This window comes from Nocardia sp. CA-128927 (assembly GCF_050955855.1).
Classification (GTDB): Bacteria; Actinomycetota; Actinomycetes; order Mycobacteriales; family Mycobacteriaceae; genus Nocardia.
Genome location: NZ_CP192087.1, coordinates 4,633,825 through 4,691,495, shown reverse-complemented (window position 1 = coordinate 4,691,495; position 57,671 = coordinate 4,633,825). Strand labels below are relative to the sequence as shown.

Annotated in this window: 55 protein-coding genes (1 of these 55 running past the window's edge); 26 read left to right on the top strand and 29 right to left on the bottom strand. The window is 64.8% G+C overall.

What is annotated here, in order from left to right:
• A protein-coding gene (locus ACQPW1_RS22065) for a hypothetical protein (RefSeq protein WP_433664578.1) crosses the window boundary here: on the top strand, positions 1–353 show its final stretch. Its footprint begins 880 nt before the window's first position; 353 of the gene's 1,233 nt are visible here — the last part of the coding sequence; its start codon lies off the left edge, out of view; the stop codon is at positions 351–353.
• Here ACQPW1_RS22065 and ACQPW1_RS22060 read toward each other — a convergent pair.
• Positions 338–922 carry a hypothetical protein gene (locus ACQPW1_RS22060; RefSeq protein WP_433664577.1) on the bottom strand — a complete coding sequence of 195 codons (585 nt, stop codon included), beginning with the start codon at positions 920–922 and terminating at the stop codon, positions 338–340. The two genes, ACQPW1_RS22065 and ACQPW1_RS22060, sit on opposite strands and share 16 nt — an antisense overlap.
• 95 nt (positions 923–1,017) lie before the next feature.
• Here ACQPW1_RS22060 and ACQPW1_RS22055 point away from each other — a divergent pair, with 95 nt between their 5' ends.
• From ACQPW1_RS22055 to ACQPW1_RS22035, 5 genes are all read left to right on the top strand, one after another.
• Positions 1,018–2,667 carry a hypothetical protein gene (locus tag ACQPW1_RS22055; RefSeq protein WP_433664576.1) on the top strand — a complete coding sequence of 550 codons (1,650 nt, stop codon included), beginning with the start codon at positions 1,018–1,020 and terminating at the stop codon, positions 2,665–2,667.
• Positions 2,660–3,700, top strand: coding sequence for a tetratricopeptide repeat protein (locus ACQPW1_RS22050; protein ID WP_433664575.1), 1,041 nt, complete (start codon positions 2,660–2,662; stop codon positions 3,698–3,700). Before ACQPW1_RS22055 ends, ACQPW1_RS22050 begins: the two co-directional genes overlap by 8 nt.
• Positions 3,701–4,182: 482 nt before the next feature.
• The gene (locus ACQPW1_RS22045) at positions 4,183–4,611 is read left to right on the top strand and encodes a hypothetical protein (RefSeq protein WP_433664574.1); all 429 of its coding nucleotides are present in this window, start codon (positions 4,183–4,185) and stop codon (positions 4,609–4,611) included.
• A gap of 3 nt (positions 4,612–4,614) precedes the next feature.
• The gene (locus ACQPW1_RS22040) at positions 4,615–5,205 is read left to right on the top strand and encodes a hypothetical protein (RefSeq protein WP_433664573.1); all 591 of its coding nucleotides are present in this window, start codon (positions 4,615–4,617) and stop codon (positions 5,203–5,205) included.
• A 22-nt stretch (positions 5,206–5,227) separates the two neighbouring features.
• Positions 5,228–5,662 (top strand): hypothetical protein, encoded by a 435-nt coding sequence (locus ACQPW1_RS22035; protein ID WP_433665305.1) that lies wholly within the window; start codon positions 5,228–5,230, stop codon positions 5,660–5,662.
• A gap of 65 nt (positions 5,663–5,727) precedes the next feature.
• On the opposite strand, the gene ACQPW1_RS22030 is transcribed toward ACQPW1_RS22035, so the two are convergent.
• A complete protein-coding gene (locus tag ACQPW1_RS22030) occupies positions 5,728–6,099 on the bottom strand; it encodes a hypothetical protein (protein WP_433664572.1) in 372 nt (123 codons plus the stop codon).
• A 1,109-nt stretch (positions 6,100–7,208) separates the two neighbouring features.
• On the opposite strand from ACQPW1_RS22030, the gene ACQPW1_RS22025 reads away from it, so the two are divergent.
• Positions 7,209–8,177: a tyrosine-type recombinase/integrase gene (locus ACQPW1_RS22025; protein ID WP_433664571.1), complete on the top strand. Its 969-nt coding sequence runs from the start codon at positions 7,209–7,211 to the stop codon at positions 8,175–8,177.
• A 246-nt stretch (positions 8,178–8,423) separates the two neighbouring features.
• Here the strand turns inward: ACQPW1_RS22025 and ACQPW1_RS22020 are convergent, their stop codons facing one another.
• The gene (locus tag ACQPW1_RS22020) at positions 8,424–10,763 is read right to left on the bottom strand and encodes a transketolase-like TK C-terminal-containing protein (RefSeq protein ID WP_433664570.1); all 2,340 of its coding nucleotides are present in this window, start codon (positions 10,761–10,763) and stop codon (positions 8,424–8,426) included.
• A 277-nt stretch (positions 10,764–11,040) separates the two neighbouring features.
• Here ACQPW1_RS22020 and ACQPW1_RS22015 point away from each other — a divergent pair, with 277 nt between their 5' ends.
• Positions 11,041–11,538 carry an Lrp/AsnC family transcriptional regulator gene (locus tag ACQPW1_RS22015; RefSeq protein ID WP_433664568.1) on the top strand — a complete coding sequence of 166 codons (498 nt, stop codon included), beginning with the start codon at positions 11,041–11,043 and terminating at the stop codon, positions 11,536–11,538.
• 2 nt (positions 11,539–11,540) lie between these two features.
• Here the strand turns inward: ACQPW1_RS22015 and ACQPW1_RS22010 are convergent, their stop codons facing one another.
• Entirely contained in the window at positions 11,541–11,993 is a 453-nt protein-coding gene (locus ACQPW1_RS22010; RefSeq protein WP_433664566.1) for a MarR family winged helix-turn-helix transcriptional regulator, read from the bottom strand.
• A 305-nt stretch (positions 11,994–12,298) separates the two neighbouring features.
• Here ACQPW1_RS22010 and car point away from each other — a divergent pair, with 305 nt between their 5' ends.
• From car to ACQPW1_RS21990, 4 genes are all read left to right on the top strand, one after another.
• A complete protein-coding gene (car, locus tag ACQPW1_RS22005) occupies positions 12,299–15,793 on the top strand; it encodes a carboxylic acid reductase (protein ID WP_433664565.1) in 3,495 nt (1,164 codons plus the stop codon).
• Between the two features lie 194 nt (positions 15,794–15,987).
• On the top strand, positions 15,988–17,565 hold the full coding sequence (locus tag ACQPW1_RS22000) for a carboxylesterase/lipase family protein (RefSeq protein WP_433665304.1): 1,578 nt from the start codon (positions 15,988–15,990) through the stop codon (positions 17,563–17,565).
• Positions 17,566–17,811: 246 nt separating this feature from the next.
• Positions 17,812–17,979, top strand: coding sequence for a hypothetical protein (locus tag ACQPW1_RS21995; protein ID WP_433664564.1), 168 nt, complete (start codon positions 17,812–17,814; stop codon positions 17,977–17,979).
• A 205-nt stretch (positions 17,980–18,184) separates the two neighbouring features.
• Positions 18,185–19,366 (top strand): AI-2E family transporter, encoded by a 1,182-nt coding sequence (locus ACQPW1_RS21990; RefSeq protein ID WP_433664563.1) that lies wholly within the window; start codon positions 18,185–18,187, stop codon positions 19,364–19,366.
• Positions 19,367–19,446: 80 nt separating this feature from the next.
• On the opposite strand, the gene ACQPW1_RS21985 is transcribed toward ACQPW1_RS21990, so the two are convergent.
• The 6 genes from ACQPW1_RS21985 to ACQPW1_RS21960 form a co-directional block, all read right to left on the bottom strand.
• A complete protein-coding gene (locus ACQPW1_RS21985; RefSeq protein WP_433665303.1) occupies positions 19,447–20,394 on the bottom strand; it encodes a YihY/virulence factor BrkB family protein in 948 nt (315 codons plus the stop codon).
• Positions 20,395–20,584: 190 nt separating this feature from the next.
• Positions 20,585–21,583: a pyridoxal phosphate-dependent aminotransferase gene (locus tag ACQPW1_RS21980; RefSeq protein ID WP_433664561.1), complete on the bottom strand. Its 999-nt coding sequence runs from the start codon at positions 21,581–21,583 to the stop codon at positions 20,585–20,587.
• A gap of 7 nt (positions 21,584–21,590) precedes the next feature.
• Positions 21,591–22,613, bottom strand: a complete 1,023-nt coding sequence (locus tag ACQPW1_RS21975) for a 3-oxoacyl-ACP synthase III family protein (RefSeq protein ID WP_433664560.1) — start codon at positions 22,611–22,613, stop codon at positions 21,591–21,593.
• On the bottom strand, positions 22,613–23,278 hold the full coding sequence (locus tag ACQPW1_RS21970; protein ID WP_433664559.1) for an SRPBCC family protein: 666 nt from the start codon (positions 23,276–23,278) through the stop codon (positions 22,613–22,615). The genes ACQPW1_RS21975 and ACQPW1_RS21970 overlap by 1 nt, the downstream gene beginning before the upstream one ends.
• Positions 23,275–24,975, bottom strand: a complete 1,701-nt coding sequence (locus ACQPW1_RS21965; RefSeq protein WP_433664558.1) for a thiamine pyrophosphate-binding protein — start codon at positions 24,973–24,975, stop codon at positions 23,275–23,277. The genes ACQPW1_RS21970 and ACQPW1_RS21965 overlap by 4 nt, the downstream gene beginning before the upstream one ends.
• A 209-nt stretch (positions 24,976–25,184) precedes the next feature.
• Positions 25,185–25,463 carry a hypothetical protein gene (locus ACQPW1_RS21960; protein ID WP_433665302.1) on the bottom strand — a complete coding sequence of 93 codons (279 nt, stop codon included), beginning with the start codon at positions 25,461–25,463 and terminating at the stop codon, positions 25,185–25,187.
• Between the two features lie 509 nt (positions 25,464–25,972).
• On the opposite strand from ACQPW1_RS21960, the gene ACQPW1_RS21955 reads away from it, so the two are divergent.
• From ACQPW1_RS21955 to ACQPW1_RS21945, 3 genes are all read left to right on the top strand, one after another.
• Complete coding sequence (locus tag ACQPW1_RS21955; protein ID WP_433664557.1) at positions 25,973–26,800, top strand: SAM-dependent methyltransferase; 828 nt, start codon at positions 25,973–25,975, stop codon at positions 26,798–26,800.
• A gap of 127 nt (positions 26,801–26,927) precedes the next feature.
• Positions 26,928–28,481 (top strand): carotenoid oxygenase family protein, encoded by a 1,554-nt coding sequence (locus tag ACQPW1_RS21950; protein ID WP_433665301.1) that lies wholly within the window; start codon positions 26,928–26,930, stop codon positions 28,479–28,481.
• 29 nt (positions 28,482–28,510) lie between these two features.
• Entirely contained in the window at positions 28,511–29,140 is a 630-nt protein-coding gene (locus ACQPW1_RS21945; RefSeq protein WP_433664556.1) for a TetR/AcrR family transcriptional regulator, read from the top strand.
• A gap of 20 nt (positions 29,141–29,160) precedes the next feature.
• Here the strand turns inward: ACQPW1_RS21945 and ACQPW1_RS21940 are convergent, their stop codons facing one another.
• Positions 29,161–30,180 carry an NADP-dependent oxidoreductase gene (locus tag ACQPW1_RS21940; RefSeq protein ID WP_433664555.1) on the bottom strand — a complete coding sequence of 340 codons (1,020 nt, stop codon included), beginning with the start codon at positions 30,178–30,180 and terminating at the stop codon, positions 29,161–29,163.
• 265 nt (positions 30,181–30,445) lie between these two features.
• On the opposite strand from ACQPW1_RS21940, the gene ACQPW1_RS21935 reads away from it, so the two are divergent.
• Together ACQPW1_RS21935 and ACQPW1_RS21930 are read left to right on the top strand one after the other, a co-directional pair.
• The gene (locus ACQPW1_RS21935) at positions 30,446–31,174 is read left to right on the top strand and encodes an LGFP repeat-containing protein (protein ID WP_433664554.1); all 729 of its coding nucleotides are present in this window, start codon (positions 30,446–30,448) and stop codon (positions 31,172–31,174) included.
• A 127-nt stretch (positions 31,175–31,301) separates the two neighbouring features.
• A complete protein-coding gene (locus tag ACQPW1_RS21930; protein ID WP_433664553.1) occupies positions 31,302–32,051 on the top strand; it encodes an LGFP repeat-containing protein in 750 nt (249 codons plus the stop codon).
• 82 nt (positions 32,052–32,133) lie between these two features.
• On the opposite strand, the gene ACQPW1_RS21925 is transcribed toward ACQPW1_RS21930, so the two are convergent.
• From ACQPW1_RS21925 to ACQPW1_RS21900, 6 genes are read right to left on the bottom strand one after another with little or no spacing between them, the layout of a single operon-like run.
• Positions 32,134–33,186, bottom strand: coding sequence for an N-acetylglucosamine kinase (locus tag ACQPW1_RS21925; RefSeq protein WP_433664552.1), 1,053 nt, complete (start codon positions 33,184–33,186; stop codon positions 32,134–32,136).
• Between the two features lie 44 nt (positions 33,187–33,230).
• On the bottom strand, positions 33,231–34,514 hold the full coding sequence (locus ACQPW1_RS21920; RefSeq protein ID WP_433664551.1) for a 6-phospho-beta-glucosidase: 1,284 nt from the start codon (positions 34,512–34,514) through the stop codon (positions 33,231–33,233).
• Positions 34,514–35,404 carry a carbohydrate ABC transporter permease gene (locus tag ACQPW1_RS21915; RefSeq protein ID WP_433664550.1) on the bottom strand — a complete coding sequence of 297 codons (891 nt, stop codon included), beginning with the start codon at positions 35,402–35,404 and terminating at the stop codon, positions 34,514–34,516. The genes ACQPW1_RS21920 and ACQPW1_RS21915 overlap by 1 nt, the downstream gene beginning before the upstream one ends.
• Before the next feature lie 3 nt (positions 35,405–35,407).
• The gene (locus tag ACQPW1_RS21910) at positions 35,408–36,364 is read right to left on the bottom strand and encodes a carbohydrate ABC transporter permease (protein WP_433664548.1); all 957 of its coding nucleotides are present in this window, start codon (positions 36,362–36,364) and stop codon (positions 35,408–35,410) included.
• A gap of 7 nt (positions 36,365–36,371) precedes the next feature.
• Positions 36,372–37,712: an extracellular solute-binding protein gene (locus ACQPW1_RS21905; RefSeq protein WP_433664546.1), complete on the bottom strand. Its 1,341-nt coding sequence runs from the start codon at positions 37,710–37,712 to the stop codon at positions 36,372–36,374.
• A 38-nt stretch (positions 37,713–37,750) separates the two neighbouring features.
• Positions 37,751–38,932: an ROK family transcriptional regulator gene (locus ACQPW1_RS21900; RefSeq protein ID WP_433664545.1), complete on the bottom strand. Its 1,182-nt coding sequence runs from the start codon at positions 38,930–38,932 to the stop codon at positions 37,751–37,753.
• 313 nt (positions 38,933–39,245) lie between these two features.
• On the opposite strand from ACQPW1_RS21900, the gene ACQPW1_RS21895 reads away from it, so the two are divergent.
• The gene (locus ACQPW1_RS21895; RefSeq protein ID WP_433664544.1) at positions 39,246–39,812 is read left to right on the top strand and encodes a hypothetical protein; all 567 of its coding nucleotides are present in this window, start codon (positions 39,246–39,248) and stop codon (positions 39,810–39,812) included.
• 4 nt (positions 39,813–39,816) lie between these two features.
• Here the strand turns inward: ACQPW1_RS21895 and ACQPW1_RS21890 are convergent, their stop codons facing one another.
• Positions 39,817–40,752: an RDD family protein gene (locus tag ACQPW1_RS21890; RefSeq protein WP_433664543.1), complete on the bottom strand. Its 936-nt coding sequence runs from the start codon at positions 40,750–40,752 to the stop codon at positions 39,817–39,819.
• Between the two features lie 240 nt (positions 40,753–40,992).
• Positions 40,993–41,154, bottom strand: coding sequence for a hypothetical protein (locus ACQPW1_RS21885; protein ID WP_433664542.1), 162 nt, complete (start codon positions 41,152–41,154; stop codon positions 40,993–40,995).
• Positions 41,155–41,312: 158 nt separating this feature from the next.
• On the opposite strand from ACQPW1_RS21885, the gene ACQPW1_RS21880 reads away from it, so the two are divergent.
• Complete coding sequence (locus tag ACQPW1_RS21880; RefSeq protein WP_433664541.1) at positions 41,313–41,627, top strand: NIPSNAP family protein; 315 nt, start codon at positions 41,313–41,315, stop codon at positions 41,625–41,627.
• Here the strand turns inward: ACQPW1_RS21880 and ACQPW1_RS21875 are convergent.
• The gene (locus tag ACQPW1_RS21875; RefSeq protein WP_433664540.1) at positions 41,624–42,205 is read right to left on the bottom strand and encodes a CAP family protein; all 582 of its coding nucleotides are present in this window, start codon (positions 42,203–42,205) and stop codon (positions 41,624–41,626) included. The genes ACQPW1_RS21880 and ACQPW1_RS21875 overlap by 4 nt on opposite strands.
• 136 nt (positions 42,206–42,341) lie before the next feature.
• Positions 42,342–44,072, bottom strand: coding sequence for a DUF3556 domain-containing protein (locus tag ACQPW1_RS21870; protein ID WP_433664539.1), 1,731 nt, complete (start codon positions 44,070–44,072; stop codon positions 42,342–42,344).
• 231 nt (positions 44,073–44,303) lie between these two features.
• On the opposite strand from ACQPW1_RS21870, the gene ACQPW1_RS21865 reads away from it, so the two are divergent.
• Positions 44,304–45,449, top strand: coding sequence for an LLM class flavin-dependent oxidoreductase (locus ACQPW1_RS21865; protein WP_433664538.1), 1,146 nt, complete (start codon positions 44,304–44,306; stop codon positions 45,447–45,449).
• Positions 45,450–45,458: 9 nt separating this feature from the next.
• On the opposite strand, the gene ACQPW1_RS21860 is transcribed toward ACQPW1_RS21865, so the two are convergent.
• The 3 genes from ACQPW1_RS21860 to ACQPW1_RS21850 all read right to left on the bottom strand — a co-directional run bounded on the left by ACQPW1_RS21860 (position 45,459) and on the right by ACQPW1_RS21850 (position 48,321).
• Positions 45,459–47,060 (bottom strand): alkaline phosphatase D family protein, encoded by a 1,602-nt coding sequence (locus ACQPW1_RS21860; RefSeq protein ID WP_433664537.1) that lies wholly within the window; start codon positions 47,058–47,060, stop codon positions 45,459–45,461.
• Positions 47,053–47,853, bottom strand: coding sequence for a haloacid dehalogenase type II (locus ACQPW1_RS21855; protein ID WP_433664536.1), 801 nt, complete (start codon positions 47,851–47,853; stop codon positions 47,053–47,055). Before ACQPW1_RS21855 ends, ACQPW1_RS21860 begins: the two co-directional genes overlap by 8 nt.
• Before the next feature lie 69 nt (positions 47,854–47,922).
• The gene (locus tag ACQPW1_RS21850; protein ID WP_433664535.1) at positions 47,923–48,321 is read right to left on the bottom strand and encodes an NUDIX hydrolase; all 399 of its coding nucleotides are present in this window, start codon (positions 48,319–48,321) and stop codon (positions 47,923–47,925) included.
• A 174-nt stretch (positions 48,322–48,495) separates the two neighbouring features.
• Between ACQPW1_RS21850 and ACQPW1_RS21845 the strand changes: the two genes are divergently transcribed.
• The 6 genes from ACQPW1_RS21845 to msrA all read left to right on the top strand — a co-directional run bounded on the left by ACQPW1_RS21845 (position 48,496) and on the right by msrA (position 52,419).
• A complete protein-coding gene (locus tag ACQPW1_RS21845; RefSeq protein ID WP_433664534.1) occupies positions 48,496–49,299 on the top strand; it encodes a DsbA family protein in 804 nt (267 codons plus the stop codon).
• A 125-nt stretch (positions 49,300–49,424) separates the two neighbouring features.
• The gene (locus ACQPW1_RS21840; protein WP_433664533.1) at positions 49,425–50,045 is read left to right on the top strand and encodes a peptidylprolyl isomerase; all 621 of its coding nucleotides are present in this window, start codon (positions 49,425–49,427) and stop codon (positions 50,043–50,045) included.
• Positions 50,046–50,122: 77 nt separating this feature from the next.
• Positions 50,123–50,422 (top strand): hypothetical protein, encoded by a 300-nt coding sequence (locus ACQPW1_RS21835; RefSeq protein ID WP_433664532.1) that lies wholly within the window; start codon positions 50,123–50,125, stop codon positions 50,420–50,422.
• Positions 50,423–50,508: 86 nt separating this feature from the next.
• The gene (locus ACQPW1_RS21830; RefSeq protein ID WP_433664531.1) at positions 50,509–51,273 is read left to right on the top strand and encodes a 2-phosphosulfolactate phosphatase; all 765 of its coding nucleotides are present in this window, start codon (positions 50,509–50,511) and stop codon (positions 51,271–51,273) included.
• Between the two features lie 98 nt (positions 51,274–51,371).
• The gene (msrB, locus tag ACQPW1_RS21825; protein ID WP_433664530.1) at positions 51,372–51,827 is read left to right on the top strand and encodes a peptide-methionine (R)-S-oxide reductase MsrB; all 456 of its coding nucleotides are present in this window, start codon (positions 51,372–51,374) and stop codon (positions 51,825–51,827) included.
• Positions 51,828–51,903: 76 nt separating this feature from the next.
• Positions 51,904–52,419 carry a peptide-methionine (S)-S-oxide reductase MsrA gene (msrA, locus tag ACQPW1_RS21820; RefSeq protein WP_433664529.1) on the top strand — a complete coding sequence of 172 codons (516 nt, stop codon included), beginning with the start codon at positions 51,904–51,906 and terminating at the stop codon, positions 52,417–52,419.
• Positions 52,420–52,564: 145 nt separating this feature from the next.
• Here msrA and ACQPW1_RS21815 read toward each other — a convergent pair whose 3' ends face one another.
• The 5 genes from ACQPW1_RS21815 to ACQPW1_RS21795 all read right to left on the bottom strand — a co-directional run bounded on the left by ACQPW1_RS21815 (position 52,565) and on the right by ACQPW1_RS21795 (position 57,395).
• The gene (locus ACQPW1_RS21815; RefSeq protein ID WP_433664528.1) at positions 52,565–53,041 is read right to left on the bottom strand and encodes a TetR/AcrR family transcriptional regulator C-terminal domain-containing protein; all 477 of its coding nucleotides are present in this window, start codon (positions 53,039–53,041) and stop codon (positions 52,565–52,567) included.
• Positions 53,042–53,163: 122 nt separating this feature from the next.
• Positions 53,164–53,373, bottom strand: a complete 210-nt coding sequence (locus ACQPW1_RS21810; protein WP_433664527.1) for a hypothetical protein — start codon at positions 53,371–53,373, stop codon at positions 53,164–53,166.
• A gap of 435 nt (positions 53,374–53,808) precedes the next feature.
• Positions 53,809–54,171, bottom strand: coding sequence for a hypothetical protein (locus tag ACQPW1_RS21805; protein WP_433664526.1), 363 nt, complete (start codon positions 54,169–54,171; stop codon positions 53,809–53,811).
• Between the two features lie 7 nt (positions 54,172–54,178).
• Positions 54,179–55,759, bottom strand: a complete 1,581-nt coding sequence (locus tag ACQPW1_RS21800; RefSeq protein ID WP_433664525.1) for an LGFP repeat-containing protein — start codon at positions 55,757–55,759, stop codon at positions 54,179–54,181.
• A 763-nt stretch (positions 55,760–56,522) separates the two neighbouring features.
• A complete protein-coding gene (locus ACQPW1_RS21795) occupies positions 56,523–57,395 on the bottom strand; it encodes an SGNH/GDSL hydrolase family protein (protein ID WP_433664524.1) in 873 nt (290 codons plus the stop codon).
• Positions 57,396–57,671 lie beyond the last annotated feature (276 nt).

Genomic DNA, 57,671 nt, shown 5'->3' with positions numbered 1-57,671 from the left:
GATGGGACGACGTCTACGATTTCGCAGCCCGCCAGGACCGTGCCGTGCTGCATGAGGTCGAGGTCCGGGACGGGTGGGTGCGTTCTCCGCGCTGCTACCACTTCGACGATGACGACTGCTATTTCCCAGGGTTCTACCAGTCGATGTTCATACCCGGACCGAATCTGGTCTGGGACGACCGCGCCATCCACTTCCCGATCGCCGTGTTCCGCAACAAGCTCGCACAGCGGCTGCGGGACGAGGCGACGCGGCGCCGGCATGCAATGCTGCGGCAAAGCTTCGCCCACGTCCGCCGTGACGACTTCGCCCCCAGCGTGCTGAGGACGCTGGACGGAGCCTATTCGGGTTCCTGAATCCATACCGCGAGCGGCGACAGCTCGAACTCGTCCGCGTTGCTCCCGATGCGCCGAGTTGGCCGGTCCCCGATCTCGAAGTCGTGGGGCAATCCCAGTTCCGCGCGCGCGGCGAGCACGAACTCCCGTTCGGCGGACCACAATTGCTCGAACGCCCGTGCCGGTATGGTTTCGACGTCATGGTCGGCGCGTTCGGCGGCAAGCTGACGGGCACACCGCACCATCAGATTGGACGAGCGCACGACGCGCGGCTGCCCCGACACCAGCCGCAGCGTGGTCTTGGCCGCCTCCAGTCGCTCCTTGTACACCGCTCCGGTTTCGTCGAAGACCGGCATCGGGTCGTGCGGCCGCACCGGACGCGGCACCACCGCCACATTCACACCCGGCCGCTGAACGTAGGCGACGTACTCCCGAAAGGCGCTCAAGTAACCGGTATAGGCCGCCAACCGGATATCTCGCCATTGGGTGCTGTGGTCGCGTCGCAACAACCGGCCCTGAGCTAGTAGCGTGACCCAGCCGCCAACCGCGACTCCGATCAATGTCATTGCCGCAGCGATGAGTACGGTCATCGGCACCCCCAAGAAGAAACCACCTCAAGTATCGCATTCGACCGCCGGAGCCCGGAAGTGCGAAGACCGACTACCCCGGCGAGCCATTGGCTACCATGAGCGGCGATCCCTCGCATACCAGCAGCGCATCACCGGAGGTCCATGTGACGTCCACTCGGACCGTCGCAGACATCGTCAAGCACTATCTCAGCAAGCGGCACCGGCCAACGAAGACAATCAAAGAGGTGGCTGCAGAGCTGACGAATACCCATCGGGTGAGCGGCAGCCGGAGTGCACTCAGCGCTTGGTCCAACGGGACACAGATGCCCAAGTCGTCGGAGCAGGTGAAGGCCCTGCGCCTAACGGTTGGGTGCCAGTGCCTCGAATTCGGCGAGGAGGCCATCCGGCACGCGTTCAGCAAGGCCGCCACGACCGGCGACGTGGCGAAGCCGAATCGTCGAACCGAGCCGAAACGCGATGTCGCGTTGCAGATTCCGGCTCGGATACCAACCTCGGCGAATCGGAAACCGAAGGGCTTCATTGTCGGTCGCGGTGCCGAAATAGAGGAGTTCGCGGCATTTCAGGCGGGGCATACCCACAGCCGGGTGATCAATATCTACGGGCCGGGCGGCATCGGTAAATCCGTTGTCTTCCAGAAGTTCATCCAGTTCGGCGAAGCAGGGGGCTCGTTACTCGGCTACGCCGATGTCGCGGACCTGCGTGGCTCCGAGCCGGGACAACCGCATATGGGTGCAGAGATACTGGGCACGCTCGCTGCGAGCATCGACCGGCCGGAGCTGGAATCGTTCCGTATCGCTCTGCGCGATTACGATCTGGCCGAAGCCACGGTGCGCAGCGTCGGTAAGTTCGCTGACCTCTACGGTCCGACCGGGTGGCCGCGCGAGGGCCTCCACCTGCCCGGCGCGGACGAGGGTGCATCGCCTGCATTGCGTGCGGCCCTGGCGAACCGGATAGCTTTCAAGAACTATCGCAACAGAGTTCGGCAGACCCTCGTCGATGCATTCTGTGACGGGTTGGGTGCGATCGAGAACGCCGACGTCGGTGCTACGACGTTGCTGCTAGACACCTACGAAGATGTCGGGCATTGGGACGAATGGATCTGCAGGGAGGTCGTGCCCAGTCTCCCAGAATACGTGCGTCTGGTCATCCTGGGACGCGATCATCTCGTCCAGGCCAACAACGATTGGGTCGAACACGGCGACATCTTGCAGGTTCAGAAGCTGCTGGAGCTGTCCGCGCCCGACGCCAAGAACTATCTGCGTCACTACGGGCTTACCGATTCAACTGCGCTGCAGGCGGTTTACCGGGTAACCGGCGGATACCCATTACTGCTGTTCTTGGTGCGGGTGCTGGCATCCATAGCAGGCGGGTGGGAGGCCATCGGGGAACTGACCAGCGACGCCGATCGCGACACAATCGCCGACGGTCTGCTGTATCGAATTCTGAATAAGGTCAAGGTCGAAGGTGTGCGCGACACGATCGTCACCTGTTCGATCGCACCATGGATCAATCCGGAGATCATTCGCGAGCTGACCGGAGCCGGTCCATCGGATGCGCGAACCCTGTACGAGGCGATCGAAGCGCAATCGTTTGTCTCCCGCCATCCTCACGGTGTCGTGCTGCACGACAAGATCAGAGAGTTGCTCCAGGTGCGCTTGCGATTCTCCGACAGTACCCGGTTCGAGGAGCTCGAAGGCTCTCTCACAGCGTATTTCGGTAGAAAGGGCGGTGTCCCGAGTGGATGACCAAGCACTCGATGTGCAACTGGACATGTTCATCGAATACTTCCGGCGGTTGCTCGACGGTAAGTCCATGGTCGGCCTCGAAGTCTGGGCCACGAAGTTCAGCCAACTTCGCCAGAATGGCGAGTTCGAACTCTGCCGGAAGCTCGCACATGCCTTACGGACTCGAATCGATGCCCAGGAGCATGAAACTGGAGTAGCGCGCTATGCCGAAGGCTGGCTTCTCGATCGAATTGGTAAGAAGCAGTCCGCCATTGAAGCCTACGAAGCCAGCTTGAAAGCATTCCAACAAGCCGGAATACCGCTCGATTCAATCGTTCAATGCCAGATAGGCGCGCTCTACCAAGAGCAAGGTGAGTGGCAAAAGGCCGACGAGAAGTACCACGAGGCGATCGAGAGCGCACGCGATGACCACGATCGCGCGCTCGTCCTGAACAATCTCGGAAATCTTGCCTTGCAGAACAACGACTCGGCCGCCGAGCAGCACTTTCGCGACGCCCGGGAGTTGCTGCGTGACAACGACACCCGAAACTACGCGGCGGCCACACACGGCCTTGCCGCAGCGTTGCTTTCCCGCAATGAACCGCAGCAGTCCCAAGACATGCACCTCGAATGCTATCGCCTGTTCCAGGAACTCGGCGATGCGAGCGGCAGCGCGGCCGCCATCGGCGGGATCGGCATGGCACAACTGTCCGCCGGGCACCCTCGCGTAGCGATCCATAATTTCGAACGCGTCCTGCAGATGGACGGGGACTCGGCCCTCGATCCCCACATCGGTGTGCAAACCCTGACCAACCTCGCCGTCGCCCATCAGGAGCTTGGCGAATACGACGCGGCTCTCGGATATCTGAGCATTGCCATCGCCGGATACGCCGACCTGGGTGATTGGCGCAGCTACATCGCCGCTCTGGTGAATCTCGCACGGCTACACAATCTGTGTGGCGACCAGGCGGCCACCGAACAGACAACCGCAAAGGCAATGCGAGCGGCCGAGAAGTACGGGTTTCCCGAAGATTTACGGCGACTGCCTTCCTGACCGCGTCACCCTCACTCGTGTGCGCACCGCGCCTATGCCCAGCAAATACCGCAGTAGAGAATTCTATTGTCCGACACCGTATTACGGAACTCGGGGAAAGTCAGTTACTCCGCAGCCGCTCGATCTCACGAAACCGGTGGGCTCCCTAATTCGGCGGCACGCGCCATCACTGAGGCCGCCCCGATCACGCTCTTTGCAGAAACTCGCGGCGCCCGCTACTTCATCATCGATACCGACTAGACCTACACCAGCTCGCCTCCCAACGGACAGATAAAACGACACGCGGGGGCAGCGTGGTCGAATGCGCCGTCATCGTTCGCGCACCCGACGGTGCGGCTGACCGCACCCGGGCCGTGCGGTCGAGTGCCTCACCCCGGAGGCAGCATTTGGCGCACCCCGTCACACCACAACACCAGCACACACCCACAACCGCACCAGAACGCATTCCACCGCAGCGCCACCACCGCACCAAGGCGCGCGCCGTGCTGATCCCACCAGCGATCCCACCCCTGACACCGATAGACGAACTGATCGAAACCCTACGCACCACACCACCACCAGTCGCGCAACCGATCACACACGACATCGTCTACGGCATGTGCCCCGTCGGCGATGCCGGACGCATCCACGACAAACACCTACTCGCCGCATTGGATTGGCCCGCCGGCACCCGACTCGATATCAGCTGCCGCCCTGACGGTGCCGTGCTCGTCCACCCCAGCGAGTACGGCGAAACGCACGTGAGCGCGAACCACCATTTCCGGGTTCCGTTTCGGCAGCGACGCATCGCCGACCTCAACGTCGGCGACAAAGCCCTGCTCGTCGCCCACCCCACCGATCAGCAACTCGCCATCTACCCACCACCGGCACTACACGCCGTTTTCGGGCAGCCGCGAAACCGGGCGTTATAGGAGATGACGACACCAGTCCGCAGCGTCGCGGACCCCGCCGCCATCGCCACCACCCGAATCCTGTTGTCGCAGATCGGCATCACACCCGCCGAGCTCCTCACCGACAGCCATCCAGCACCCACCTTCAGCGAGGCGATCCCGAAACTGCGCACCACCCTCACCCCAGGCACCCTGCGCACCTACAACACCCACCTGCGCTGGCTCGAAAACAATTGGCCCCAACGACACCTGGATGAAGTGTCCAAAGCCGAACTCGACGAACGAGCAAGACAGGTCCAGGCGGACAGTAGAACCACCCGCGGTACCCGCAACGGTGCCAGCGCCAAACAACACTTCATCAGCGCCGTGCGCTGCCTGTATCGCTATGCCGAAGACAACAACTGGGTCCACCCCACCCGCAACCCCGCCCGCAGCCTCGCCATGCCCACCCGGCCGCCGTCTCACCGGCAAGCGATCCCCTCACCACGCCTGGCCGAGATCTGCCACGTCACCTCCATCACCGGCGACGACCGCGAACTCGACACCCTACTGCTGCGCTTACACATCGAAACCGCCTGCCGCCGCAGCGGCGCCCTGAACCTACTGACCGTGTGACCTCGACCCACACCAGTCCCTTATCCTGCTGCGCGAGAAGAACAACATCGACCGCTGGCAGCCGGTCTCCCCCACCCTCATGGCCCACCTACTGCACCACGCAGCACAACGCGGCAGCCCACCCGACGGTCAACTCCTGCGCTACCGCAGTGGTAAACCCATCACCCGCCGCCGCTACGACCACCTCTGGGACCGCCTCGGCCGCCATCTCCCGTGGGTCGCGGCCCAACGCGTCACCACCCACTGGCTTCGACACACCACTCTCACCTGGGTCGAACGCGCCTTCGGCTACGCCACCGCCCGCGCCTACGCCGGCCACCACACCCGAACCCACGGCACCACCGCCACCTACGTCAAAGCCAACCTCTACGAAATCACCACAGCCCTAGCAACACTCACCCAACAACCCCACCCACTGCGCACCGACGCCCCTCCCTCGGCGGCAAACAGCTACTGAGTACCGGCCGGTCGCTGCCATGCGGCGACCGGGTCTGCCACCACGGATCCCCCGCGCCGGCGGCTTTACACCTCAGCACTGGGGTCGCAGCTGTGCCAGCCCAATTCTCGGACGCGACCGACAGTCCGATCCAGATAGTCACGCAGCGCTACCGGAGGCTCGGATCTCTGCAGCACTTCGTGGAGAGCTTCGGCAATCTTCATCAGTCCGAACCGGAGTTGCAGCGCAAGATGATTGCCAGTCGGCTCAAGATCGAGCAGTGTGTCCAAACCCCTTGTTGCCGTTTTATATCCGCCAGTGTGGAGTTGGGCGACCACCTCGATGGCGTCAAAGGTCACTCGGTCATACACGGAGGTATCCATGACGCGCATCCGTGGAACCAGCGCAAGTATCTCGGTGAAAACTCGTTGCTGCGTCAGATCGTTGACCTGCTGCATCAGCGCATAGACACTGGCGTTCCGCTCAGGGTTGCATGCCGCGACGCTTTCTAATCCGGCCGCGACCAGTTGCAGCGCAGGGTCCGCCGGACCATCTGCAACGATTGCTCGGCCTGCTCATAGGCCAATGCTCTGATCCCAGCGTGGCCGCTGTTCTCCGCAGCTTCGACAATGGGGACCAATCGTTCACTGATGGCGGCAAGCCCTCTGGTGCCACCCCAGCGTAGGAGAGGTCGGCGACGATGTCGGCTTGTCTTCGCCAGGAAGAACGCGGGCAAGAGGTGAATGTCACTTCCATCGCCACCACAACCACTGATCTGCGATCACGGGATCGACGAGGCAGAAGCGTCTGAACCCCTGCGGTGGCATGAACGCCGAAAATCAGGTTTCATGGACTAGGGAGAATCAGGCGAGACGGCAGAGAAAGCGGTCCCCCATGCCTCTCCGCATTCCTCTCACTCGAGATACCGGCCAACCGACGCCATCGTATCCACGTTGTTCACCGGCGGCCCTTGTTGTCTCGACGCACTGCACGTTTCGATCTCCAATACTGAGCGACGGCGTGGCGTGATGGCGATCAGCTTCGACGGTCTATACGAATCCAAGGGGCACGACGCCGACCTCCCGGGTGTCACGTTCGAATTTCCGCCGACGATCTCGGACACGCCGGTTGGCGATATTCATTGCGCCACAACGTCTATCGATGTTCGGGGTCGCCTGGGCGAGCGGTCGGCAGTGCAAGCGCTAGGGTGGCATCCTGGCCAGCGGGTCTCGGTCGATACGTACGAATGCGTTGCCGTCGTATCACGTGCAGCCGACAGCGGCGTGATGGTAAGCCCAGCTGGATATCTCCGATTGCCGACCGCCGTTCGCAATGCTTGCAATCTCGCCTGCAACCAGCGGGTCCTGTTGATCGCCTCACCGCCACGAGACTTGCTTGTCGTCTACCCGATGCCCTCCGTGTCAGCGGCACTGTGGGCCCATTGTCCAAACCTGTGGTTAGCGGACCGTTGAAGTCCGACGACCTCAGTACCGCACTCCATCTCATCGCCAGGATGGGACTCACTCTCGAAGACCTGACCTCGGCAAGCGCAGGGTCCACCGCGACGATGCCGACATTCGGCGAGTACATCCCCCGAGTACGAGCAGCGGTACCGAAATCAACGGCCACCGTGTACAACACCTACTGGCGAATCATCGAACGAGATTGGACCACAAGGGCCCTCGACGACCCCTCCGCCACCGAGATCGAGCAGATGGTTCACGACCATCAACGCAATGCCGTGGTCAGGGCCAATTCCCGGGACGGCCGCGCAGCAGTCGGAAACTTCGTCGCTGCCTTCCGGTGCCTGTACAGACACGCCGAGCGCGATCGACTCATATTTCCTTTCGACAATCCGGCCGCGCTGGTTGAAAAGCCTCCACCCCTGCCGGGGCTACGACACGCGCTAACCGTCGTACAAATCCACGAGCTGGCACACGTTGCCGCCACGACAGGGAACGATCCAGCGCTCGACGCGCTCATCGTTCGCCTCCATATCGAGACGGCCTGCCGTCGAGCAGCGGTCTTACGCCTCGAGGTAGGCGACTTGGACGTCGAAGATTGCCTGGTCAAGCTCCACGAGAAAGGCGGAATCATGCGCTGGCACCCCATCTCGCCAACCCTGATGACGCACCTGCTGCGTCACGTCAGCGAACGCGGTGGCCGAGATACGACAACGCGGGTGCTGCGGTATCGCAAAGGTCATCCGCTGTCCCGGCGCCGTTATGACACGCTGTTCGCCCGTATCCGCGCGCACCTGCCATGGGCCGCGTCCCTACAGGTCAGCGCACATTGGATCCGTCACACCACGGTGACGTGGGTCGAACGCGAGTTCGGCCTTGCTATCGCCCGTGCCTACGCCGGCCACAGCGAACACACATCAGCACGCAGTGCGACAACCTTCACGTACGTTCGTCCCTCCGTGGTGGAGCTGGCCGAGGCCCTGGCGGCGCTCACCGGTGAACCCCATCCACTGGCCCGCAATGGCCGACACCCGCTGGCACCCCGACACGAAACAGGAGGCACCCGAGCGTAATGTTGCACGCTATGAACCACTCATTTGTCGCGAACTTGCCGCAAAGTGAGCCTTCCGGGCATACCTGCACTGTACGCATTGCCTCCGACAGATTTCTCACCGTGCCGCGGAGACGACCGCCTCCGTTGCCGCGGTGTCGCCCACGGTGATCCGAACACTCGCAGTGGCAGCGCGGCCACCTGTGGCATCCGGCCGACTTGCGTCACGCCGCGTCCCTGCGCTGGGTCGATCGCAACTTCGGGGACGTCAGTCGGTCAGATCCAGGGCCGCACGCACGACGGCGTCGGTGTCGATGCCGTGGTAGCGGTAGACGTCCTCGAGAGATCCGGCTTGACCGAACTTGCTGACGCCCAATGACATACAGCGCACGTGGTTGATCGTGGCCAGGAACGCGAGCGTGTGGGGATGGCCATCGAGGACCGTCACCATGGGTGCCGCGCGTTCGGTCCCGAAGACTTGATCGAGAATCCAGGTCGGCCCATCGCCGAGCCCGCGACGCGCCTGCAAGGCTTCGAACAACAGGCCCGGACTCGTCACACACACGACGTCGGCGCGGGTACCCATCGCGGCGAGACGGTCCGCGGCGGTGAGAACCTCGGAGGTCATGGCCCCCATACCGACCAGAGTGACCGCGGGACTCTCGACGTGACGCAGGAGATAGGCGCCTGCGATCACCTGCCTGCGGCGCCGTTCGCGGGCGGTGGGATCGGCCGGGATCGCGGCGAGGGCTTGACTGACCGGCCGCGTCGACAGCCGCAGGTACGTGGAGCTGCCATCGGGTCGGCCGAGTCGCGAAATGGCCTCGAGCAGCATCCATTCCACGTCGATCGCGAAGGCGGGCTCATAACTGACACATCCTGGTTGTTCGAGCCCGATCGACGGAGTTTTGATCGACTGATGCGCACCACCCTCACCGGCCAAACTGACACCGGAAGGGGTGCCGACCAGAATCGACTGTCCCCCGGCGTAGATGCCGTAGGACCACGGTTCGAGCGCTCGTTCAACGAATGGGTCGTAGAGGACTCCGATCGGGAAAAGTGGTTGGCCCCACCGGCTCCAGGTCGCGCCCAGCTCGCCCATCAGACCGACAAGGTTGGTCTCGGCTATCCCCAGCTCCATGTGCTGGCCGGTCGGCTTCTCCCGCCAATGCATGATCGTTTCGGCGTCATCGCCGAACCAATCGTGGCGTTCATTCGGTGACCACACGCCGACCTTGTTCAGCCAACCGGCGAGGTTGGTGCTGGAACTGACATCGGGGCTCACCGTGACAACCCGCTTGGCGGCCTCGGGAGCTTGACGAGACAGATCGAGCAGGGCTCGGCCCAAAGCGGCCTGGGTTGTCGCTATCCCCGACGGACTACGTCCGAAGTCGGTCGGCACCGACGGCCTGGTGACCGGCGCCGGCCGTTGCCTGCGCAACCGTTGACCGACGGTCTCGCACAATTTCCCCGCATCGCTTCGGTCATCGAACCTGTCCCACGGCTGATCGGCGTCCATCCCGAGAGTTGTTGCCAGCTCATGAAATTGGTCGACAGTCAGCAGCGAGGAGTGATTCTGGGGGTGTCCTTGTGTCGGCAGCCCATACCCCTTGATCGTGTACGCGATGATCACTGTCGGGCGGGTGTCGTCGATCTGTGCGTACGCCGCCCGCAGCGCGTCGAGATCGTGACCGCCTAGATTCCGAATCGCCTGAGTCAGTGTGTGGTCGTCGAGTTTCGCGATCAGTTCACCGATTGCCGAAGCCTGGGCACTGGCGCCTGGCAGGCGCACACGGAGCTCGTCCACGTCACAGCGCAGCAGGCGCTGATACTCGGGATTGGCCATCTCCAGGATCCGAGACTGCAAGGCAGCACCGCCAGGTCGCTCGAACAGTGCCTCGAGAAGTCTGCCGAAGCGGACCGTCAGCACCTGCCAACCTGCCGCCGCGAACATCTTTTCGAGCCGACCGGCGGCGATGTTGGGGACTACCCGATCCAGCGATTGCCGATTCAGGTCGATGATCCAGACGATCTCACCGAGTTCGGCGACCGAGGGGTCCAGGATCGCCTCCCACACCGCACCCTCGTCCAGCTCCGCGTCACCGACCAACGAATATTGCCGGCCGGTTCCAGCATCGCCGATCGCCGCATTCACATATCTACGGGCGACGGCACCCCAGATCGGTGCGGTCGCACCGATTCCCACGGATCCGGTGGAGTAATCCACCGGATCGGGATCCTTGGACCGGCTCGGGTAGGACTGCAAGCCACCGAACTCACGCAAGGTCGTCAGATACTTCTCGTCGAGTTCACCGAGCAGATAGTTGATCGCGTGCAGGACCGGCGAGGCATGCGGCTTGACCGACACCCGGTCACCCGGGCGCAGTTGCTCGAACCACAGCGAGGTCATGATCGACACCATCGACGCGCACGAAGCCTGGTGCCCACCGACTTTGAGCCCGGAGGGATTGGCACGAACGCGGTTCGCGTGGTGCACGATCGCGGTCGACAGCCACAAGACCGACCGTTGAACTTCTTCGAGAACGTCGGGCGAGCCACCGATCGCAGTTCGCGCGTCGGCGGATGTGCGGGAGATGGGCGCGGTCATGGCGACTTCCTGGTAGGCGATCACGAGCGGCAGGTGGTCCCTGGCGCAAGTCGGCCGATACGACGATGGACGTGGCATTTCGCGGCGCGGGGCTGATGTTCCCGGCTGCGAAGACCATGTCGTCGGGTGCTCGGGTTCACCGACCACCAAGTCACGTCCCGGTTGTGCAGAACTGCAACACAGTCCAGCATTGCTCTAAGAATCGCGCAATCGATGATGTCGATTTTGATCAGAATGCACGCCGCCTGACGACTGCGCTCCTGGAGAGGTCAGCAATATGACAAGCAGGACCACCGCCGACGAGATCGACGCGCGCCTGCTGCTGGCGCTGCGCAAGGATCCGCGGGCGCCGACAGTAGTGCTGGCCGACCGCACCGGGATCTCCCGAAATACCGTGCAAGCGCGACTGAGCCGCTGGGATCAATCCGGCGTGCTCTCCTCATTCGAGCGTCGAGTCGAACCGGCCTTCCTCGGATACCCGCTCCGCGCCTTCGTCTTGACGAATGTCAAGCAGCGACGACTCAGCGAGGTCGCCGCCGCTCTCGACGCGGTCCCGGAGGTCGTCGAGGTACACGGCCTCAGCGGCATCGCCGATCTGTTGATCCAGGTGGTCGCCCGCGATGCGGACGATCTCTACCGAGTCGCCGGCGTCATCCTCGGGATCAAAGGGGTCAAGCGCACCAACACGGCCCTGGTCATGCGCGAACTCGTCGATTACCGACTCTCGCCCCTGATCGAGCCGATCACCGACCGGGGCAATGGGGCAAGCAGTTGAACTTATTTCGTCTCGGCCGGGCGGGGCGTCGAGAGCTTGGTCAACAGGTCGAACAGCTGTTGTTGCTCGTCTGGTTCGAGGCGGGCCAATAGCTCGGCATCCAGCTTCAGGGCCTTCTTTCCGGCCGAACGAAGTGTGGCTTTTCCTTCGTCGGTAAGCCGGAGCAGATAGCGGCGCCGATCTTCGGGATCGGGGTCGCGTGCGATCAGGCCCCGCTTCTCCAGGCGCAGCACTACCCCGCCCAGGGTCGCGGTGTCGACCAGGGCTAGCCGTGAGGTGGTGACCTGGTCGATACCCGGATTGCGAGCCAATGCCGTCATGACCACCAGCTGCGGTTTCGTCAGATCCGGAATCCGCGAATTCCACACCGCGGTGTGCTCCTGCAGGATCTGGCGCATCACATGGTAGGTGATCTCACGGGGGTCAGGCGCAACCAGTCGCTTAGGGGCGGGCACACCCCCGACTTTAATACGCCTACTAATCATATGCACACCTATCATGCGGCCGACACGCCGATCAGCGTGCCCGAGCTCGCGAGATTTGACCAGGAGTACCCCGAGCCCCGAGTCAACGAGTCGGCAGCACCAACAGAGGTGTTCGACCAGGCCATCACGCGGTTCGTGATCTCGATCTCAAAACACACCGTACACAGATAATATGTATACATACTGTCTGTACAAGTATTAATTGAACCCATTCCCGCGCTGGCTCCACCGAATCCACACCACAGATCGAACGTTCTCGACGTGAGGAGACCACGATGAACAGCAACCGAAATGAGGACCTGAATCGGCGAATCGACGCACCGATCGCCGATGATCCCCAACTGGCCGCGGCCGCGCCGAATCCGGTGATCCTGGCAGCGATCGACCATGACGGGGTTCCGTTCGCGGAGATTTTGAAGACCGTCATGTACGGCTACGCCGATCGACCGGCGCTCGGCCAGCGTGCGGTGGCGTTCGTCGCCGACGACGCCGGGCGACGGCACGCGCGACCGCTGCCGTGGTTCGACACCATCACCTATCGGCAGCCGTGGCGGCGTATCGGCTCGGTTGCCGGAGCCTGGCATCACGACTCCGAAATACCGCTACGGGCAGGGGATTTCGTGGCGACGCTCGGATTCGCCAGCATCGACTACCTCACTCTGGATCTGGCGTGCGCTTATCTGGGCGCGGTGTCTGTGCCGCTACAGGCCGGCGCTTCCGCGGCGCAGCTGAGCGCAATTGTCGCCGAGACCGAACCGAAAGCCTTGGCATCCGACATCGAGAATCTCTCCGCCGCAGTGCGATTGGCGCGGGAGGCCGACTCGGTGCGGTGGCTGATCGTGTTCGACTACCAGGACGCCGACGACGACCACCGTGCCGCGCTCGACGCCGCCCACCGCGACCTTGCCGATGCACCGATTCGAGTCGCGACTCTCGGCGAAATGTTGGTACTCGGACGACAGCTACCCGCTCCGCCGCTGCACACTACAGCCCGCGAAGACGATCTCGCATTGATCATCTACACCTCCGGCAGCACCGGTACGCCCAAAGGGGCGATGTACACCGACCGGCTCGTGGCCGAACTGTGGCGGCACGGCTGCGGGAATCCGCTGCCGACCATCGAGCTGTGCTATATGCCCATGAGCCACGTGGCTGGTCGAATGTCGTTGGCGGCCACGCTGGTCGGCGGCGGGACACTCTATTTCGCGGCCCGCAGCGACATGTCGACAATATTCGATGATCTCGCCCTTGTGCGTCCGAGCAAGGTGTTCTTCGTTCCTCGGGTCAGCGAGCTGATCTATCAGCGGTTCTGCGGCGATCTCGCGCGGCGGGCCACCGACGGGGAGCCCAGCGAGATCACGCAACAGGTAAAAGCCGAACTGCGCGAACAGGTTCTGGGTGGACGCATACTGCTTGCCGTGACCGGCAGTGCGCCGATTTCGGCCGAGCTGCGGGAGTTCATGGAGTCCGTGCTGGACGTTCCGTTGTACGACGGGTACGGCACGACCGAAACCGGCGGGGAAAACATCCTCGACACAGTGGTTCGACGGCCGCCAGTGCTCGATTACCGGCTCGTGGACGTGCCCGAGCTCGGCTACTTCCGCACCGATCAGCCGTACCCGCGTGGCGAACTGCTGATCAAGGTCGACACCCAGATCCCGGGCTACTACAAACGCCCCGAGCTCAACGCCGAGATCTTCGACCCGGACGGCTTCTACCGCACCGGTGACGTGATGGCCGAAATCGCACCCGATCGGCTGGTGTATGTCGATCGCAGCAAGAACGTGGTGAAGCTGTCGCAGGGTGAATTCGTGGCGGTGTCGAAACTGGAGGCGCTGTTTATCGGAAGCTCGCTGGTCCGGCAGATCTATGACTACGGTAGCGTCGAGCGTTCCTATCTGCTGGCGGTGGTCGTCCCGACCCCCGACGCGCAGGCTGAGCACCCTGCCGCCGCTGAATTGAAAGCGGCGATCTCGGCTTCATTGCAGCGGGTCGCCAGGGACGCGCAACTGAACTCCTACGAGATCCCTCGTGATCTGATCGTCGAGACCGAACCGTTCAGCGTCGACAACGGATTGTTGTCGGGTATTGGAAAGCTGTTGCGTCCCAAGCTGAAAGAACGCTACAGCGACCGGCTCGAGCGGCGCTATGACGAACTGGATCACCGGCAGGCCGCTGAGCTGACGACCTTGCGCCACGAAGGGCGAACACTACCGGTCACCGAGGCCGTCACCCGTGCCGTGCAAGCCGTGCTCGGCATCTCCGCGACCGCGTTGCAATCTGACGCGTACTTCACTGAACCGGGCGGAGATTCACTTTCAGCACTGTCGCTGTCGAACCTGCTCGGCGAGATCTTTGATATCGAGGTGCCGGTCAACATCATCGTCAGCGCCGCCACCGATCTGCGGGGAATAGCGAATTACATCGAGGCACAACGTGATTCGGAAGAGCACCGACCCACCGTCACATCCGTGCACGGCCACGGCGTGACCATCTGCGCCGCAGACCTGACCCTCGACAAATTCGTTGATCCCGCCACCCTGGCCGTCGCGGCGACGGTTCCGGATGCGGATACTCCGGCCCGCACCGTGCTACTGACTGGAGCCAACGGCTATCTGGGCCGGTTCCTGTGCCTGGAATGGCTGGAGCGACTACATGATTCGGGCGGCCGATTGATCTGCCTGGTGCGCGGCAGGGACGCTACCGCCGCCCGCAAGCGTCTCGACGCCGTCTTCGACAGCGGCGATCCCGAACTGCTGCGGCGCTACCGAAGTCTGGCCGAGGACACCCTGGAGGTCCTCGCCGGTGACGTCGGGCCCGCGGATCTCGGTTTGACACAACAGGATTGGCATCGACTCGCGGGCGTAGTCGATCTGATCGTGCATCCTGCGGCTTTGGTCAATCACGTCCTCCCCTACGAGCAGTTGTTCGGGCCCAATGTGGTCGGCACTGCCGAGATCATCCGGCTGGCGCTTACCGAACGCAAAAAGCCCGTGACCTTCCTGTCGTCGGTCGCGGTGGCCAACCAGATCAATCCGCGGTTCTTCACCGAGGAGGGTGATATCCGGGACATGAGCCCGACCCGCGTCCTCGACGACAGCTACGCCAACGGCTACGGCAACAGCAAATGGGCCGGTGAGGTGCTGCTGCGCGAAGCCAACGAGCACTACGGCCTGCCGGTCGCGGTGTTCCGATCGGACATGATCCTGGCCCACAGCTACTACGCGGGTCAGCTGAACGTCACCGACATGTTCACCCGGCTGCTGCTGAGCCTGTTGATCACCGGCGTCGCGCCGAAGTCGTTCTACGAGCTCGATTCCGACGGTGACCGCCAATGGGCCCACTACGAGGGCCTGCCGGTCGATTTCACCGCTACCGCCATCACCACCCTCGGCGCGATCAGTTCCGGCCACCACACCTTCGACGTGCTCAACCCACACGACGACGGCATCTCGCTGGACACCTTCGTGGACTGGCTCATCGACGCCGGACACCCCATCCGGCGCCTCGACGCCCACGACGAATGGCTGTCCCGCCTCAGCACGGCCCTGCATGCGCTCCCCGAGCGGCAGCGTCAGGCATCGGTCCTGCCGCTACTGGACGCCTACCGCCGACCGGCGGCTCCCAACGCGGAGATGGCCTTGCCCGCCAAGGCCTTCCAGACCGCGGTGCAGGCCGCGGGCATCGGTCCCGACCGCGATATCCCGCACCTGTCGCGTGCCTTGATCGAGAAGTACGTCGCCGACTTGCACCAGCGAAACCTTTTGTGAGCAATCGCAGTACCCGCGAAGGATTCGCAAAGTACAGCGGCTCGTGCCGTATTCGCGGCCCTTCTAGCCTTCTCCGGTCCTTGTGCGGACCGGGATACAAATCCTGAGGAGGATGACAAATGTTTACTGACAAAAGGTTTCGCGCGCACGTACGGACACCACGGTCAGGACATCAACCCGTCCGCCGCCGCGGGATGCTCGTGGCGACAGCGGTGATCGCATTGCTGGCCGGTTCACTCAGCGGGTGTGGCGTTAACAAGGCACAGCCATCAGAGTCCGACAACGCGGTGGTAGCGACCGCATCGGGTTCGGTGCGCGGCGTGGTCACCACGGACAAACGCCAGTTCTCCGGTATCCCCTACGCCGCCGCACCAGTCGGCGACTTGCGGTGGAAGCTGCCGATGCCCCCGCAGGCATGGTCACAAGTGCGGGATGCGACCAATATCGGTGCCGACTGTCTGCAACCCGCAACGAGCGGCCCGGCGGGCACGTTGTCGGGCAGCGAGGATTGCCTGTATCTGAATGTCACGACACCACGCGGCCCAGCCGACCGGCAGCGGCCGGTGCTGGTGTGGATTCATGGCGGCGGTTTCCAAACCGGCAGCGGTAGCTGGTTCGACCCCTCGAAACTGGTAGCCGCCGGTGACATGATCGCCGTGAGCATCAACTACCGGCTGGGTGCCCCGGGCTTTCTGGCACATCCAGGATTGGCACAACCCGACGGGCAAGTCGGCAATTTCGGGCTACTGGACCAGCAGGCCGCATTGCGGTGGGTGCGTGACAACATTGCCGCGTTCGGCGGCGATCCCACCAAGGTGACCATCGCCGGTGAATCCGCGGGCGCGATGTCGGTCTGTGACCATCTGGCCTCGCCGGCGTCGGAGGGGTTGTTCCGCGGCGCGATCCTGGAAAGCGGGCCATGCGAACTTCAGGCGGATCGGACGACCGCGGTCACCCGAAGCGAGGAGTACGCCAACACCGTCGGATGCCCAGGCGGCGATGCCACCGCCGTCGCTCAGTGCCTGCGCGGACTGCCTGCCGACAGACTGATGACCACTCCATTGGAATACGCCGGACCCGCCGGATCGCGTGTTCCCGGCCCGGTCACCGGCCAACCCCTGCTGCCAGAGCCGACCAGCGGCTTTCGTGCTGGCAAAGCCGCGAAGGTGCCGGTGCTGATCGGGACCAATCACGACGAATTCACCTTCTTTGCCGTCAGCGGACCACTCGCCCAGCACCCCATGACCGGCGAGCAGTACTCGCAGCAGTTGGCGCAAATCTTCGGTCCGAATGCCGAGGCGATCGCCGCACGCTACCCACTGACCAACTACGACCAACCGGTGCTGGCCTTCTCGGCGGCGATGACCGACTACGCCATCGTCTGCCCGAACGCCGACATGTCAACCTCCCTGTCCCGTTCGGCGCCGGTCTACGCCTACGAGTTCGCCGACCCCAACGCCGCGCCATTCAAAGGCATGCCCGCTCCGCCACCGTTCCCGCTCGGCGCCGCACATGCCTTCGAGCTGCCCTACCTGTTCGACACCAACTTCGGAACACCCCCGGCGAGCCCGGCCCAGCAGAAGCTCTCGGATCAAATGATCCACTACTGGGCCGCATTCGTGCGCACCGGCGATCCGAACACACCAGGACAGCCGACCTGGCCACAACACAACAACAACACCGCCCTCATCCTCAAACCCGGCACCCTCACCACCGGAAACGTTGCAGCCGAACACAACTGCGACCTCAGGGCGACGATCGCATCCCAGTGACAGCGCAGCCGAGCGACGCATTGGCGGTCGCGGCATCGGCACCGCGACCACCAAAGGCTTTCCAATAGGACTCTCGCGCCGATGGCGCCGAGGAAGGCAGACAATGACTCACACGCACACGTCGTCTTTTCACAGCGCCACAGACCTCGGGGCGCGCGTTCGTCGCGCGCGGAACAAGGCGGCGGTGCCGGGATATGAGATACCGATCGCGTCGACGTCGAGGCCTGGAACCTGGTCGGGGATCCGTTGTGCGAAGCCGTGTACGGTGAGCTGCGGGAACGAAAGATGCTGTCGGGCAATGTGTATGACAACGCGCGTCGCCTGCGGGCGCTGGGCTCGGTGGCGGCTGACCGGTTCTTCGCCGACGTCGAGACGAGCACAGGGGTCAGCCTGCACGACGCCGAAGGTTCGTAACGAGCTTCCTGCGCGAGCCGCTCGGCGCCATTGAGGCCGAGCAAGATACGACAACATCGAACCGTTGCGCACCAAGCTGGTCGGCAATCCAGATGTTGCGATCCGATGCCGTTTCAACCGATCGCCCCAGGGTAGTTCGCCCGAAGCCCACCTGCGCCGATGCACCCGGCATGGTGGCCGGTGGGGATCAGCGAGGTGAAAAGCAATGGCCGACAAGGAAAATGTGCAAGCCGCGAGTCAGGGCCATAGCGAGATGATCGCGCAACCGCACTCGGCCGACGAGGGGGAACCAATCATCGCCGCGGAAGCGGCGGCGGCGCGAGCCAGCACCGAAGATCATCCGCTCGGGCGGCCGGGTCGCCAATTCGACCGGTCCTCACCGTTCATGATCGGACTGATGGGCGCGTTCGGCGTGGCGGTCGCCTACGGCACCATCCAAGCCGTCCTCGCCGTGACTCAGGTGCTTGTCCTGGTCGTTATCGCATTGTTCCTGGCCATCGGCATGGAGCCGGTGGTTTCCTGGCTGGTTCGTCCGTGGTTCCCGCGGTGGGCGGCAGTCACATTGGTGTTCTTGGTCGGGCTCGGCCTGTTCGCCGGATTCCTCGCCGCCGCCATCCCACCGCTGGTGCATCAGGGCGGCGCCCTGGCACATAACGCGCCGGACTATCTTCAGCACCTGCGTCAGCGCTATCCGGTCATCGACAACCTCGACGAGCGCTTCCATCTGCAGGACAAGCTGCAAAAGACCCTGGATTCGAACTCGTCCGTGGTGACCGACGGCGTCCTCGGCGCCGGCCGACTGGCGTTCTCCATCATCAGCGGCACCGTCATCGTCGCGGTGCTCACCGGGTACTTCATGGCGAACTTCAGCCAGGTCCGTGCGTCGATCTACCGGCTTCTTCCCCGTTCGCGCCGACCGCGCGCCATCCTCATCGGCGACGAGATCTTCGTCAAAGTCGGCGGCTACATTCTGGGCAACCTGATCATCTCCCTGATCACCGCGGTCCTCACCTTCATCTGGTTGCTGTTCTTCGACGTCCCCTATCCCCTGCTGCTTGCCGTCCTAGTTGCGGTGCTCGACCTGATTCCAGTCGTCGGATCCACCGTGGCCGGGGTGATCGTCGCGCTTGTCGCGCTGACGGTTTCGGTGCCGGTCACCATCGCAACGGTGATCTTCTTCATCGCGCTGCGGCTGATCGAGGACTATGTGCTCGTTCCTCGGATCATCGGCCGGTCGGTGGAGGTCCCGGCCCTCGTTACCGTGGTTGCGGTCCTACTCGGCGGTGCGTTGCTCGGCATCGTCGGTGCGTTGCTCGCCATCCCCGTCGCTGCCGCGTTGCTGCTGATCATGCGCGAAACCGCGTTCCCCTCGCTGGATCAGCGTTGAGCGCATCGGCACGCCGGCGATGACCCCGCCCCTACTCCCCCGCACCGCATTGACGGCAGCGAGCAGGGCATATGGACAGTTCACTTCTCGGGGGGCTGGTCGAAGGTCACTGCGATGTCTTCGAAGTCTTTGTTGCGCTGGGCCTGTGCCTGATCGGTGTACGTGCGCCGGTCCCCGGTGGTCAGGGTGACGTTCTCAGTGAATGGCGACAACAGTGCCCGGGGATAAAGCTTGTCGATCCGCACGACGTTGATCTCCACGCACAGCACGACCGAGCACGAGGCCAGGTAGAGAAAGCCGAGGAGGCCGAGCACCACGGCGAACACGCCGTTGGTGTCAGAGGATTGGCTCACGACCTGACCGACATAGAACGAGCCGAACCGCTGCAGCAGCTGCCACGCCACGGCAGCGACCACCGCGCCGGGAGCAACCTGCCGCCAGCTCAGGGAGCGCACGGTGGCCCATTTGAACGCGATCGCGAACAACCCGGCGTTGACCACGATCGAGGCCAGCACCAGCAGCCAGGCGAACCCGAAGCCGATCCGCCACGCGGCGCCGATCTGGGACAGCACAGTCGATCCGAGGATCAGCGGACCGAGGATGAGCAGTCCGATCAGCCCGCGTACCCGGACCATCAACGGATTGGGGCGTTGGTTGACCGGCACCGCCCAGGCGACGTTCATCGCGTTCTGCACAGCGACGGCAACGCCGAGACCGCCGAAGGCGGCAACGCCGATTCCGGCGATCAGGCCGGCGGTGCCGCCGCTGAGCCGCTCCGGGCGGCTGATCTGGTCGCCGATCACCGGAAACTGGCTCAACGCCGAGTCGAGGATGCGCTGCTGAAGCTGCGGGTCGGCTTTGAGAAGCACGCCGAGCACGGTCGTCAAAATCAACAGCAGCGGAAACAACGACACGAAGGCGTAGTAGGTGATCAACGCGGCAAGGTATCCGCCCTGATCGTCGACGAACTTATAGATCACGGCCAGCGGAAAACCCAACCCGCGGTGACGTCGTTGCAACCTATCGATCCTGCGGATCAATCCGACCAATCATTCCTCGCGATGTTCTGTGCCGACGGCCCCTGCACCTAGTATCACCCAGATCGAGCGCCAGCCGCGATGCCTATGGCTCGCGGCAAGATTCGTGTGTACATGGCCTGCTCGCACCTACGCCGGCCACAGCGAACGCACACTGTACGCATTGCCTCCGACAGATTTCTCACCGTGCCGCGGAGACGACCGCCTCCGTTGCCGCGGTGTCGCCCACGGTGATCCGGATACCGGTGGCGCAGTGTTTCACCTGGATGCCGCCGCGGGTGAAACCCGCGCGCAGCCGGTCGAGTTCGGCGGGGACGCAACCGGACAGGTAGACGAAGTTCGCGGCGCTGGTCGGCACGTGGTAGCCGAGCTCGCGCAGGGCCGCGGTGAGCCTGCCGCATTCGCGGGTGATCGTTTCGGTGCGCAGGGCGAGTTCGTCTTCCGCGGCGTAGCAGGCGCGGACGCCCGCCTCGGCCAGGGCGGTCATCCCGAACGGCAACTGCCAGCGGCGAATTCGGGCGATGACCGGCGCCGAACCGAAGGCGTAGCCGACGCGCAACGCGGCGAGACCGTACGCCTTGGAGAAGGTGCGCATCACCACCAGATTGGGGTGCCGCTCGACCAGCGCGGCGGTGTCCACGCGGTCGCCAGGTGGCACGAAATCGATATACGCCTCATCCAGCACGACCGTGACCGACGGGTCGATGCGTTCGAGGAACCCGGCGAACGCGTCGTGCCCGATACAGGTGCCGGTCGGGTTGTGCGGACTGCACAGCACGACCACCGCCGTGCGCTCGTCCACAGCAGCCGACATCGCCGCCAGATCCTGATGTCCATTCCGCGTCAAGGGCACTTCTACGACGCGCCCGCCGACCGTGTCGGTCAACAGCGGGTAGCCGTCGAAGGTCGGCGTCGCCATCACCACGCCCGCGCCGGGCGTGACGAACTCCTGCAGGATATGCATGATCACGCCGGTCGCGCCCGCGCCGACCACGACGCGATCCGGTGGGTAGCCGAGCCGTTCCGCGATCAGCCCGGGCAGCCTGCGGGGCAGGAATTCCGGGTAGCGGTTCGCGGCGGCCAGCGCGCCCGTCAACGCCGCCCGCACCGAAGGCAATGGGCCGTACGGATTCTCATTGAGCGAAAGTTGGTGGCCGAGTTGCACAGTCTGCACAATCATCGACCTCTCAGCGCCCGCCCCAGCGCACCGCGGCGGCCGCGGCGAAATCCCCGGCGTGGGCGAAACCGGCGAGCATCACCAGCGATCCAGCAGGCACCTTGCCCGCCTGTATCGCTTGGTCGAAGGTGACGGGAATGCCTGCGGCGAAGAGATTTCCGCATTCGTCGAAGGTGTCGGGATGCCGTTCCACCGGCAGTTGCAGGGCGTCGCGCCAGTTGCGCAGGAAGGCCCGGTTCGGCTGATTGGTCACCAGCACGTCCAGTTCATCCGACCGCACGCCGATCCGCCCGCACACCGCCTGCGCCGCCTCCGGAACGATGCGATTGCCGCGGGCAAGGACTTTCGCGATCTTCGACTCGGTGAAGCCGACGTGCATCTGGCCGGTGCCCGCCTCCCAGTACTTTCGCGGCGGATCGGCGACCACCGTCATCTGCCCGGCGAATTCCGGGAGATGCCTGGTCTCGATATCGAGAATCGGTGAGTCATCGGACTTGACGAGCAGCCCGACGCCCGCGCCGTCACCGGGGATGGCGGCCTGCGGCTTGCTGCGCACCTGCTCCTGGGTGAAGACCTGCCCGGCGACGTTCTGCACGGTCACGATCAGCGCGGCGCGTGCGGCGCTGCTCATCAGGATCTGCCTGGCGATCTTCATGCCGTGGACGAACGCGGCGCAACCGCCGTTGTGCAGGTCGATCAACCATTCCGGATTGATGCCGAGTCGGGCGGCGACCTCGCCACCGCTGCCGACGATGCCGATCTCGGGCAGTTGGGTGTGCACGATGAGAACGTCGATTTCGCCGAGGAATTCGGTGCCGCGGCGTTCCAGCATGGGCGCGATCGCCTGTTCGACCATATCGGCGGGTGTTTCGCCGGGGGCGATGTGGTGCCGGAACGGCGGCGACTTGAACATCGCGTTCGAGATGTTGTCCTCGGGGTCCGCGTAGCGGGTGAAGTAGTCGGCGGTGACGCGGTTCTTGGGGAGGTAACTGGAAACGTCGACGAGGCTGATCGAGTCGGTCACGGTGCCCATCACTTCATCCATTCCGGCTTGATCGGCTCGCCCTTGGCGTGGCGGTGTTCGCAGATCGCCTTCAGATTGCGCAGTTCCAGCAGATGACCCGCGTAGAAGAGATTCCAGAAATCGCCGACCCAGACCGGGCGATCGGGCGGTGCGGTATCCGGGTAGCCGTTCTCGTCATAGAACGGGTGGTGGCAATTGGTCCACAGGACAACCGATCCCGGCTTGTTCAAGACCTGTTGCGCGTCGAGGACTCGCATCAGGTAGATCATCCAGAGGTGGTCGGGCTGATCCCAGGCACAGTGGTAGTCGACGGTGCGGGCGGCGGCGTTCGCGACGGTCCGGGTGTAGATGCGGGTGTGCTCGCCGATGCGGTCGTCGGATACCCAGAGATCCGGCTCGGCGGTGCGCTCGAAACCGCGCATGCTGTAGGTCCATTCGCACAGGCTGCGGGTGTCGGCGAGATACTCGAATACCTCGTCCGGCGGCGCCTCGACGTATTCGTTTACGGTGCAGAACTGTCCATAGACTTCGTCGTGCGGGTACACGGCGCGGGTCATATCGAGGACGATCGGCATACCCTCTTTGACGCTGATGTTCTCGACCCGATAGACACCGGGGATATCGAGTTCCGGGGCCTCGACGGGCTCGGCCGAGATCGCGGCAGGTTCGGTCATGCGGAGAGCTCCTTCAAGAATGGCGCGAATGGTGGTATTTCGTCTGGGTCGCAAAGGATTTCGATGAAGACGGGTCCGGTCGCGGCGCTGGTCGCATCCAGCGCGGCCTCGAATTCCGCGCGAGTGTCGGTGGAGTAGGCCGGAATACGCGGGAACATCGCGGCGACCGCGGCACCGATGCGCGCGGGGCCGAATCTGTTGAAGGTGTAATCGCCGGAGTAGTAGAGCTGTTCGCGGGTCACGCACATCGCGTGCGCGTTGTTGTTGAAGATCACGAAGGTGACCGGCACGTCATGTTCGACGGCGGTGTGTACTTCGTGGCCGTGCATGAAATACGCACCGTCTCCGGCGATTACGAACGTCCGGCGGCGACGGCCCAGCGCGCTGCCGATACCCGCGCCGAACGCGTAACCCATGCCGCCCATGCCGAGGGCGATGACAAAGCGGCCGTCGGGTGGCACCGGCATGTGGTGTACCGCCGCCGCGCCGGTATTGCCCGCGTCGACAACCACATCCGTGCCCGGCGTCAGCCTGGCGTTGATCGCCTCGATCGCATCGCGGTAGCGCACACCCGGACCCGAGGCGGACGGAACACGCTGTGCGGGAGACACGATCGACCGGAGCGGCTCGAATCGCGCGTCCGCAGGCGTTACCGCCGAGGCCAACTCCACCAGCCGTGGCCGAAGCGGCCCGCGCAGCCAGGCATCCGTCCGCACGAACGCAGGGTCAGTACCCATATGCAGCACCCGCGGGCAATTCGCCAGTGCCGCTTCGAGACCGGCGCGAGCCATCACCGGCATCGGGGTGCCCACCAACACGCACAGGTCGGCATCGGCGATGAGCTCGACGACCCGAGGATGACCCATGCTGCCCGCGATGCCCGCGAACAGCGGGTGGTCGTTCGGGAAGGCGTCCTTGGCATCCGGTGTCACCGCCACCACCGCCCGCAACGCCCTCGCCAGGATGACGAGCTCGGCCCTGGCATCGGCGCGGGCCACCTCGGGGCCTGCGACAATCACGGTGTGACCATTGCCCGCGGCGGAGGCGACGAGCGCGAGCGCCTCGTCGCTGGCACAGCTCTCCTCGGAGAGCAGTCCGTCCCGCACCGCATAGCTTTGTTCCAGCACCGGCTGGGTCTGAATATCCTTGGGCAGCAACAGCACCGCCGGACCGCCTGCCATCGCGGCATCGATCGCCTGCGTGACCGCCGCGGTGACATCCCCGGCCCGGGTGAGCTTTACACAGAATCGCGTGACCGAGCCGAACAGCCGCTCCGCATCGATCCGCCCGAAGCCACCGCTGGTGTCCTGAAACGCGCCACGCCCCTCCAGCGCGAGCGGCGGCTGCCCGACCAAGGCCAGCACCGGAACTCGCGAATCGAACGACTCCCCCAGCGCGGCAATCAGATTCAGCGCACCACCGCCGGAGGTGGCGGCCACGACACCGAGCCGATTGGTGGTGCGCGCGTAGCCGTCGGCCATTGTCGCGGCGCCGAATTCATGCTTGGCGACGATCCCGGTGATCGATGCGATACTGCGGTGCAACGCGTCGTAGATGTCTTCGATATTCGCGCCACCGACACCGAAAACGTGGTCACTGTGCTCGGCGATCAGGTCGACAATGCGGTCGGCGACGGACTTTCGGCAGTTCACGGCAGTTTCACCCGCCGCTTCCAAGATAGATCGCGTGCGATTCATCGCCCACAATGTATCTCAGACAGTCGTCGCATCACAATGTGACCTGCGTCATGGCGGTCAGGAAATAGCTTGTTGTACAACAACTTTGAACAAGCGACCAATTCTTGGTCCGATGCCCAACTCAACCAGGCAGCAATGCAACTGTGGCACAACCGAACCCGGCTCAACGAGATCAACCCGCCGAGCCGGTGACAGTGAGTCGTGCCGAATCAGCTGATAACGGAGTTCATGATGGTGCCCGCGCTGGTCGCCACCGCACCGCCCGCCATCGCGCTGGCGATCATCTTCGGCGATTGCAAACCGCCGCCGCTCCACTTCTCCCACGCAAACCGGCCGCCGCCGTAAGTAATGGCGGTGATACCGGATAGCTGGACGAGCCAGGTGAAGTAGCGGCCCATTTGCAGAAGTTTATCCGCGAGGGGCGGCGCCTCCGGTGTCGGATTGCCGACCTCCGCAAGAACGGTGTCGTGTAGCGCGGCGAGGATCATGCTCACGTTCGTGCTCCTTTTCGCAGGCTGAGGTGGGTCCGGACACGAGCAATCACGGTCTGGTCGCTAATGACTCGGTAATCGAAGAAATCGCGCCGCCGAAGAATTCGACGACACCACCGGCACGACGGCGCTAGCTATCGCTGCGGACTCGTGCCATGTCGTCTCCTGCTTTCCGCTCGTCGCCGGAAAAACTCGTGACCTGGGCAATTCAACCCCATCAAGATCACATGTACCCCGCGACACACCGGACAAACAGCACACTCCACACCAGAGCGACCGACCGGTCTGCATTCAGTCGATGGCCATCCTGAGCGACACTTACGGAAAAGATCACCGAAACCGGATGGATCCTCGAAAACCCTCCCCCATCCGGCCGAATCACCGCATGCCGAGCGTTCGCTGGAATATCCTTACCGAGCAAGATTCGCAGTCGCAGTCGCCAGCCGTGGGTGACTCGGCGGTGACCGGGACCGACTCTCCCGTTGCCGCCACAGGAGGGAATCACCATGCCGGACAGTCATTCACAAACCGCCGCCGCATTACCGACCAAGATCGATACGAGCGTCGCGCACGAAGCGCGCGTTTACGACTATTGGCTAGGCGGGCGGGACAACTACCCGGCCGATCGCGCGCTCGGCGACGCCATCGCCACCCACATCCCCGCCATCCGCACCATGGCCCGCGCCAACCGCGCGTTCCTCGGCCGCGCGGTCGACTACCTGACCCGCGAGGCGGGGATCGACCAGTTCCTCGACATCGGCACCGGCATCCCCACCGCGGGCAACACCCATGAGGTGGCCCAACAGCTCAATCCGGCGGCCCGCGTGGTCTATGTGGACAACGATCCGATCGTGCTCGCGCACGCCCGCGCCCTGATGTCGAGCAAGCCGCAGGGCAAGACGGCCTTCATCCACGCCGACCTGCACGACCCGGTGGCCATCCTGCGCGACGACACCCTCCGCGTCACCCTCGACCTCGACCAGCCGGTCGCCATCATGCTGGTCGCGATCATGATGTACTTCCGCGACGAGGACGAGCCGCACGACATCATCAAGAATCTGCTCGACGTGGTGCCCGTCGGCAGCTACCTGGTGATCACCCACCCCACCGCCGACTTCGATGAGCAAGCCATGGCCGGCGTGGTCGCCGCCGCCGAACAGGCGGGCATCACCTTCCATCCGCGCAGCCGTGCCGAAACCGAGACGCTGTTCGCCGGGACCGAGCTCATCGAGCCGGGCGTCGTCCCCGTGGTCACCTGGCACCCCGAGCCCGGCGAGGATCCCGCCGACCCCGAATCCGCCTGGTACTGGGCAGGCATCGGCCGCAAACTCTGACCGAGCAACAATCCAGCTCTCCCACAACCGGTCTCGGCGACTGGACACGCCGTTGACGGCGGCAACAATAAAGAACACACTGTCTTTTATGGATAAAGACAGTGTGTCTATTGCCGGTCCCTCCGCACTGGCATTACCTGATCATGGTGCGCTGTCGGACTTCTGGGAGAGCACCTCCGGCGAGCACGACGTCGAGATCACCGAAATCACCGGCAGTCTGCCGCCGGATCTCGTCGGGACGCTCTACCACAACGGAGCCGGGCGCGGAAACGTCGGATCATCGTCCGTCGACAGCCTTTTCGATGCGGACGGGATGGTTACCGCGTTCTCGCTCGACGGGTCGGGCGTCCGATTCCGCAACCGCTTCGTCTGGACGAAGCACTATCTGAAAGCGAACAAGGCCGGAAAACTGGTGCAGCGCGGCATAACCCGGCAGCGCGCGGGCGGCATCCTCGCGAACGCGTTCCGGCTGCCCGCGAACACCGCCAACACCAATGTGATGACGGGGCCGGATTCGCTGTTCGCGCTACACGAGGTCGGCAAGCCGCACCGGCTCGACCCGGACACCCTGGAAACGCTCGGGATGTGCGATCTCGGTGGGGTGCTGCGCGGACCGCAGGGCGCGTACTCGGCGCACTACTGTGTCGATCCGGCCACCGGCAGCAAGGTGAACTTCGGATTCGACGCCTGCTATCCCCGCTTCGATCCGAAGTGGGTGCTCGATGCTCCAGATCGCGGCGAGCGCTTACGCCGGTTGCGCGAGCTGGCCGGGGAAGCCATTCCCCGACTTCGGTTGCGGCTCTACGAAACCGACCGCCACGGGCAAACCCGCTACCTGCGTTCCGTGCCGCTGCCCGGGCTCACCCGCGTCCCGTTGATCCACGACATGGCGCTCACCGCCCGCTACGCGATCTTCACCGTCTCGCCGTTCCGCATGGACCCGCTGGCGATCCTCGGCGCGAAGTCGTACTGGAATTCCATGTCCGTCATGGACGATGAGCCGACCTACCTCCTGCTCGCACCGCGCGACGGCGGGCCGGTTCGGGTGGTCGAGACGGAGCCGTTCTTCTCGTGGCACTACGCCAACGCCTACGACGACGGCACCGATGTCGTGGTCGACCTGAGTCGCTACTCGCCCGCGACGATTCCGGGCATGCAACGCTGGACCGCCGATGTCCGATCCGGTCTGCAGACGATCTACCACGAACTCTCCGCCGCACAGCAGTCCGATTCGGTCCAGCTGGCCCGGTATCGAATCAGCCTGTCGGGTCGGGTGATTCGGGAGCCGCTGGCCGACATCGTTTGCGATTTCCCGCAATTCGATCAGCGCCGAGCCACCGCGAAGCACGCGTTCTCCTACGTTGTCGCGCTGTACGCCTCCGACACCGAGGGATCCGGGATCGCACGGATCGACAACCACACCGGCACCGTGCAGAAGTACTGTCCGCCAGGGCACATCATGGTCGAACCGACTTTCGTGCCCCGCGACGCCAAGTCGGCCGAGGACGACGGCTGGGTTCTGACCGTCGGCTACGACGAAGCGGCACACCGCAGCAGGCTGATGGTCTTCGACGCCGCGCACATCGATGCCGGACCGCTCGCGGAGGCGTGGCTGCCGTTCCATGTGCCGCTGCGCTACCACGGTGCCTTCACCGACCGGGTGATGCGCCGCCCGGATTGATCGCTGCCGCAGCCTCCTACGATTGTCAGGTGGTAGAACAGCGACGTGGCCGCGGCAGGCCGACCGGTTCCCGGGTCGATCCCGCGGTCCGGTACGAGGAGTTGCTCGACGCCGCGGAGCGCGCCATCCGCGAGCAGGGGCCGCAGGCGAGTCTCGTCGAGGTCGCGCGGCACGCCGGGTTCGGCCGGTCGGCCGTCTACGCCATCTTCCCGAGCAGAAGCGCGATGCTGGCCGCACTCAGTAAACGACACGTCGCGCGGATTCTGACCACCCTCGTCGAACGCACTCGCGGCGCGGACGATCCGCGCGAACGGGTCAGCGCCTTCATCGACAACCTGTGCGCATGGATCGAAGAAGAGCCCCAGCTCTACCGCGCGCTCAGCGGGCACGCGCTGATGGGCGGCGACGACGAGCGCGGCATCTTCGAAGAGCTGGCCGATGCCACCGAGCAGGTGCTGGTGAAGAACCTCAGCGAACTCGGCGCACCGACGGATGCCGCGGCACCGTGGTCGCGCGCGATGATCGGCTCCACCGCTGCGGCGGCGGCGTGGTGGCAACGCACCGGGACGATGTCCCGCGCCGAACTCGTGCAGCATCTGACGGTGCTGAGCTGGGGCGGCGGCGTGCGGATGCCGCTGTACCCGCCGCCCGGAGACTGACGGCGGGTCGAATATGGTTGCTAGTCGGCGACTTTCACGACGGCCTTGCCGAAGTTACGGCCCTGGAGCAGGCCGATGAAGGCTTCGGGGGCGTTATCGAGGCCCTCGGTGATGTCTTCCAGGTAGCGGACGCGGCCGTCGCCGACCCATTCGGTCATGTCGCGCAGGAAGTCCGGGAAGAGCTCCTCGACGAACTCGTTTTGGATGAAGCCGCGGATGGTCAGGCTCTTGACGAGGATGCGGCTGTAGAAAGCCGGGAGGTGGTCCGGCCCTTCGGGGACGCCCTCCGCGTTGTAGTTGGCGATGAGGCCGCACACCGGGACGCGCGCGTAGAGGTTGAGCAGCGGGTACACCGCTTCGGCGACGGCACCGGCGACGTTCTCGAAGTAGACATCGATGCCCTCGGGGACCGCGGCCTTCAGCTGCTCGGCGAAGTCGGGGGCACGGTGATCAAGTGCGACGTCGAAGCCCAGCTCATTGATCAGGGCCGCGCACTTGTCCGGTCCACCGGCGATGCCGACCGCGCGGGCGCCCTTGATCTTGGCGATCTGGCCGACCGCCGAGCCGACCGGGCCGGTGGCCGCGGCGACCACGACGGTCTCCCCCGCGCGCGGCTGACCGATCTTCAGCAGACCGGAGTACGCGGTGAAACCGGGCATACCGAGCACGCCGAGCGCCGTGGACGCCGGCACCTTCTCGGGATCGAGCTTGCGCAGGCTCGACGCGGGCGCGACATCATGCGACTGCCAGCCCGAATAGGCCTGCACCACATCGCCTTTCACGAATCCGGCGGCGCGGGAATCGACCACCTCGGCGACGGTGCCGCCGACCATCACGGCGCCGACGTCGACCGGCTTCGCATACGACTTCGCGGCGCTCATCCGGCCGCGCATGTACGGGTCCAGGGACAGATAGAGCGTTCGCAGCAGCACCTGTCCTTCCTCGAGCGGCGGCAGCTCGGCCGTTTCGGTGCGGAAGTTCGCCGGGGTGGGTGCACCCTCCGGGCGGGAAGCAAGCACGATTCGTGTCGTCTCGACCATGGATCCGAGCTTAGCCCCGAGGTCGTTCGCACCCGGTCGGGCTAACGACGGCGAAGGTGCGACCGATAGGCCGGGTGTCGGATGCCACGACAGCGGCTCGTCCATGTCGACGGAAGGATCAGGACGAATCGTGCGGTGCTCGGTAGCGCCGCTGCGAGTTTGCTCACTCTGGCACCGGCTCACCTCGCTGCCGATCGGCACCTGGCCGCACCCTGGTAGGGCTCCGCCCTGTCTCGTATACGACCACCTGCATAGGGAGTTTCTCTTGGCACGCCTCCGTCGTACCCGCGTCGCACTGACCATGACCACCGCCGTGACGGCGGTCCTGCTGACCGCGGGCACCGCGGCCGGACGGCCGATCGGGCCATTCGACGTCGGCGGGGCGATCGAGGTCGAATACGACCAGGCCGGTGGGGGTGGCGTCTTCGGTGACCCGGTCAATCCGGAATCCGACGCGGGCCGTGGCGGCAAGTACCAGGCTTTCGAACGCAACGCTTCCATCTACTGGCACCCCGCCACCGGGGCACACCAGGTCGGTGGCGCGATTCGCGACAAGTGGGGCAACCTGGGCTTCGAGAACGGGCTGCTCGGCTACCCCGTCACCCGGGAAGCGTCGACACCGTCGAAGCCGGGCCGCTACAACCACTTCCAGGGTGGCTCGATCTACTGGTCCATCGGCACCGCCGCGCACCAGATCGGTGGCGCGATCCGCGACAAGTGGGGCTCGTACGGGTGGGAGAACAGCCCGCTCGGGTTCCCGATCACCGATGAAGCTCCCGCCAAGAACAACGGCCGCTACAACCTCTTCGACGACGGCGCCATCTACTGGTCCGGGGCCACCGGCGCGCACGTCATCTGGGGCGCGATCCGCACGACCTGGGAAGCCAGGGCGGGCGTGAACGGCGGCTACGGCTACCCGACCGGCGACGAGTACGACTACCAGAACGGCAAAGCCCAGGACTTCCAGGGTGGGCGCATCACCTGGCAACCCTGACCCCGCTCGTCGCACCTTCGTCCGACCGACCAGGCCGCCTGAGCGATGGTTGTGCCTTCATGCCATCATCGCCTACCAACGCTCCGTCCTGTCTCGTCACCGAGTAACGCCTGACCGAGGAGTTCTTTTGGCCCGCCTTCGTACCCATCGCCCGTCCGGATCGCGCGGCAGCGCGGCGCTGGCAACGGCCACCGTCGCGCTGGCGGTGCTGCTGACCGCGGGCACCGCCGGTGCACGCCCGATCGGCCCCTTCGATGTGGGCGGCGCGATCGAGGTCGAATACGACGCGGCAGGCGGGCCCGGTGCCCTCGGCGACCCGACCTCCCCCGAGTCGGATGCCGCGGGCGGCGGCAAGTTCCAGACCTTCGACCGCAACGCCGCCATCTACTGGAGCGCCGACACCGGCGCGCATCAGCTCGGCGGCCCGATCCTGGACAAGTGGCGCGGACTCGGCGCGGAAACCGGCGGGTTGCGCTACCCGGTGACCAGCGAGCAGTCGACCCCGGTGAAGCCCGGTCGCTTCAGCCACTTCCAGGGCGGTTCCGTCTACTGGTCCGTCGGCACCGCCGCCCACCAGGTCAGCGGCGTCATCCGGGACAAGTGGTACGCCCTCGGCGCCGAGAACAGCCCCCTCGGCTTCCCGATCACCGACGAGGCCCCCGCCAAGAACAGCGGCCGCTACAACCTCTTCAACGACGGCGCCATCTACTGGTCCAAGGCCACCGGCGCCCACGCCGTCTGGGGCTCCATCCGCACCAGCTGGGAAGCCCGGGCCAGCGCCGACGGCATCTACGGCTACCCCACCGGCGACGAATACGACTACGAGGGTGGCAAAGCCCAAGACTTCCAAGGTGGCCGAATCACCTGGCGTCCCTAGGAGATCAGATCACCGCCCCGCGGTGCTGTCGCCGTAGATCGGATCGGTGAGCGCCTCGAGAGTTGCCGAGGTGAGCGGGCACTCAGGCGGGTTGGCCCATTTGGCTGGGGTATTCGGGGCGGCCGTCGTTGGCGGGGATGGTGGGGTAGGCGGCTCGGAGGCGTTGGTGGGCTTCGGGTTTCGCGTCCAGGTGGTCGAGGCCGAGTAGGGCGGCACCGAGAACTGGTGGGGCGATTACGATTCGGGGCTCGGCGAGCGGGGCCGCTACGGCGAGGCGGGATTTCACGTTGTCGATCAGTAGCGGCTGACGGGCGGCCAGGACGCCGCCGCCGAGGATGACGGGGGTGGGCTCATCGAGCATGTTCAGTTTTCGCATGACGACGAAGGCGAGTCGGGTGATCTCGTCGGCTTGGCGGTCGATCAGCTTCAGAGCGGTCGGATCGCCCGCTTCGGCGGTGCTGAACAGGACGCGGACCAGCTCGTGTAGTCGGTCCTCTTCGAGCTGGCCCAGGTGGATCGCCTCGGCTACCGCATTGGCTCCGGCCAGGCCGAAGTACTCGCCGATGGCCGCGGATAGCGCCGTCGGCTCGCCCCGGCCGTCCTCGGCGCGGGCGGCGTGCCACATGGCCTCGGAGGCCATGCCACCGCCGCCGCCCCAGTCTCCAGTCAGCACGCCGAGGGCCGGGAAGCGGGCGGTGCGGCCGTCCGGTAGCAGGCCGACGCAGTTGATCCCGGCGCCACAGACCACCGCGACGCCGCGCGGGCCGTCGGTCCCCGCACGGAGCAGCCCGAAGGTGTCGTTGACGACGCCCGCTGTCAGGCCCCATGGCCGAGCCGCGATGGCGGCATGGATCCGCTGTTCCTCGATGGGCAGATCGACGTTGGCCATACACGCGCTCACCCGGGTGGTGAGCACCCCGCCTCGGGTCAAACCGGCTTGCCTGGCAACGGATTCCACCAGCGGGGTGAGCCCCTCGATCGCCTGACGCGCCCCGGTGCGATGGGGCTGGTAGCCGCCGCCACGCGCGGTACCGAGGACCGATCCGTCGAGCCCGACCAGTGCCACATCGGTCTTGCTATTGCCTGCGTCAATGGCCAGGACGCCCGGGACCTGTTCATTCTGTGGGAGTTTCATCAGACGCTTCCCCCGCCAACAGTGCACGGTGTTTGTCGGCATGATCACGCCCAACCCAGGTAGGCGCGGTTGTGAACGATCAGCCGGTCGGTCAGCTGCTCGGCCAGTTCGTTCTGGCCGACCAGCGGGTGTGCCAGTAGTGCGTCCAAAACAAGGTCGCGACCGCCTTCGACCGCGGCGCGCAATGCGAGCTGCTCGTAGGCGGTGACGTGGGCGATCAGGCCCGCGTAAAGGGGTTCGACCGGCTTCTGCGGTAGTGGACGCACCCCTGCGGCGTCCACCTCCGCAGGCACTTCGATGACGGCGTCATCGGGCAGGAACGGCAGGATGCCGTCGTTGCGGGTGTTGACCACTTGGACGCTGCCGCCGGTGCCGAGCAACGCGGCGAGCAGGTGCACCGCGGCCTCGGAATAGAAAGCGCCGCCGCGTGTTCCGAGCAGCTCGGGTTTGGTGTCGAGGGCCGGGTCGGCGTACATCTCCAGCAACTGGCGCTCGATGGCCGCGACTTCGGCGGCGCGCGAACCCTTGATTCCGAGTTCCTCGACCACCACGTCGTGCTGGTAGAAGTAGCGCAGGTAGTACGACGGGACGACACCGAGCCGCCGGATCAGCGAAAGTGGTAGCCGCACATCGGCGGCGATCTCCTCACCGAAATCGGCGAGGAGCTTCGGTAACGCCTCGTGCCCGGTCCCCGCACCCGGGTAGTCGAGCACGGTCACCCCGCGCTCCCAGGTGAGGTGATTGATTCCTACGTGGTCGAGTCGAACCAGTTCCGGGTCGACACCCAAGTGCGCGGCGAACTTTCGCTGGAATCCGATGGCAACGTTGCACAGTCCGACAGCTTTGTGCCCTGCGGATTGCAGTGCGCGCGTGACGATCCCGACCGGGTTGGTGAAATCGATGATCCAAGCATCAGGGTTGGCCCGGCGTACATGCTCGGCGATATCGAGCACCACAGGGACCGTGCGCAGCGCCTTCGCCAGTCCCCCGGCTCCGGTCGTTTCCTGTCCGACACAACCACATTCGAGCGGCCAGGTCTCATCCTCGTTCCGGGCGGCCTGCCCACCCACCCGCAGCTGGAGCAGCACGGCATCGACGCCGTCGACCCCGTCCGCGACCGAGGTGGCAGTGGTGACCCGCGCGCCGTGCCCCTGTTTACCGAAGATCCGGCGAGCCAACCCCGCGATCAACTCCAGCCTGTCCGCGGCCGGGTCGATCAGTACCACTTCATCGATCGACAGGGTGTCACGGAGTCGCGCGAAACCGTCGATCAACTCCGGCGTATAGGTGGAACCACCACCGACTATGGCTATTTTGAGTGCGCTCATCAGCCTTTGACCCCTGTCAGTGTCACGCCTTCGATGAAGGCTTTCTGTGCGAAGAAGAACAGGAGGATCACCGGCGCCATCACCAGCAGGGTGGCGGCCATGGTGAGGTTCCAGTTGGTGTGATGAGCACTCTTGAACGACTCCAGGCCGTAGCTCAGCGTCCAGGCCCCCGGATTCTCGCTGGCATAGATCTGCGGCCCGAAATAGTCGTTCCAGCAATAGAAGAACTGGAACAGCGCGACCGCCGCGATGGCGGGCTTGGCCATCGGCAGCACGATCCGCAGCAGTATGCACAGCTCGCCACAGCCGTCGATACGGGCCGCCTCGAGATAGTCGTTGGGGATGGTCAACAGGAACTGCCGGAGCAGGAAGATGGAGAAGGCGTCACCGAAGGCCAACGGAATGATCAACGGCCACAACGATCCTGTGAGGTGAAACTGTTTCGCCCAGATCAGATACATCGGGATTACCGTCACCTGCGGCGGCAGCATCATCATCGAAACCACAGCCATCAGCGCCAGATTGCGACCACGGAAGCGAAACTTGGCCAGCGCGTACGCAACCGGAATGCTGGACAGCAGCGTCAGCGCCGTACCGGCCACCGCGTACACCAGCGTGTTACGCCACCAGGTGAGGAATCCCGTTGTCTCCCAGACCTTTACATAGTTGCCCCAGTGCCACTCGGCGGGCCAGAGATCGGAGGTGAGCGCCTGCCGGTCCGACATCACCGAGGTGAGGAAGACGAACACGAACGGCATCAGGAACAGCAGCGCAGCCGCGATCGCCAGCGAGTGCATCGCAACCCAGTTCAGCGTGTCTTTGCGGCGCGCACCCCTGGCCGCAGGCGTCGGCACGGTGACCGGCGGCGGCAGCGTGGTAGTCATGGTCATCGCTCAGTCCTCCTGCAGGAAGCCGGATTTGCGCCGCAGCAGCAGCGCGGTGAACGCCATCGAGATGGCGAACAGGATCACGGCGATCACACACGCGGACCCGATATCGAAGCGCTGGAAGCCGAGGTTGTAGACCATCTGCGGCAGGGTCCAGGTGGACCCGTGCGGGTAGCCGGGCTCGAACGCCTCCCCCGAGCTACCCGCCTTACCGCTGGCGACCTTTCCCGCGACGATCGCCTGGGTGTAGTACTGCATCGTCTGAATCACGCCGGTCACCACCGCGAACAGCACGATGGGCGTGATGTTCGGGAGCGTGACGTACCGGAACCGCTGCCAAGGACCCGCACCGTCCAACTCGGCCGCCTCGTACTGCTCCCTCGACACGTCCAGCAAGGCCGCCGTGAAGATGACCATCAGGTCGCCGATGCCCCACAGTGCCAACATGGTCAGCGCAGGCTTCGACCAGTCCGGGTCGGTGAACCAACCCGGTTGCGACAGACCGAGATTGCCGAGCAGATGGTTGACCGGCCCGGTCCCCGGATTGAGCAGGAAGGCGAAGGCGATTGTGGCCGCCACCGGCGGCGCGAGGAACGGCAGATAGAACACAGTGCGGAAGAACCCGACCCCGGTCTTGATCTTGGTGACCAGCATCCCGATGCCGAGCCCGAAGACCACCCGCAGCGAAACCATCACCAGGACCAGCCACAGGGTATTGCCTAGCCCCTGCCAGAAGAACGGGTACTTGTCGAGGACATAGTTCCAGTTCTTCAAGCCGGTGAAGGTCGGCGCGGCGAACCCGTCGTACCTCATGAAGGAGAAGTAGAGGGTGGATAGCAACGGGTAGGCGAAGAAGAACCCGAACCCGATCAACCACGGCGCGAGGAACATCAGGGTGCGCAGGGCCCCGCGGCGGCGCTTGCGCTTCAGCGCCGCCGGGACGGTGGTGGTCAGCAGTGCCATCGCTACATCACTTCGCCTGGACGATCGCCTCGTCGATTTCCTTCGCGGTCGCGGCCAGGCCCGCCGCGAGGTCGGCCTTGCCCGCCTCGTAGTCGTAGCCGAAGTTGCGCAGGGAAATCTGGTACGCGCCGCCGTTGATGCTGGACGGCGCGGTGGAGGAGTTCGGGTTCTTCGCGATCTCGATGAAGGTCTTGAAGTTCGGATCCGCCGACAGCTTCGGCGAATTCAAAGCCTCGTTGGTACTCGGCACATTGTGGATGGCGTTGGCGAAGCTGGCCACCGCGTCGGTGTTCGTGGTCAGGTACTTCACCAATTCCCAAGCGGCGGTCTGCTTTTGGCTGGACCTGGCGACGCCGATAATGGTGCCGGTCTGGTAGCCACGGCCGTAGGTGTCGGCCTGATCGTCCGGCACCGGGAAGGGTGCGGTGGCCCAGTCGAAGCTCACCGGATCGGCGGCGAGCGAGGCGGTGCGCCACTCGCCGTCGAAGGACATGGCCACCTGGCCGGTGTGGAAGGGATTCTTGGCGCTGAACTCCTCGCCGAAGGTCGTGCGGTACTTCTCCAGCTTGTCGAACCCGCCGAGCTTGGCGATCAGATTCTTCTGCCAGGCGTACATCGCGGCGACCTTGGGATCGGCGGCGACGTCCGACTTACCGTCCGCGGTGAAGTATTTGGCGCCGTACTGGCCCAGGTAGTACACCGGGGTGGTCTCGTAGCCGTGGTAATTCGGCATGAAGCCGAGCTGCTTATAGCTGTCCCCCTCCGCAATGGTCAGCTTGACGGCTGCGGCTTCGAACTCACTGAATGTCTTTGGTGGAGCGGTGATTCCGGCCGCCGCGAAGGCCGCCCTGTTGTAGTACAGGCCGTAGGCGTCGCCCAGTAATGGCAGCGCGCACTGGTTTCCCTCGAACTGGCTGTACTCGAGCATCGCCGCCGGGAACGTCTTGACGGGGTCGATGCCGTCCTTCTCCAGGAACGGCGCGAGGTCGGCCCAGACGTTGGCGGCGCAGAACTTGCCCACATTGTTGGTGGTGAAGGACGAAACCACGTCCGGAGCGTCCCGGCCGCCGCCGCGCAACGCCTGCTCGAGCTTGTCGTCGGCGATATTGGCGACCGGCTTGACGTGGATGTTGGGATGCAGCTTCTCGAACGCGGCGATGTTGTCGTTGATCGCCTTGACCTCGTGGTCCTGGCTCCAGCCGTGCCAGAAGGTGATGGTGACGTCCTTGCCGGCGTCGGATCCGTCGTTACCACCGCCGGAGCTCTGCCCGGTGCAGGCGGTGAGGAACAGCGCGGCAGTCGCGCATGCGGTGAGGGCGGCGAGGGTGCGTCGAGTGTTTCTGCGCATGTGCGGTTCTCCTGGGTACTGCTGGGTGTGGCGGTGGATCAATGGGTCGAGAACACGGTGTCCCTCGTGGTGGCCAAGGCGCGTTCGAGCGCTCCGTGCAGTACTGGCGAGCCCGGCACGGTGCTCGAGCGCACCTCGGGTCGCGGAAAGGTGAGGTCGGTCAGCGCGTCCTCGACGAGCGCCCGCAGCCGTTCGCCGCCTGCCCGCGGCACGTCACCGGCCAGGATCAGCAGCTCCGGGTCGACCACCGAGACGATCGAGGACAACCCGAGGGCCAGCCGGCCCGCGAAGTCGGCCAGGAACGCGTCGCCCGAGCCCGGCGTCTCCAGCGCCTCGGCCACGACGAGCGCGGCCGTCGGCGCGGACATTCCGTGCTGCCGTGCCAGCGCCAAAACCGCTGGCGCACCGGCTAATTGCTGGAAGCCGCCGGAGTTCTTCCGACGCACGTCACGCACGATCGGCGCACCGGGCAGCGGCATGTAGCCGACTTCGCCTGCGCCGCTGTGGAAACCGCGGTGCAACCGGCCCGCGATCACGATCGCCGCGCCGACGCCGACGCCGGTCCACAGCAGCACAAAGTCCTCACAGCCCTGCGCCGCGCCCTGTGCCTGTTCCGCGATGGCGGCGAGGTTGACGTCGTTCTCGATCGACACCGAGCAGCCGGTCGCCGCCTCCAGGTCGGCGACCAGTCGCGGCGAGTGCCACCCGGGCAAGTGCGTGGCATACCGCAGTTTTCCGGTGGCCGGGTCGAGCGCGCCGCCGATCCCGACAACGATCTCGCAGCAGACGCCCGCCGCGAGCCCGGTCAGCTCGACCGTCTCGGCGACCGCCGCACCCACCCTGGTGATGGTCTCGGCGGCGGGCCAGCCCTTGGTGGAGACCTCGTGCTCGGCGAGCGTGCGACCGGTGATGTCCGCGACCGCGATTCGAATGCGGGAGGCCGTCACATCGAGTCCGGCCACATACCCGGCGGCCGGATTGACTTGGTACAGCTGCGCATTCGGCCCTGGCCCGCCCGCCATGGTGCCGACCGGGACGACCAGCCCGGCCGTCTCCAACCGGGAGAGCAGCTGTGAGGCCGTCGGCTTGGAAAGACCGGTGAGAGTACCGATCTGGGTGCGGGACAGCGGGCCGTTGGCGAGCAGCAGTTCCAGCGCGGCGCGATCGTTGATGGCGCGCAGCAGGCTCGGTGTGCCCGCGAGGGTCTGTCGCGTGGTCACGTGACACCCCTCCTCTCACCCCACAGCGGGTGAACTATTAGGAAAGTTTCCAATTACTTTGAGGAGGGACTGTATGTCCGGTTTGACCGCATGTCAATCGCTGTCCGTGTGGCGGATACCCAAACGTCATGTGGCACAAAGCCGGGTTTGACCTCAACTACTGTTGAGGATCTAGCGTCGTCCTCGATCGAGCGAAATCGAAGGGAACCGCCATGAACATTCGCGAAGTAGTCATCAGCACAACGGATCTCGATGCGGCGGCGGACTTCTACCGGAACGTGCTACGACTTCCGGTCGCGACGAGACCGATCGTGTGACGGTGGAAATCGGCCTCAGCGAGCTCGTGCTGACCCGCGGCGCCGCTTTCGCGGGCGCGCATCATCTGGCGTTCGGGATTTCCCCAGACGATTTCGAGCTTGCGCGGAAATGGTTGCGCGGTCAGGTCGATCCGATCGCGGTCAACGGGTCCGATGCCATCGACGGTCCGCCTGGTTGGGATTCGCGCTCGGTGTATTTCCGTGGGCCCGATGGCATCGTGCTGGAGCTCATTGCGCGGCAGGCCGACGCGGAGGCGCCTGCGAGCACCGGCGATGCGCCTCGGTTGCTATCGATCAGCGAGGTCGGCATCGGCGTGCCGGACGTTCAGCAAGCGGTTGGCGAACTCGCTGAAACGTATGGTCTGCACGCCTTTACGCCGCGGCTACCGGACTTCACACCGGTCGGCGACAACGACGGCCTGCTGATTCTGGTTGACCGCGAACGGATTTGGTTCCCGACCGAGGCAGACCTTCCTGCCCAAGCCTCGGGTCGCCGTGCGCATCGATGCGCCCGAGGGCGGCGAACGCTCGCCCTCACCGCGGCAGCCCGCGTCGAAGGGTGAGTGGTCAGCTGCGGGTGCCACGGCGCCTGTCGTAGACCGCGCGGAGGTTCGCGCTGACCTTCTTGGCGGTGTCCTGAGCTTGCTGTCCGCGTTCGGAATTGAGGAGCTGCCTGGCGGCGTCGCCGGTCTGTCGTCCGGCATCCTGCCCGAGCCGGCGCAGCTGTATCGCCTGGGTCGATTCGCGTAGCTGCCGGAGCCGTTCGTCCTCGGCGAGGTGCTGCGCCTGTTGCTTCATGGCGTTGGTGACGGCCTGCATTCGTTCGAGTCCGACCTGGGTGCCGCGCTCGAGGATTGCCGCGTCCCTGGCTGCCTGCCATGACCTTTGGTATAAGCCCGCGTGGACAACCGTTGTCCCCGCAATGCGGTCGATCATGGTCCGACCGCCCGCCAAGGGGACGGCGTTGAGCACCAGAACCGCGACGGCTACGGCCCAAAGAATAAGGGACAGAACGTACTTGCCCGCCAGCAGCGCGATGCAGGCCGCAGCGTACAGGCCCACGTCCACCACGGTGCTCGCGAACGCCCGGCGGGCCGACTGCCACTTGCCGAGTCCGCCTTGCGGATCGGTGAGCGAATGAACCCTGATGTCCAGCAAGAACTTTCCGAGCGTACGGCCCTTCCAGGCCAGGGATGCGAACTGGTAGGCGAACACGATCAGCACCAGCGCGACGAACGCCTCGGCGATCAGTAGCAGGATTTCACCGAAGACGTCCCAGCCGAACGCTTTACCCGCGCCGCCCCAGTCCCCGTTCGCGCGGAACAGGTCCCAGCCGCCGGTTTGCGCCAGGCCCGGCCAGCCGGAGAGGTAGTCGGCGATCCGATAGTGCGTCACCGAGCCCAGCAACGCTGCGGCACCCAGGATGAGGGCGAAATCGATCGCCCATGCGGCGATTCGCCTGCCCGCCGAAGCCCGGTCGGGTGGCGGAATGTGCTCGGCCATCGGGTACACCTCTTCGCAGTATCGGCGGTGCGGGCTTCCGGGAGCCGACCTGCCGATGCCCTGTTCTTGCCTATCCCAGATTCCTCGGCTGGACGAGGTCGCACTATCGGCTGAACAGCCGACACGGATCCTTCCGGCGGTGGCCGAGCAGAAAGCTGGCGACGCACACCATAGGCGCGTGCGAGACACCGAAGATTCAGGCGGAGAAGAGGTTTCGAGGGGTGACGCGTGCGGTCAGCGCTACGCCGATACGCGCGAGGACGGCGTGGGGAGGACGTCTACGGCAACGGCCCGGCGACGAGGCGCGGGGCGGCGCTGCGCCAAGTGCGCGGCGACCACCAGACCGTGCGTTGCGATGACGACGGCTGACGCAGTACCGATTCCCACCAGCAGCAAACCCACGACAGATACCGATCCTTCCGATACACGGTTCCGATGGCGCCCTGTGCGCCGTCGGGCAGTATGCCCCGCCCTCCGCACCCCAAACAGGCTGTGATCCAGAACACAGCGGCGCACCGAGCAGGCAACCCTGATACCTCCGTGATCGTTAGGCTGACCTCGTGATCACCTGTGTTGTGGAGTACGTGATCGATCCCGCGAAGATCGACGCGTTCGAACGATTCGGTCGGCGGTGGATGGACCTAGTTGATCGGCACGGCGGCACCCACCACGGCTATTTCCTGCCCTCGGAGGGGGCAAGCGACAAAGCGATCGCGCTGTTCAGCTTCGCCAGCTTCAGCGCCTACGAGCAGTACCGAGCGCTGTTCGGCGTGGATCCCGACTTCATCGCAGCCGACCGCATCAGAGACGAAAGCGGATGCGTCCTACGGTACGAGCGCACCTTCATGCGCCCATTACTGCCGGAACGCGACTAGTCAGCGAGGACGTTCTCCGTGAACGAGCCAGCGATGTTGCCCGGCGGGGCATAGGCGCACACGATGTAGGTTTCGTAGAACTGTGCGCCCATCCCTCCGGCCCGGGCACATCCGACAGCGGTCGTGTCCCTCCACACCACTTGGGTGAAACTCGCTGTCTCAGTCGAGAATGCGGGGTTGTTGGGATCGTAGAAGGCTCTCTCGCGGTACCAGTTGTCCACGGCCGCAGAGCAGGGAGCCAACTCAGGGGCAACCGACCCCGTCCAGAACAGGGTCTCCCCGTAGTGGCCGTTCAGACCACGGTGCCCGTGCGACAGCCCCGCACTCTGACTGATCAATTGAGCGCGGCTCTTGGCGTACTCGACAAGGTTCGGATCGATTGCCAACGCGGGTGCGTGATGTCTTCCCCGGTATTTGGTAAGGGAGGTGCCACATTCCGCTTGGAAATCAGCTGTCGTTTGGTCGGCGAGCGGATCACGGGCGGCGGCTGGACCAGCAGCCGCAACCACCACGCCCAACACAACCATGCCTACTGCCACTGCCGTGCCGTAGCGGTTCAGCGCGTTCGATCCAGTCACAACGTCTCCGATCAAACTGTTGTCGGTGTCAGTCGGCCGATCACCCAGCAAGCAGGGCCGGTTTCGGAGTGTATTCGGAACAGCACGCATCGCGGATGGCACGCGCCGTCCTACGCGCGGCCGAACGCCCAACGGATCAGGCAGGGGCACTGTCGCGGACGTGCACGGGCACGTCGTCGGCCCACGGCTGCCGGGTCACCATGTCGGCGACGTGCACGACGCCCCGTTCGAACTCCCCCGTAGCGGCGTCGACGAGGCGGTACTCCTGTGTCCCCTTGTGGATCGGCTGGGCGTCGAGCAGCACGATCCGTACTTCGCCGGGCTCGAACTGACATCGCTGCTGCATCGCGGCGATGAGCTGCTCGTTGTGCATGTGGCCGTCGCCGAAGTTCCAGCCGACCGCGGTGCTGCAGATGCGCTCGCCGTCGGTGATGGTGTACTCGTCTTCGCGGCCCGTCGGCATGGCGCGGTGCACGAGGGTGAACAGGGCGCGCCCGTGGGTGTTCATGGCGCGGAAGGCGTATCCCATGTACATCGGGATCTGCGCCCGGTCTTTGCCGTAGAACCGCTCCAGCTGTGCCTGCGGCATGCTGGCGATCGCGACGATCCCCCGGCCGATCTTCGCCGCCGCCGACGGTTTGATGCACCACATCGTCGTATCCCAGTTGCCCGCGTAGTAGCGCATGCCGGGCAGGAAGGAGATCTTGCGCGGGAACAGGTTTCCGGCGATCACGATGCCCGCGATCACGACGAACAACACCGCCACCGGCATCGGGTTCTGCAAGCTGCCGAGACCGAGATCAGCGTGCGCGACGAACAACACGAGCACGCCGAAGATCATGAAGACGTTCCACTCCAGCGGCACGCCCATCGGCACGGCGGTCAGGATCCCCAGGTGGAAGCCGACCATCACGACCGCGGCGATCGCCGTCACCAGACCACCGTGCGAGAAGAACAGCACCAGCGGGACAAGCATCTCGACGGCGGTGGCACCGTGGGCGAAGATGCGGGACAAGCGACCTGGCCGCAGGTCGTCCGGGAAGTTCTCGAAGAACTTGCGCTTGAGTGACTTTCGCCGGAAGACCGGGCTGTTGGACATCATGGTGGACACCACGAACGGGAAGTGCTTGTTCAGCTTCGACGTCGCCGCGCCCATCCAGATCACCACGAAAACCACCTTCGCGGCGACGATCACGTCGACGCCGGTGAACAAGAAGGTGACCGCCAGCGTCGCGTACACCTCGCCGCGCGCCGCCAGGAAGATCACCTTGTCGCGCAACCCGATCAGCGCGAGCAGGGCGAGGATCGCCGCGATCTGCCACAGCGGCAGCAGCCCCACCGTCGTATCCAACTCGGGTATCGGCCCGGTCCCGTTGGACAGCAACGCAATCGCCGTCAGCACCAGCAATGCCGCATACAGCGCGACATCCACCACCGACCGAGTAGTGCCCCCGGTCAACGGAATACGCTCCGGCCATGGCGGCAGCCGAATGGTCTTGGGCCGCAACCAATACAGGATCGAGCCGAACGGCGGAAAGAACCGGTTGTTCAGCGGCCCGAACCCGCAACCGAGCCCCACCACCTCGAACAGCAAGGTGTACAGCACGACCTTCTGGAAGACGATCGGCTCCGACCACCACGCACCGACGTTCGTGAACCCATCGATGCCCTTGGTGCACAACACGATCAGCCAGCCGCCGAGCACATACAGGCCGACCTTGCCGACATAGAACAGATGCAGCGCGACGGGCGTCCCGAAACCCACCTCGGCCCAGTGCCGGGCCATGGGCCGGATCCGTTCGCTACGAGTGCCCTTGCTCCACTCCGCCATATCGACCACGGGCAGGTCGGGCTCGAGAAACCCCATTGAGCACTCTCCGATTCGACGACGCCGAGGTGCCCAGCCGAACCAGGGACCTCGCGGTCCTTCGATACGTTCACATAAACTGCAACGCGTGTCAATTCTGTACCCTCGAATGATCGCGCCAAGGGAGTCGCCGTGGGCGGCGCTACCCGTGCAATCGCAGGACGCGGGTGGGAGTCGTCGGGATAATCGGTGGGGTGCCCGATGCGGCACGCCGGTCGAGAGGAGACCTTCGTGTCGGATTCGCCCAATTCCCGATCGTTTGCCGTGGGCACGATGGCGGGGGTCAATCCGCCGGTGAGTGCCTCGCGCTTCCTGGTGCGGATGGCTCGGCTCGGCCGGCTGGATTCGGTGCTGGCGCCGGATCACTTGATCAGCGTGTTTCCGCGGGCCATCTGGGATACCGACTTCACCCCGCAGGCGAAGGCGCTCGAGAGCCCGGACGAGCAGTTCGATTACGCCCCGCTGCTCGCGTATCTCGCCGCCGGCGCCGGGCGGGTGCAGTTGGGGGTCGGGGTGACCGATCCGCACCGCAGGCATCCGGTGCTGCTGGCGCAGACGTTTCTCACGCTGGCGCATATGACGAAGGTGCCGCCGATCCTGGGTCTCGGGTCCGGTGAGACGGAGAACCTCGATCCGTACGGGTTCACCTGGAATCGGCCGGTCGATCGCCTCGAGGAGGCGCTACAGGTGATCCGCGCGGCCTGGTCCGAGGCGAAGTCCATCGACTTCGCCGGGAAGTACTACCGGATCGACGGGGCGCCAATGGATTTGACGGCTCCGGCGGATCGGATGCCGCAGATATGGCTCGGTGCGCACGGGCCACGGATGCTCGAACTGACCGGGCGATACGCCGACGGCTGGTATCCGTGGGAGACGCTGTCGCCGGACGAGTACCAGCGACGACTGAGACTGGTCCACACGTCCGCCCGCGCCGCCGGTCGCGACCCGGCGGCGATCGTCCCCGCGCAGATGATCCAAATGCTCACCGCGCGTACGCATGCGGGGATCAAGCGACTGCTGCGGGCACCGTCGACCCGCTATCTCGGCCTGCTCGCACCGGACACGGTGTGGGCGCGCTACGGCGTGAAACATCCGTTCGGCGAAGGCTTCCGCGGCCTGATCGATCTGATGCCGCACCAGCTGACCAAGGCCGAGGTGCAGGAGGCGATCGCGGAGGTGCCCGACGAGGTGCTGCACGACTGGCTCATGATCGGCACTCCGCCCGAGATCCTGGCCCGCATTCGCGAGCTACAGGACGCGGGACTGCGGCACGCCATCGTCTTTCCGACCGCCGCCCTGGTGTCCAACGCCGACATGGCATTTGGTTACGGGGTCGTGCTGTGGTTGGCCCGGAGGTTGCGGCGACAGGCGGTTTGATTCGCCGGATTACTCGCTCCCGACGGGAAGGTTTAGTTCGGCTACCTTGACCAGGCCCTGCTCTTCTCGGGCGGTTTCCAGGGTGAACCGTGCGGCACGGCCTTTGACGTCGAGGGACGCGATCGAGTTGCCGAAGTGCGGGCCGCTCACCTTGTGCCACTGGACCGGGTCGGCGGAGATTCCGCGCCGAGCGGCGAGCCTGCGGAGCGCCGAGGCGATCGGTGTCGCCCAGGACAGGCTGAAGACCAGACGGAAGATCTTGGGTGGGTCGTTGTGGACCGGTGAGCACACCAGTTGCAGCACTTCGGATTTCGTCGGGTGGACGTAGGTGGCGCGGGCGGCGTAGCTGTGGTGTACGTCGCCGGATAGGACGCAGATCGTGCTCGGTGCGTCCGGTGCGGTGCCTAGTCGGTGGATCAGCTGCGCCAGCCGTTCGAAGGAGGCTCGGAACGCTGGCCAGTGCTCCAAATCGGCGGCCTGCCTGACCTTTTCGCCGAGTCGACCGCGCCAGCCCGGCAAGCCCGCCGCGCGCTCGTTCAGTGACTGCAAGTGGCTCAACGCATGTGGCATCAGCCATGGCAGCGACGAGCCGATGAGCAGGTGGTCGAAGTCGCCCGCGGCGTTCTCCTCGATCCAGTCGAACTCTTCGGATCCGACCATGAGCCGCTGACCGTCGAGTATCCGGCCGCTGCGCGTATCGATCACCAGCAGCCGGATCCGGCCGAAGTCGCGGCGATAGCTCCAGCGGGTGGGTTTGCGGCCGTCGACCTCCTTGTCGGCTTGCTCCGCGAAGTCCTCCAGCAGGCCCTGCACGTCCTCCCCCGCATCGATAACCTTGCGGTAGAGGATGTTTCGCGCCAGCTCGGCCGGGCCGAGGTTACCGATGTGCTGATACACCCAGTACGACGCGAGCCCCGCACGAATACGCTCGCGCCACCACGGCTGCTCCGCCATCTGCTCGCGCCAGGTCCGCGAGGTATTCCAATCGTCGCGCACGTCGTGATCGTCGAAGATCATCGAGGTCTGCACCGTCGACATCAACCAACGGATCTCCGGATCCGCCCACGACTCGTGATACAGCTCCGCATACTCACGAAACGACACCACCTCGTCCTCGGGTTCCTGCCCACCCCGCCGCCGCGCCAACCACTCCTTCATCCGCGGCGTCGGCTCGTCGGCATAAACCTGGTCCCCGAGCAACAACAGCGCATCCGGCCACTGCTCTTCGGGCAGCGCCTGCATCCGCACCGCATACGCGTCCAGCGCATCGGGCCCCACCTTGTCCGGCCCCTCCCCCGGTGTCGCCTTCGCCGCCCGGCACGAGCCGAACAGCACCTTCTCGACAACCTGTGTACGAATCCGACACGGCGGCAACGCAGATCCCGCCTCCGGCCACACAGTCACCCCATCGAGCGCCACCTCATAAGGAATCGAGGCACCGGACGCCAACCCCTCTATCACCACCAGCGCAAAGTGCTGCTCCCCCACCTGAAACGTCCGCGCACCCCGCCCCAACACCCCCACCTCACACGAACCGTCCGTCTCCACCCAAACAGTCGCCGAAGACGCATCGACATGCCGCAAAGCCGGGCCCAAAACCAACTCAGCCATACCAGCCGACGTTACTTCGTAAGACGGCAGCGGGTTCGAGAAAAGGGCGGACAGTCTCGAACGCCTTCAGCAGCCCAGTTTTTCGGCGAGTTCGATGAAGCTGGTGGCGGTCAGGTCGCTGGGGGTGTCGGCGGCGCGGTCGGCTTTGCGGTCTGGACCCTTTTCGTGAGGGCGTTCGAGGAAGGCGGTGCGCAGGCCGACCTGGCGGGCGCCGTCGATGTCCCAAGCTGTGCGCGACGACCATGAGTATCTGGGCGGGTTCGACGTCGAGTAGGCCTGCCGCGGTGCGATATACCTGCGGCGCGGGCTTGTACGCCCGGGCCTGTTCGGCGGAGAGGATGCAGTCGAAGGGGAGGTTTGCGGCCTTGACCAGGCGAGTGAGGAGTGCGAAGCCGCCGTTGGAGAGGGCGGCCATGGTGTAGCGCTTGCGTAGGCGGGCAAGGCCTTCGATGGAGTCGGGCCAGGCGGGCAGGAGGTGCCAGGCGCGGACCAGGCGGGCGCGGGCGTCTTCGTCGAGGGCCGCGCCGACGTTGTGGCGGCCGAGCAGGTGGTCGAGCGACTCGCGGTGCAGCGTGTCGAGGTAGACCCAGGATCGTTCGCCGTCTCGAACACATTGCATGGCAGGCCGATACATATCGCGCCACTGGTTGGTGAAGGCTTCGGCGTCGAGATCGACACCGGCAGTGCGGAAGACATCGGCGGCCTGCTCGGACACCCCGGTGAACCAATCCACGGTGGTGCCGAAGATGTCACAGGACACCACCTGGATCTCTGTCGGATCGAACGCGGTCATCGGCTCTCTCCCTTCAGCCCCCACAACAACATCGCACAGATCGAAACGGCGCGCGACGGTCTCGCGGACCTACCAGTCGACGAGGCCGAGCTCGTGCAGCTTCCGGAATACCAGCATCGAGCCGGGCGCGACGTGGTCCATCGCGGCGTACTCGCTCACCGTGAAGTACCGCAGCTCGGCGATTTCGCTGGTCGGCTGGGGCTCGCCGTCCAGTTCGGCGGTGAAGCACGTCATGTGCAGCTGTGTGCCGAAGGCGTGGCCGTAGGCCTCGGCTTCGAACACGCCGAGCTGGTCGAAGGACAGGACGCCGACGCCGAGTTCCTCGCGCACCTCACGATGCAGGGCCAGCTCGGGGGTCTCGCCGGGGTCGATCTTCCCGCCCGCCATGTAGAAGACTTCTTTGCCGATCGATCGCGCCTGCAGCAGACGACGATCCCTGACGTGGGCCAACGCGGCTGTGCGAATCACCGGACTACCCTACTTTTCCGCCTCTGGATCGCTGCAAGCGAATATCCACCACAGCGTCGGTATCGAGTAGTGGACACGTACTCGACCCGGTCAGCGGCACCAAACCTGTTCGGCAACCACTATCGTGACGGAGCGAAACTGTTCAATTTGGCGAGAAGCACGGGGGCACACACGGTGAACACCACGCAAAGTGGATGGTCGACCCTCCCATCGGAGCCGGAGCGCGCCCAGCACAACCGCAAGGTTCTGATCGGTTTGGTGGCGGGCGGCGTACTCTTCGCACTTGTCGCGGCGGTCTGCGTCGGGATTGTGGCGCGGGATCTCAGCAAGGACGTCATCGGCACGCCGAAGGCGGTCCAGAACGCCAGCAAGCTCACGCCGAGCAGCCAGCTTCCCCCGGCCAACCCGCTCCTCGCGGCTCCGGCCGGCGTCACCGACAACGGTGCGGTCCGGATCGGCGACCCTGCCGCGAAAGTTGTTGTCCGCGTTGTCGCCGACCTGCAGTGTCCCGCGTGCCAGATGTTCGAAAAGGCCAACGCCAAGGTGCTCGAGGACGCCGTCACCAGCGGCTCGGCCGTCGTCGAATACAACGTCATCTCGTTCCTGGACCGGGCGTCTTCCAGCCAGTACTCCTCGCGCGCGGGCAACGCGTCGTACTGCGTGGCCGAAGCGGACCCGTCGAAGTACCAGGCGTGGTTCGCCGCGATGTTCGAACAGCAGCCCGCCGAGGGCGGCGACGGCCTCCCCGACGACCGCCTGATCGAGATCGCCCGCGACGCCGGATACGCCGATCCCACAGTGGCCCAGTGTATTACCGACCGCAAATACGACCCGTACCTCCGCGCGAAGACCAAGGAGCTCCTCGCCGGCGGCATCAAGTCCACGCCGTCGGTGTTCGTCGACGGCCAGCAGGTAACCGACGCCCAGCACATCTTCGGCCAGGACGGCCTCGCCCCGCTGGTGACCGCCGCGAAGTAAGGGCGCCTGGCGCAGGCAGGCCGCGGGTGGATTGTGGTTTTAGGGAACGCGTTTCGGCGCTATCCGCTAGTTTGCTCGCTATGAATCCACGTTGGGGCGCTGCGCTCGCCATTACCGTCCTATCGTTGTCCGGGCTGGTTGCGGGTACTGCGCCGGCATCGGCCGGTCCGCCTGTGGTGACGTGTAGCTTCACGCCTACCGCCGCGGACAACCCGGCGGCTCGGCCGGTGGTGGCGCCACCGCCGGTCGCGGTGGCGGTGGGCACCATGGATGTGACGTTCCAGTTCAACTATGGGGCGGTGACCGTGCGGCTCAATCGGGGCGGGGCCGCGCCTTGCGGCGTGCAGAACATGGCGAGTCTGGTGCTGCAACGGTTCTACGACCAGAGCCAATGCTGGCGGCTGACCGATAGCGCTCGGCTGGGTGTCTTGCAGTGCGGGGATATCCACGAGGTGGAGAAGGGCGGGCCCGGCTACCAGTTCCCCGACGAGGTCGACGGCACCGAGACGTATGAGCGTGGCACGGTTGCTATGGGTAATCAGGGGCCCGGCACGAATGGCAGCGAGTTCTTCATCGTTCACTCCTTCGCGCACATCCCGGCGAACTACTCGGTGCTCGGCCAGGTAGTGAGCGGGATGGACGTGCTGGATCGGATGGTCGCGGCCGGGATCACGCCGACCGAGCGCGGTCCACTCGATGGACTTCCCGCTCAGCCGGTCGTGATCAACGGCGCACACCTGGTCTAGCAACACCGCGAGACCCCATAGTTGGGGGGTGCTGTGCGGCAAACGGTTTCACGACATGGTGCGGTAGCTTCGTAGGGATGAGTACATCGAAGAACAGTGTGCAGTGGACGCGTGGGATCGGCGGTGTCGTGTTGGCCGGCGGGATTGTTGCCGGTGTGCTGGCAGGATCGGGGACCGCAGCAGCGGAGAGCGGGCAGCCCGTCGGCAGTGCGATCGGTACGTCCGCGATCGCGGACGACGGGTGCACCTTCTCTTCGGTCGGTGGTTCGTGCACCGACCCGGGACCGGTCGGCGGCGCATTGATCGCCTTCAAGAATTGGCTGAAGACCATGGGGTACGGGACGGGAAGTTCGTCGGGGACCGCCTACTTCTTCTGACGGTCGGAAATCGATCGAATGCCCCCGCTACGGCGGGGGCATTTCCATAGCTGTTGAGCTGGTTGGGATTTGGGGAGGGAACAGGGATGATTCCTGAATGGTCGAAGCAACTTCCATGGGGAGTGCGGATCGAGTGGGGGTTGGCTGGGGCGCGGGCTCTCGGGCCCGATAGTGCGGCCGTCGTAGTCGTTGATGTGCTGTCCTTCACGACCTCGGTGTCGGTCGCGGTCGACGCTGGGACACGAGTCTTCCCGTACCCGTCGCGCGACGACACGGCCGCGGAATTCGCGCTCGACCACGACGCGCAACTGGCCGTCGGACGTAAAGCCGCGTCCGCGCAACAGCCGTGGTCACTGTCTCCTGCGGCGTTGCGACGGGCACCCGCCCCACCTCGTCTGGTGTTGCCGTCGCCGAACGGATCGGCCATTTCGGCCGCCGTCAGCGGAGTGCCAGTGCTCGCGGCCTGCCTGCGGAACGCCTCCGCGGTCGCGCGCTGGATGGTCCAGCAAGGCTGGGGCACCGCGGAACGCCCGATCTCGGTGATCGCCGCGGGTGAGCACTGGCCGGGACAGGACGTGCTGCGACCCGCGATCGAGGACTGGTTCGGCGCTGCCGCGGTCATCTCGGCCCTCGCCGAGAACGGTGCCGGGCCGCTGTCGCCCGAGGCATCGGCGGCCAAGACCAGCTACGACGGGACCGCTGACGTCCCTCTGCTGATATCCCGATGTTCCTCCGGCCGCGAATTGGCGGATATCGGGTTCGCCGACGATGTCGCCGTCGCGATCGAAATCGATCAGAGCAAGGTCGTTCCCATGCTGGTAGATGGGGCTTTTACCGACGCCGCACACTGATCTGGCGGAGAATGATGACCTAAGTGTGACGTCCGGCCGGGCGGGGACTTTCCCACCCGGGGCACGGGTTATACGTGGGGCCGATATGAGGAGGTCATGTGGCACAGGAATACAACAGGAATCCCGCGGCCGTCGCCGCCCTGTCACCTGAGCAGTACCACGTCACCCAGGAGAACGGGACCGAGCGGGCGTTCACGGGCGAGTACTGGGATAATCACGAACCAGGCATCTACGTCGATGTGGTGTCCGGTGAACCGTTGTTCGCTTCGGTCGACAAGTTCGACAGCGGATCGGGATGGCCGAGTTTCACCAAGCCGATCGACGCCGCGAATGTGGTCGAGAAGCGAGACTTCAGCCATCTGATGATTCGCACCGAGGCGCGCTCGGCGCACGGTGGCAGCCATCTCGGGCATGTGTTCACCGACGGGCCGCGCGCGGAAGGCGGCCTGCGGTATTGCATCAATTCGGCGGCGCTGCGTTTCGTCCACCTCGACGACCTCGAGGCGGAAGGGTACGCGCAGTACCGGACTCTGTTCACGAAGGAGGACGCATGAGCGAGCGTAGCGAGCGAGCGATAAGCACAGCCGACCTGTTGGTCATGGCGGAGCTGAGCGCCAGCGAGGCGCAGGCATGACCGACACGCGCAAGGCGATTCTGGCCGGCGGATGTTTCTGGGGCATGGAGGATTTGATCCGTAAGCAGCCCGGGGTGGTGTCGACGCGGGTCGGCTACACCGGCGGGCGCAACGACCACCCCACCTACCGCAACCACCCGGGCCATGCCGAGGCCGTGGAGATCATCTACGACCCGGCGCAGACCGATTACCGTGCGCTGCTGGAGTTCTTGTTCCAGATCCACGATCCGACGACCAAGGACCGCCAGGGCAACGACATCGGTTCCAGCTACCGTTCCGCGATCTTCTACCTCGACGAGGACCAGAAGCGGGTCGCGCTGGACACCATCGCCGATGTGGACGCCTCGGGGCTGTGGCCCGGTCCGGTGGTCACCGAGGTGACCCCGGCGGGTGAGTTCTGGCAGGCGGAGGCGGAGCACCAGGATTACCTGCAGAAGTACCCGGACGGGTACACCTGTCACTTCCCGCGGGCCGGTTGGAAGTTGCCGAAGCGGGAGAACGCCGCGCAGTAAGTCACTGAAGGCGTTCGGCCACATGGCAACTGAGTGACGCCGAGATCGTGCGTAACCGACTGCGCCACCTGAATCAGGTGGCGCAGTCGTCATTTTCGCGGCCGGTCGGCATCAGCCTCGGGTATGCCTGCGTCGTAAGGCGATTCTAGGTTCGGCGAGCTTCGAGCGCGTCCAGGATCAGATCGAGGCCGTAGTCGAACTCGGCTGCGTAGTCGTAGCCCGGCCGTAGTGCGTGGTCGGTGATCATCTCCCGGAGGTACGGCAGGTGATCCGGCGGTAGGTGTTCGAGGATGTTGCCCGCTACTTCCTCGACGTCGGTGGGTGTCGTCATCGGCAGGCTGGTTTCCTGGAGGACGTGTCCGCCGATGTAGCTGTCGATGAGCGAGATGGCGTGCGCTGCCATCGGGAGCGTGAAACCCGCCTCTCGGAGGACGCCGAGGTGTTGGGCAGACCGCGGATCTGCGAGATCGTCCCGAGCGGCTCGGGGTCGTACCCGGCGGTGTACACCTCGACCGGGGCGCCGACCGCGAGTGTAAAAGCGACGGCCGCGACCGCACCCAGGACAGCGCCGAAAGCCGCCAGCATTGCAGTCAAAACACGCACGAGCTACATCCTCTTTCAAGCTATTCGGTTCGCATACGCCGGGCAGGTACCTGAATCCGCCCGCCTACACAGGGAATCCGACGGACCAGCGGGACATCGAGCCATGCCAGGAGGTGACCATTGGAACTGGTCACCGGCTGGTCAGTCCGGGATGTGCGCTGTCCATCCGTCGCCGCCGACCCCAAGGCCTTCGCCCAGAGGGGCAAGCGTCTCCGGTGCTGTGCCTGGTCCGGGCTTGGAATCGTCGACGAAGTCCTGCGCAGTCTTCGGTGTCGGGCCGTCGATGTTCGATTCCTCGAGACCGTCGAGGCCGGCAGTTTGCTCGTTGACGAGCTTGTCGTTGTTGACCACGGAGCACTCCTTCGGTGTGGCTTCACGAAGGAACGGCCCACGGAAAGTTCTCCGTGGGCCGTTCCCGATGATGAAGTAGCGATACTCATGGCATCGAGTTCAACTCAAACCGTAGCGTCGGTCATTCGTCCACTCTTCGTGCCTTGCCGTCAGGGTCGATGTCCCATGCCGCCATGGTCATCCCTGGATGACTATGAACGCTCTCAGTCTCCACGGGATTCGTACCGACTAGCCAAAAACGAAGCGCCCGGAAGTGGTAGCCGTCCTGCTCCGCCGTCTCCCACTCCACTTGCACACTATCGTCGGCGGACAGGTTCCTGCGATCGGATTTCAAGGCTCCGAAGGAGGCCCAGCACCCTCCCGGTGTCGAGTCCGAGTCGATAACACCCCAACCTTCCTCGACATGCCACTCCCGCACTATTCCTAAGGTGGTCACTAATCGGGGACCGGTGATCCGAAGTCGAGAGTCATCCAACCTGCGGCTAGGAACCCACCGACGAGCAGTGCGGTGACCAGATATCCGACTGCAACCCCGCGCGTGCGTGGGAACAGCAGGAGCATCAGGCCAGGGGCAGCTAGCCCGAACGCCGAGATGGCCCAGGAGATCCAGTAGGACGGCGGTGTGTCGTCCAGCCGCTCACTCAAAGGACGAGGACGCGGACTGATGTCCGGCACCCCCAACGCACTCTGGAGCTTCAACTCAGCCGGGATATAGACGATGACCGCGATCAGCAGTCCGAAGGTCACGCCCCATCCGGCGCTCCAGCGGTTTTGCGGTCGGGTCTCGTTTGTGATCATTGTCGTCCTATCGTGTTCCGGACCAGGACTTTTCTGAGCCCGAGCCGTAGTCCAGGAAGGGTTTGGCCTGGCCGAGTTTCTCGCCGTCTACACCGGTTTGAACAGCTGCCTGCGCCAGATCGCCGTACTTGTCGCCCGCCGCGAAATTGTATACGTCATAGACGTGGGTCTGCTGACGGAGCTCGATACGATGGGTGCCAGGGCCTACACCACCGGGCTGGGCGATGACCGCGGTAGTCGAACACAGACTGTATCGGCCCAGTGCCTGGACTTGATCGTTGCTGTTACCACCTGTGACCTGCCACGGCGTGCTGACGATGATCTTCGCGGGCTGACCGGTCCGATCGGCTTCGGTGATCGCTTGCCGGATCGCGTCTTCCTTGTTCGCCTCCACCAGCGGGGCAGGCGGCTTCACCCCCGCGTAGTCGGTCTTGGCTTCTGCGGTCCAAGCGTCGACGATCTTCGAGTCCAACACGTAGTCGGTTCCGGTGTTCTTGTAATAGTGGTCCCACAGGTCTGCCGATTTCAGCCGGTCCTTCGCTTTGAAGTACGCGAGAACACCGGCAGCCTTCTGCAAGTTGGCTTGGGTGGCAGTGCCATCAGGGTCGGGAATGGTGTTGTACTTCGAGAGATCGACTGCCGGGTATCCCGGATGCAGGCCGGTGTCGTAGCTGGCGAATCCGCCGTCGGCTACCTGTTGCGCACGGACGTATTCGCCTCGGACATAGATGTTTCCGTGCTCGAACTGCTGGCTGACCGCTCCGGACTGGCCGGACACGGGCGTGGCTTCTCCGGTCGGGTAGCCGTATCGACTGCCTTCGTAGCCGGAGCCGGCCCACACGTCGAAGATGCGTCCGCTCACGGCGTGAGCACCTGTGGCGGGCGACCAATAGATCATGCCGCGTTCGAACCGATTGAACCGTCCGGCTCCGTCCGGGGTTCCGGTTTCATCACTCGTCGGATATCCGAGATAGCCCTGTTCCCAACCGGTTTGGCCCCACCTGTCGAAAATCGCGCCACCGATCGAATACCCCTCGTTGAGCTTCCAATAGATGGTCGCGCCGGTGAAATGCTGACGGCGGCCGATCTTGTCGGGATTGACGATCTCGTCGGTGGTGGGGTAGCCGATGTAGCCGCCCTCATAGCCGTGACGTGCCCAAGCGGCCAGGAAGTGGTTGACCACCGGGTGGGCCCCGCCTTCGAGCGACCAGTAGATGGGGCCGTTGACAAATTCGGTGCGTTTCCCGCGTCCGTCGGGGTTGGTCAGCTCGTTGGTTTTCGGGTGCAGCAGAAACCCGTTGGGGCCACCAAGGGAGTTGTACTTGTCGCGGATCGCGCCACACACCTCATACGGGGCGGGCCAATACACCTGACAGCCATCAGAGACCCGGAGCTGCGCATTACGCGAGGCCATCGCGGCCTCCATCGTCTCAGCTTTGTCGGCGTCGGCCTTGGTGTAACCGTCGGGGATCTGCTCGCGGTCCGAACGCATCTTGCCGGGCACGATCTTCGCATTGGGGCGCTCGGTGGCCTTCCAGTCGCCGAGCTCGGTCTTCTGCTTGGTCGGTGGCGTCGACGGTGCGGGCACCGATGTCGAGGGTGCCGGTTTCGACGTCGAGGGTGCCGGCACCGAAGTCGAACTCGGTTGCGGCCGAACTTGACTCGGCGTCGGATCCGGTGTTGGCCGCGCCGAGCTCGGGGCCGGGGTGCGGCTCGGCTGGGTCGCCGGACCCGTACTCGAGGGCGCTGGCGACGGAGTAGCCGGCGGTCGGGTCGGCGTGACCGTACCCGGGACGGCAGGGCTCGTTGTCGTCGAGGGGTTCGGAGCGGGAGTCGGGTCTGCGGCCGCGACCGAAGCCGCGAGGGCGACGGTCGACAGCACGGCGCCGGTAAACGCCAGTAGCCGGGAACGCAGGCGTGATCTACGCCGAGAGACGGGTTGTTCTTGGGGTGGGGTCAATGCCACTTCTCTGTGTCGGCGGCGACCGGTTGTGGGGTCGCCGTTGGATACTGTCTTTGATGCTTCGAGCCGCCAGATTACTCAGTCGCTCAACAGGATTCGCGCACGAAGAGGTCAGGTTTCGACCTGGTACGTGGCGCTTGATCACCTTGAAGCGGTTGACATGTTCTCCGACCGGTCCACTGCTCCAGGGCAGCGTTGAGCCCGCGGTGACGGCATCGACGTCGCGGCGCAAGCCGCAGACGAAAGGAGTGCATGGCTGGCAGATCGCCGCCGTTGACGGATGCGATCCACCAGCTCATGGCTGCGAAGCTGACCCAGTGGCCGCAAAGGCGCGGACGCGCTGCATGTCATCGCTGGCCGCAGCCGCCGAACGTAGCGTGATCGCGGGCTATCCGGTTCTGGCGTTGCGTATCGCGGCGGTCACCGCGACAGCATCGGCCTGCATGCCGACGGCGTTGGGGTGCAGGGTAGCCGCCTTCGAGCCCGGCACCACCGGTTCGACCCAGCGGGTACCTACAGGTTGGCAGGCATCGTGGCCGAGGCTGGCGGTGTAGGTGTCGACGAACACGGCGTTGTTGAGTCGCGATTGGTCACCCAACACGGTGTTGAGTTCAGTTTCGATGCCATCGATGTAGGCGGCATCGCCGTCGGTGATGGGGACCTGCGGATAGCAGCCACCGTTGCGGGGCAGGATGTCGGGGTATCCGACGACGAAAACCTTAGCGGCAGGGGCGATCTGATGGATTTTGGCGATAGCCGCACCGATGACCGGTGCGTCGGCGTGGATCTGGTCGACGAAGGTCGAGCCGTAGGTGTCCTTGCACGGAGTGCCGGTGGGAGTCAGGCTGTCAGTGGCGATACAGGCGGCAACCACGTCGCGGAAGGTGTTGTTGTCGTTACCACCGATGCCCAGTGTCACCACCTTGGTCGTGCCGGTCAGGGCGGTGATCTGCGGAGGCTGATCCGGGAACTGCGCGGTGGTGGTGACATTCCCGGTCTTGGCACCGGTACAACTGCGGTCCTCGAGTTGCAGCCCGAGCGTGGACGCGACCAGGTGCGGATAGTTCACCGCCGATCTGGCACAACCCAACGGAGCCACCCGATCCACCGGCGCGACGTTCGGGCCCGCCGTGTACGAATCGCCCAGGGCCACATAAGTGTCGCTGGCAGCGCCAGCGGCGGGCGCGGGCGACAGCACCGCCGCGACCGCAGCAGCGACCAGAACTACGGCCAGGGACCCCGAAACACTCAACTTCATCATTTCTTGAGATTCCACTTCCAACTAGTAATGATTTGAACGCTGCGATACTCCCCGCGCTCGCTATCGGAACCAACGCTCACACTGAGCCCCGGTTCGCCCCAAACGACCTATCGCATTGCTGAGCGACCCAACGACGCCCGCGCAGTAATTCGGTTGCCAGACAGGCGATCTCGCCGCGAACACCACCACACCCGGCAGTGATCGGTGCCCGGCCTCCGGCGAGCCTGGATCCCGGGGCTACGCAAGGTCGGTGACACCACACCGTGTAACGAGAGC

Bases quoted from the DNA above. Each gene is read 5' to 3' on its own strand.
- ACQPW1_RS22060 (WP_433664577.1), bottom strand. From the start codon at position 922: ATGACCGTACTCATCGCTGCGGCAATGACATTGATCGGAGTCGCGGTT.
- ACQPW1_RS22055 (WP_433664576.1), top strand. From the start codon at position 1,018: ATGAGCGGCGATCCCTCGCATACCAGCAGCGCATCACCGGAGGTCCAT.
- ACQPW1_RS22040 (WP_433664573.1), top strand. From the start codon at position 4,615: ATGACGACACCAGTCCGCAGCGTCGCGGACCCCGCCGCCATCGCCACC.
- ACQPW1_RS22030 (WP_433664572.1), bottom strand. From the start codon at position 6,099: ATGCAGCAGGTCAACGATCTGACGCAGCAACGAGTTTTCACCGAGATA.
- ACQPW1_RS22025 (WP_433664571.1), top strand. From the start codon at position 7,209: ATGCCGACATTCGGCGAGTACATCCCCCGAGTACGAGCAGCGGTACCG.
- ACQPW1_RS22020 (WP_433664570.1), bottom strand. From the start codon at position 10,763: ATGACCGCGCCCATCTCCCGCACATCCGCCGACGCGCGAACTGCGATC.
- ACQPW1_RS22015 (WP_433664568.1), top strand. From the start codon at position 11,041: ATGACAAGCAGGACCACCGCCGACGAGATCGACGCGCGCCTGCTGCTG.
- car (WP_433664565.1), top strand. From the start codon at position 12,299: ATGAACAGCAACCGAAATGAGGACCTGAATCGGCGAATCGACGCACCG.
- ACQPW1_RS22000 (WP_433665304.1), top strand. From the start codon at position 15,988: ATGCTCGTGGCGACAGCGGTGATCGCATTGCTGGCCGGTTCACTCAGC.
- ACQPW1_RS21990 (WP_433664563.1), top strand. From the start codon at position 18,185: ATGGCCGACAAGGAAAATGTGCAAGCCGCGAGTCAGGGCCATAGCGAG.
- ACQPW1_RS21980 (WP_433664561.1), bottom strand. From the start codon at position 21,583: ATGATTGTGCAGACTGTGCAACTCGGCCACCAACTTTCGCTCAATGAG.
- ACQPW1_RS21975 (WP_433664560.1), bottom strand. From the start codon at position 22,613: ATGGGCACCGTGACCGACTCGATCAGCCTCGTCGACGTTTCCAGTTAC.
- ACQPW1_RS21970 (WP_433664559.1), bottom strand. From the start codon at position 23,278: ATGACCGAACCTGCCGCGATCTCGGCCGAGCCCGTCGAGGCCCCGGAA.
- ACQPW1_RS21965 (WP_433664558.1), bottom strand. From the start codon at position 24,975: ATGAATCGCACGCGATCTATCTTGGAAGCGGCGGGTGAAACTGCCGTG.
- ACQPW1_RS21960 (WP_433665302.1), bottom strand. From the start codon at position 25,463: ATGATCCTCGCCGCGCTACACGACACCGTTCTTGCGGAGGTCGGCAAT.
- ACQPW1_RS21955 (WP_433664557.1), top strand. From the start codon at position 25,973: ATGCCGGACAGTCATTCACAAACCGCCGCCGCATTACCGACCAAGATC.
- ACQPW1_RS21940 (WP_433664555.1), bottom strand. From the start codon at position 30,180: ATGGTCGAGACGACACGAATCGTGCTTGCTTCCCGCCCGGAGGGTGCA.
- ACQPW1_RS21925 (WP_433664552.1), bottom strand. From the start codon at position 33,186: ATGAAACTCCCACAGAATGAACAGGTCCCGGGCGTCCTGGCCATTGAC.
- ACQPW1_RS21920 (WP_433664551.1), bottom strand. From the start codon at position 34,514: ATGAGCGCACTCAAAATAGCCATAGTCGGTGGTGGTTCCACCTATACG.
- ACQPW1_RS21915 (WP_433664550.1), bottom strand. From the start codon at position 35,404: ATGACCATGACTACCACGCTGCCGCCGCCGGTCACCGTGCCGACGCCT.
- ACQPW1_RS21910 (WP_433664548.1), bottom strand. From the start codon at position 36,364: ATGGCACTGCTGACCACCACCGTCCCGGCGGCGCTGAAGCGCAAGCGC.
- ACQPW1_RS21905 (WP_433664546.1), bottom strand. From the start codon at position 37,712: ATGCGCAGAAACACTCGACGCACCCTCGCCGCCCTCACCGCATGCGCG.
- ACQPW1_RS21890 (WP_433664543.1), bottom strand. From the start codon at position 40,752: ATGGCCGAGCACATTCCGCCACCCGACCGGGCTTCGGCGGGCAGGCGA.
- ACQPW1_RS21870 (WP_433664539.1), bottom strand. From the start codon at position 44,072: ATGGGGTTTCTCGAGCCCGACCTGCCCGTGGTCGATATGGCGGAGTGG.
- ACQPW1_RS21860 (WP_433664537.1), bottom strand. From the start codon at position 47,060: ATGGCTGAGTTGGTTTTGGGCCCGGCTTTGCGGCATGTCGATGCGTCT.
- ACQPW1_RS21855 (WP_433664536.1), bottom strand. From the start codon at position 47,853: ATGACCGCGTTCGATCCGACAGAGATCCAGGTGGTGTCCTGTGACATC.
- ACQPW1_RS21835 (WP_433664532.1), top strand. From the start codon at position 50,123: ATGAGTACATCGAAGAACAGTGTGCAGTGGACGCGTGGGATCGGCGGT.
- ACQPW1_RS21830 (WP_433664531.1), top strand. From the start codon at position 50,509: ATGATTCCTGAATGGTCGAAGCAACTTCCATGGGGAGTGCGGATCGAG.
- msrA (WP_433664529.1), top strand. From the start codon at position 51,904: ATGACCGACACGCGCAAGGCGATTCTGGCCGGCGGATGTTTCTGGGGC.
- ACQPW1_RS21805 (WP_433664526.1), bottom strand. From the start codon at position 54,171: ATGATCACAAACGAGACCCGACCGCAAAACCGCTGGAGCGCCGGATGG.
- ACQPW1_RS21795 (WP_433664524.1), bottom strand. From the start codon at position 57,395: ATGATGAAGTTGAGTGTTTCGGGGTCCCTGGCCGTAGTTCTGGTCGCT.